The sequence below is a fragment of the Pseudomonas sp. Ps21-P2 genome (assembly GCF_039672565.1).
GTDB lineage: Bacteria > Pseudomonadota > Gammaproteobacteria > Pseudomonadales > Pseudomonadaceae > Aquipseudomonas.
On sequence record NZ_JBDFPL010000008.1, the window covers coordinates 228,161 to 284,980 of the forward strand.

Annotated in this window: 53 protein-coding genes (2 of these 53 only partly in view); 26 read left to right on the forward strand and 27 right to left on the reverse strand. The window is 60.9% G+C overall.

The window, feature by feature from the left end; all coding sequences use genetic code 11:
- The 9 genes from glyA to ABEH28_RS20885 form a co-directional block, all read left to right on the forward strand.
- On the forward strand, positions 1 to 168 hold the final stretch of the coding sequence (gene glyA / locus ABEH28_RS20845; RefSeq protein WP_282371162.1) for a serine hydroxymethyltransferase. The gene continues 1,086 nt to the left of window position 1, outside the view; only the last 168 of its 1,254 coding nucleotides appear in the window; the start codon falls outside the window, past its left edge; it ends in the stop codon at positions 166 to 168.
- A gap of 15 nt (positions 169 to 183) precedes the next feature.
- A complete protein-coding gene (locus tag ABEH28_RS20850; protein WP_192173169.1) occupies positions 184 to 1,434 on the forward strand; it encodes a sarcosine oxidase subunit beta family protein in 1,251 nt (416 codons plus the stop codon).
- A gap of 15 nt (positions 1,435 to 1,449) precedes the next feature.
- Complete coding sequence (locus tag ABEH28_RS20855; RefSeq protein WP_074886785.1) at positions 1,450 to 1,764, forward strand: sarcosine oxidase subunit delta; 315 nt, start codon at positions 1,450 to 1,452, stop codon at positions 1,762 to 1,764.
- Complete coding sequence (locus ABEH28_RS20860; protein WP_346630964.1) at positions 1,761 to 4,781, forward strand: sarcosine oxidase subunit alpha; 3,021 nt, start codon at positions 1,761 to 1,763, stop codon at positions 4,779 to 4,781. The genes ABEH28_RS20855 and ABEH28_RS20860 overlap by 4 nt, the downstream gene beginning before the upstream one ends.
- A gap of 153 nt (positions 4,782 to 4,934) precedes the next feature.
- A complete protein-coding gene (gene soxG, locus ABEH28_RS20865; protein ID WP_346630965.1) occupies positions 4,935 to 5,567 on the forward strand; it encodes a sarcosine oxidase subunit gamma family protein in 633 nt (210 codons plus the stop codon).
- A 147-nt stretch (positions 5,568 to 5,714) separates the two neighbouring features.
- Positions 5,715 to 6,572 (forward strand): formyltetrahydrofolate deformylase, encoded by an 858-nt coding sequence (gene purU, locus ABEH28_RS20870; RefSeq protein ID WP_122536486.1) that lies wholly within the window; start codon positions 5,715 to 5,717, stop codon positions 6,570 to 6,572.
- Between the two features lie 119 nt (positions 6,573 to 6,691).
- On the forward strand, positions 6,692 to 7,891 hold the full coding sequence (gene fdhA, locus ABEH28_RS20875) for a formaldehyde dehydrogenase, glutathione-independent (protein WP_192173166.1): 1,200 nt from the start codon (positions 6,692 to 6,694) through the stop codon (positions 7,889 to 7,891).
- A 91-nt stretch (positions 7,892 to 7,982) separates the two neighbouring features.
- On the forward strand, positions 7,983 to 8,669 hold the full coding sequence (locus tag ABEH28_RS20880; RefSeq protein ID WP_346630966.1) for a DUF1190 domain-containing protein: 687 nt from the start codon (positions 7,983 to 7,985) through the stop codon (positions 8,667 to 8,669).
- 87 nt (positions 8,670 to 8,756) lie between these two features.
- On the forward strand, positions 8,757 to 9,320 hold the full coding sequence (locus ABEH28_RS20885) for a DUF2780 domain-containing protein (RefSeq protein WP_192173164.1): 564 nt from the start codon (positions 8,757 to 8,759) through the stop codon (positions 9,318 to 9,320).
- A 50-nt stretch (positions 9,321 to 9,370) separates the two neighbouring features.
- On the opposite strand, the gene ABEH28_RS20890 is transcribed toward ABEH28_RS20885, so the two are convergent.
- Positions 9,371 to 10,258: an acyltransferase gene (locus ABEH28_RS20890; protein ID WP_346630967.1), complete on the reverse strand. Its 888-nt coding sequence runs from the start codon at positions 10,256 to 10,258 to the stop codon at positions 9,371 to 9,373.
- Positions 10,259 to 10,481: 223 nt separating this feature from the next.
- Here ABEH28_RS20890 and ABEH28_RS20895 point away from each other — a divergent pair, with 223 nt between their 5' ends.
- The 4 genes from ABEH28_RS20895 (at position 10,482) to creD (ending at position 14,671) form a co-directional block, all read left to right on the forward strand.
- Complete coding sequence (locus ABEH28_RS20895; RefSeq protein WP_133775519.1) at positions 10,482 to 10,982, forward strand: ATP-dependent zinc protease; 501 nt, start codon at positions 10,482 to 10,484, stop codon at positions 10,980 to 10,982.
- A gap of 59 nt (positions 10,983 to 11,041) precedes the next feature.
- The gene (gene creB, locus ABEH28_RS20900) at positions 11,042 to 11,722 is read left to right on the forward strand and encodes a two-component system response regulator CreB (RefSeq protein WP_346630968.1); all 681 of its coding nucleotides are present in this window, start codon (positions 11,042 to 11,044) and stop codon (positions 11,720 to 11,722) included.
- Positions 11,722 to 13,152, forward strand: coding sequence for a two-component system sensor histidine kinase CreC (gene creC / locus ABEH28_RS20905; RefSeq protein ID WP_346630969.1), 1,431 nt, complete (start codon positions 11,722 to 11,724; stop codon positions 13,150 to 13,152). The genes creB and creC overlap by 1 nt, the downstream gene beginning before the upstream one ends.
- A gap of 142 nt (positions 13,153 to 13,294) precedes the next feature.
- Positions 13,295 to 14,671, forward strand: a complete 1,377-nt coding sequence (creD, locus tag ABEH28_RS20910; RefSeq protein ID WP_346630970.1) for a cell envelope integrity protein CreD — start codon at positions 13,295 to 13,297, stop codon at positions 14,669 to 14,671.
- Positions 14,672 to 14,853: 182 nt separating this feature from the next.
- Here the strand turns inward: creD and ABEH28_RS20915 are convergent, their stop codons facing one another.
- From ABEH28_RS20915 to ABEH28_RS20970, 12 genes are all read right to left on the reverse strand, one after another.
- Positions 14,854 to 15,483, reverse strand: coding sequence for a glutathione S-transferase family protein (locus tag ABEH28_RS20915; protein ID WP_192173159.1), 630 nt, complete (start codon positions 15,481 to 15,483; stop codon positions 14,854 to 14,856).
- Between the two features lie 106 nt (positions 15,484 to 15,589).
- On the reverse strand, positions 15,590 to 16,903 hold the full coding sequence (locus ABEH28_RS20920) for an MFS transporter (RefSeq protein ID WP_282368314.1): 1,314 nt from the start codon (positions 16,901 to 16,903) through the stop codon (positions 15,590 to 15,592).
- 327 nt (positions 16,904 to 17,230) lie between these two features.
- Complete coding sequence (locus ABEH28_RS20925; RefSeq protein ID WP_346627192.1) at positions 17,231 to 17,491, reverse strand: hypothetical protein; 261 nt, start codon at positions 17,489 to 17,491, stop codon at positions 17,231 to 17,233.
- A complete protein-coding gene (locus ABEH28_RS20930; RefSeq protein ID WP_192173156.1) occupies positions 17,492 to 17,980 on the reverse strand; it encodes a hypothetical protein in 489 nt (162 codons plus the stop codon).
- A gap of 14 nt (positions 17,981 to 17,994) precedes the next feature.
- Positions 17,995 to 18,483 (reverse strand): type VI secretion system tube protein Hcp, encoded by a 489-nt coding sequence (tssD, locus tag ABEH28_RS20935; RefSeq protein WP_192173155.1) that lies wholly within the window; start codon positions 18,481 to 18,483, stop codon positions 17,995 to 17,997.
- Between the two features lie 281 nt (positions 18,484 to 18,764).
- Positions 18,765 to 18,956 (reverse strand): hypothetical protein, encoded by a 192-nt coding sequence (locus ABEH28_RS20940; protein WP_074886829.1) that lies wholly within the window; start codon positions 18,954 to 18,956, stop codon positions 18,765 to 18,767.
- On the reverse strand, positions 18,953 to 20,092 hold the full coding sequence (locus ABEH28_RS20945; protein ID WP_192173154.1) for a PepSY-associated TM helix domain-containing protein: 1,140 nt from the start codon (positions 20,090 to 20,092) through the stop codon (positions 18,953 to 18,955). Before ABEH28_RS20945 ends, ABEH28_RS20940 begins: the two co-directional genes overlap by 4 nt.
- 81 nt (positions 20,093 to 20,173) lie before the next feature.
- Positions 20,174 to 22,609 (reverse strand): TonB-dependent siderophore receptor, encoded by a 2,436-nt coding sequence (locus ABEH28_RS20950; protein ID WP_346630971.1) that lies wholly within the window; start codon positions 22,607 to 22,609, stop codon positions 20,174 to 20,176.
- Between the two features lie 311 nt (positions 22,610 to 22,920).
- On the reverse strand, positions 22,921 to 23,913 hold the full coding sequence (locus ABEH28_RS20955) for a FecR family protein (protein WP_346627189.1): 993 nt from the start codon (positions 23,911 to 23,913) through the stop codon (positions 22,921 to 22,923).
- On the reverse strand, positions 23,910 to 24,428 hold the full coding sequence (locus tag ABEH28_RS20960; RefSeq protein ID WP_346630972.1) for an RNA polymerase sigma factor: 519 nt from the start codon (positions 24,426 to 24,428) through the stop codon (positions 23,910 to 23,912). Before ABEH28_RS20960 ends, ABEH28_RS20955 begins: the two co-directional genes overlap by 4 nt.
- A 159-nt stretch (positions 24,429 to 24,587) precedes the next feature.
- A complete protein-coding gene (locus tag ABEH28_RS20965; protein WP_346627187.1) occupies positions 24,588 to 25,307 on the reverse strand; it encodes a 3'-5' exonuclease in 720 nt (239 codons plus the stop codon).
- A 10-nt stretch (positions 25,308 to 25,317) separates the two neighbouring features.
- A complete protein-coding gene (locus ABEH28_RS20970; RefSeq protein ID WP_346630973.1) occupies positions 25,318 to 27,252 on the reverse strand; it encodes a putative nucleotidyltransferase substrate binding domain-containing protein in 1,935 nt (644 codons plus the stop codon).
- A 233-nt stretch (positions 27,253 to 27,485) separates the two neighbouring features.
- Here ABEH28_RS20970 and ABEH28_RS20975 point away from each other — a divergent pair, with 233 nt between their 5' ends.
- Positions 27,486 to 27,932 carry a response regulator gene (locus tag ABEH28_RS20975; protein ID WP_163022123.1) on the forward strand — a complete coding sequence of 149 codons (447 nt, stop codon included), beginning with the start codon at positions 27,486 to 27,488 and terminating at the stop codon, positions 27,930 to 27,932.
- 97 nt (positions 27,933 to 28,029) lie between these two features.
- On the opposite strand, the gene ABEH28_RS20980 is transcribed toward ABEH28_RS20975, so the two are convergent.
- A complete protein-coding gene (locus ABEH28_RS20980; protein WP_346630974.1) occupies positions 28,030 to 30,207 on the reverse strand; it encodes a malate synthase G in 2,178 nt (725 codons plus the stop codon).
- Positions 30,200 to 30,376 (reverse strand): hypothetical protein, encoded by a 177-nt coding sequence (locus ABEH28_RS20985; protein ID WP_346630975.1) that lies wholly within the window; start codon positions 30,374 to 30,376, stop codon positions 30,200 to 30,202. The genes ABEH28_RS20980 and ABEH28_RS20985 overlap by 8 nt, the downstream gene beginning before the upstream one ends.
- 302 nt (positions 30,377 to 30,678) lie before the next feature.
- Between ABEH28_RS20985 and ABEH28_RS20990 the strand changes: the two genes are divergently transcribed.
- The gene (locus ABEH28_RS20990) at positions 30,679 to 31,197 is read left to right on the forward strand and encodes an ACT domain-containing protein (RefSeq protein ID WP_346630976.1); all 519 of its coding nucleotides are present in this window, start codon (positions 30,679 to 30,681) and stop codon (positions 31,195 to 31,197) included.
- Positions 31,198 to 31,256: 59 nt separating this feature from the next.
- Here the strand turns inward: ABEH28_RS20990 and rarD are convergent, their stop codons facing one another.
- From rarD to ABEH28_RS21015, 5 genes are all read right to left on the reverse strand, one after another.
- Positions 31,257 to 32,150, reverse strand: a complete 894-nt coding sequence (gene rarD, locus ABEH28_RS20995; protein ID WP_346627183.1) for an EamA family transporter RarD — start codon at positions 32,148 to 32,150, stop codon at positions 31,257 to 31,259.
- A 55-nt stretch (positions 32,151 to 32,205) separates the two neighbouring features.
- Positions 32,206 to 33,180, reverse strand: a complete 975-nt coding sequence (locus ABEH28_RS21000) for a serine/threonine protein kinase (protein ID WP_346630977.1) — start codon at positions 33,178 to 33,180, stop codon at positions 32,206 to 32,208.
- 346 nt (positions 33,181 to 33,526) lie between these two features.
- Positions 33,527 to 35,440 (reverse strand): PhoX family phosphatase, encoded by a 1,914-nt coding sequence (locus ABEH28_RS21005; protein ID WP_346630978.1) that lies wholly within the window; start codon positions 35,438 to 35,440, stop codon positions 33,527 to 33,529.
- Positions 35,441 to 35,543: 103 nt separating this feature from the next.
- On the reverse strand, positions 35,544 to 36,308 hold the full coding sequence (locus ABEH28_RS21010; RefSeq protein ID WP_346630979.1) for a TOBE domain-containing protein: 765 nt from the start codon (positions 36,306 to 36,308) through the stop codon (positions 35,544 to 35,546).
- Between the two features lie 91 nt (positions 36,309 to 36,399).
- Entirely contained in the window at positions 36,400 to 37,134 is a 735-nt protein-coding gene (locus ABEH28_RS21015) for a ComF family protein (protein WP_282368284.1), read from the reverse strand.
- 109 nt (positions 37,135 to 37,243) lie between these two features.
- Here ABEH28_RS21015 and bioB point away from each other — a divergent pair, with 109 nt between their 5' ends.
- From bioB to ABEH28_RS21070, 11 genes are all read left to right on the forward strand, one after another.
- Positions 37,244 to 38,299 (forward strand): biotin synthase BioB, encoded by a 1,056-nt coding sequence (bioB, locus tag ABEH28_RS21020; RefSeq protein ID WP_192173140.1) that lies wholly within the window; start codon positions 37,244 to 37,246, stop codon positions 38,297 to 38,299.
- A gap of 182 nt (positions 38,300 to 38,481) precedes the next feature.
- On the forward strand, positions 38,482 to 39,672 hold the full coding sequence (gene bioF, locus ABEH28_RS21025; RefSeq protein WP_346630980.1) for an 8-amino-7-oxononanoate synthase: 1,191 nt from the start codon (positions 38,482 to 38,484) through the stop codon (positions 39,670 to 39,672).
- Positions 39,665 to 40,396 carry an alpha/beta fold hydrolase gene (locus ABEH28_RS21030; RefSeq protein ID WP_282368280.1) on the forward strand — a complete coding sequence of 244 codons (732 nt, stop codon included), beginning with the start codon at positions 39,665 to 39,667 and terminating at the stop codon, positions 40,394 to 40,396. Before bioF ends, ABEH28_RS21030 begins: the two co-directional genes overlap by 8 nt.
- Positions 40,389 to 41,255, forward strand: coding sequence for a malonyl-ACP O-methyltransferase BioC (gene bioC, locus ABEH28_RS21035; RefSeq protein ID WP_346630981.1), 867 nt, complete (start codon positions 40,389 to 40,391; stop codon positions 41,253 to 41,255). Before ABEH28_RS21030 ends, bioC begins: the two co-directional genes overlap by 8 nt.
- Positions 41,256 to 41,335: 80 nt before the next feature.
- Complete coding sequence (bioD, locus tag ABEH28_RS21040) at positions 41,336 to 42,016, forward strand: dethiobiotin synthase (protein ID WP_346630982.1); 681 nt, start codon at positions 41,336 to 41,338, stop codon at positions 42,014 to 42,016.
- A gap of 124 nt (positions 42,017 to 42,140) precedes the next feature.
- The gene (locus ABEH28_RS21045) at positions 42,141 to 42,437 is read left to right on the forward strand and encodes a pyrroloquinoline quinone biosynthesis protein PqqE (protein ID WP_192173135.1); all 297 of its coding nucleotides are present in this window, start codon (positions 42,141 to 42,143) and stop codon (positions 42,435 to 42,437) included.
- Between the two features lie 348 nt (positions 42,438 to 42,785).
- Complete coding sequence (locus ABEH28_RS21050; RefSeq protein ID WP_346630983.1) at positions 42,786 to 44,591, forward strand: phenylacyl-CoA dehydrogenase; 1,806 nt, start codon at positions 42,786 to 42,788, stop codon at positions 44,589 to 44,591.
- Positions 44,592 to 44,768: 177 nt separating this feature from the next.
- The gene (locus ABEH28_RS21055; RefSeq protein ID WP_282368271.1) at positions 44,769 to 46,064 is read left to right on the forward strand and encodes a GGDEF domain-containing protein; all 1,296 of its coding nucleotides are present in this window, start codon (positions 44,769 to 44,771) and stop codon (positions 46,062 to 46,064) included.
- Positions 46,065 to 46,286: 222 nt separating this feature from the next.
- On the forward strand, positions 46,287 to 48,065 hold the full coding sequence (locus ABEH28_RS21060) for an acyl-CoA dehydrogenase C-terminal domain-containing protein (protein ID WP_282368269.1): 1,779 nt from the start codon (positions 46,287 to 46,289) through the stop codon (positions 48,063 to 48,065).
- A 373-nt stretch (positions 48,066 to 48,438) separates the two neighbouring features.
- On the forward strand, positions 48,439 to 48,600 hold the full coding sequence (locus ABEH28_RS21065; RefSeq protein ID WP_037019089.1) for a YqaE/Pmp3 family membrane protein: 162 nt from the start codon (positions 48,439 to 48,441) through the stop codon (positions 48,598 to 48,600).
- A gap of 85 nt (positions 48,601 to 48,685) precedes the next feature.
- Positions 48,686 to 49,552, forward strand: coding sequence for a DMT family transporter (locus tag ABEH28_RS21070; protein ID WP_346630984.1), 867 nt, complete (start codon positions 48,686 to 48,688; stop codon positions 49,550 to 49,552).
- 198 nt (positions 49,553 to 49,750) lie between these two features.
- Here ABEH28_RS21070 and ABEH28_RS21075 read toward each other — a convergent pair whose 3' ends face one another.
- From ABEH28_RS21075 to pqqF, 7 genes are all read right to left on the reverse strand, one after another.
- Entirely contained in the window at positions 49,751 to 51,577 is a 1,827-nt protein-coding gene (locus tag ABEH28_RS21075; protein WP_346630985.1) for a S9 family peptidase, read from the reverse strand.
- A complete protein-coding gene (pqqE, locus tag ABEH28_RS21080) occupies positions 51,543 to 52,730 on the reverse strand; it encodes a pyrroloquinoline quinone biosynthesis protein PqqE (protein ID WP_346630986.1) in 1,188 nt (395 codons plus the stop codon). The genes ABEH28_RS21075 and pqqE overlap by 35 nt, the downstream gene beginning before the upstream one ends.
- Positions 52,702 to 52,977, reverse strand: coding sequence for a pyrroloquinoline quinone biosynthesis peptide chaperone PqqD (gene pqqD / locus ABEH28_RS21085; protein ID WP_346627171.1), 276 nt, complete (start codon positions 52,975 to 52,977; stop codon positions 52,702 to 52,704). Before pqqD ends, pqqE begins: the two co-directional genes overlap by 29 nt.
- Complete coding sequence (gene pqqC, locus ABEH28_RS21090) at positions 52,974 to 53,729, reverse strand: pyrroloquinoline-quinone synthase PqqC (RefSeq protein ID WP_346630987.1); 756 nt, start codon at positions 53,727 to 53,729, stop codon at positions 52,974 to 52,976. Before pqqC ends, pqqD begins: the two co-directional genes overlap by 4 nt.
- A gap of 139 nt (positions 53,730 to 53,868) precedes the next feature.
- The gene (pqqB, locus tag ABEH28_RS21095; RefSeq protein ID WP_346630988.1) at positions 53,869 to 54,780 is read right to left on the reverse strand and encodes a pyrroloquinoline quinone biosynthesis protein PqqB; all 912 of its coding nucleotides are present in this window, start codon (positions 54,778 to 54,780) and stop codon (positions 53,869 to 53,871) included.
- 93 nt (positions 54,781 to 54,873) lie between these two features.
- Complete coding sequence (gene pqqA, locus ABEH28_RS21100) at positions 54,874 to 54,945, reverse strand: pyrroloquinoline quinone precursor peptide PqqA (RefSeq protein WP_008365141.1); 72 nt, start codon at positions 54,943 to 54,945, stop codon at positions 54,874 to 54,876.
- Between the two features lie 188 nt (positions 54,946 to 55,133).
- Positions 55,134 to 56,820 carry the 3' portion of a pyrroloquinoline quinone biosynthesis protein PqqF gene (pqqF, locus tag ABEH28_RS21105; RefSeq protein WP_346630989.1) on the reverse strand. Its footprint extends 677 nt past the window's final position, so 1,687 of the gene's 2,364 nt are visible here — the last part of the coding sequence; its start codon lies beyond the right edge, outside the window; it ends in the stop codon at positions 55,134 to 55,136.

A 56,820-nucleotide genomic window follows, 5' to 3' on the forward strand; every position in this document is an offset into this window, starting at 1 on the left:
CGCATCGGCACCCCTGCGGTGACCACGCGCGGTTTCAAAGTTACCCAGTGCATCACGCTGGCCGGCTGGATCTGCGACATCCTCGACAACCTCGGCGACGCCGATGTCGAGGCCAATGTTGCCGAGCAGGTCGCCGCGCTGTGCGCCGATTTCCCGGTTTACCGCTGAGTCAGGAGTCGCACCATGCAGCATTACTCGGGCTTCGGCCTCTTCAAACACTCCCTCAGCCACCACGAAAACTGGCAGCGCATGTGGCGCACGCCGACCCCGAAAAAGGTCTACGACGTGGTCATCGTCGGCGGCGGCGGACACGGTCTGGCGACAGCCTATTACCTGGCGAAAGAGCACGGCATCACCAACGTGGCCGTGGTCGAAAAAGGCTGGCTGGGCGGCGGTAATACCGCACGCAACACTACCATCGTGCGTTCCAACTACCTGTGGGACGAATCCGCGCACTTGTACGAACACGCGATGAAACTGTGGGAAGGCCTGTCCCAGGACATCAACTACAACGTCATGTTTTCCCAGCGCGGCGTATACAACCTGTGCCACACCCTGCAGGACATGCGTGATTCCGAGCGCCGCGTCAGCGCCAACCGCCTCAACGGTGTCGACGGCGAGCTGCTCAACGGCAAGCAAGTGGCTGAAGAAATTCCGTACCTCGACTGCTCGAAAAACACCCGTTACCCGATCATCGGCGCAACGGTGCAACGTCGCGGCGGTGTCGCGCGTCATGACGCCGTGGCCTGGGGCTACGCCCGTGCCGCTGATGCGTTGGGCGTGGACTTGATTCAGCAGACCGAAGTGACCGGCTTCCGCAAGGAAAACGGCGTGTGCATCGGCGTCGAAACCAACAAGGGCTTCATTGGCGCCAAACGCGTCGGTGTGGTGACGGCAGGCAACTCCGGCCACATGGCCAAGCTCGCTGGCTTCCGTCTGCCGGTGGAATCCCATCCGTTGCAGGCGCTGGTGTCGGAGCCGATCAAGCCCATCATCGACAGCGTGATCATGTCCAACGCCGTACACGGTTACATCAGCCAGTCCGACAAGGGCGACCTGGTGATTGGTGCCGGCATCGACAGCTGGGTCGGTTACGGCCAGCGCGGCTCTTACCCGGTGATCGAACACACCATTCAGGCCATCGTCGAGATGTTCCCGGTGCTCTCGCGGGTGCGCATGAACCGCCAGTGGGGCGGCATCGTCGACACCACGCCGGACGCCTGCCCGATCATTTCCAAAACGCCTGTCCCGAACATGTTCTTCAACTGCGGTTGGGGCACCGGTGGCTTCAAGGCCACCCCGGGCTCGGGCAACGTGTTTGCCGCCAGCCTGGCCAAGGGCGAGATGCACCCGCTGGCCAAACCCTTCTCAATCGACCGGTTCCACAACGGCGCGTTGATCGACGAACACGGCGCTGCAGCCGTAGCCCACTAACAGAGGACTTTTCCCATGCTGCATATCTTCTGTCCTCACTGTGGCGAACTGCGCTCCGAAGAGGAATTCCACGTCTCCGGTCAGGCTCACATCCCGCGTCCGCTGGACCCGGCCGCCTGCACAGACGAGGAGTGGGGCGACTACATGTTCTTCCGCGACAACCCGCGCGGTCTGCACCACGAACTGTGGATTCACGCAGCGGGCTGCCGTCAGTACTTCAACACCACGCGTGACACCGTGACCTACGAAATTCTCGAAACCTATCCGATCGGCACGCAGCCGCAGTTCGTCAATCCGGCGCCCGCAATCAGAAAGGGGGATCAGGTATGAGCCAGTCCAATCGCCTGCCCAACGGCGGCCGCATCGATCGCAGCAAGGTCCTGAATTTCAACTTCAACGGCCAGACGTACCAAGGCTTCGAAGGCGACACCCTGGCCGCCGCCTTGCTTGCCAACGGCGTCGACATCATTGGTCGCAGCTTCAAGTATTCCCGTCCTCGCGGCATCTTTGCGGCCGGTTCCGAAGAGCCGAATGCCGTGCTGCAGATCGGCGCCACCGAAGCCACGCAGATCCCCAACGTGCGCGCCACGCAACAGGCGCTTTACTCGGGCCTCGTCGCGACCAGCACCAACGGTTGGCCGAGCGTGAACACCGACATGATGGGCATCCTCGGCAAGGTCGGCGGCAAGCTGATGCCGCCGGGCTTCTACTACAAAACCTTCATGTACCCGCAGTCGTTCTGGATGACCTACGAGAAGTACATCCGCAAAGCAGCGGGCCTCGGGCGTTCGCCGACCGAGCTGGATCCGGACACCTACGACAACATGAACCAGCACTGCGATGTGCTGGTGGTCGGCGCCGGCCCTGCAGGTCTGGCCGCCGCACTGGCCGCTGCGCGCAGCGGTGCTCGGGTCATCCTGGCGGACGAGCAGGAAGAATTCGGCGGCAGCCTGCTAGACAGCCGCGAAAGTCTGGACGGTAAACCGGCAGCGGAATGGGTAGCGACGGTGGTGGCCGAACTCAAAGGCCTGCCCAACGTGACCATGCTGCCGCGCGCCACGGTGAACGGCTATCACGACCACAATTTCCTGACCATTCACGAGCGGCTGACCGATCACTTGGGCGATCGCGCGCCGATTGGCCAGGTGCGTCAGCGCATGCACCGGGTTCGCGCCAAGCGCGTGGTGCTGGCGACCGGCACCCACGAGCGTCCGCTGGTTTACGGCAACAACGATGTGCCGGGCAACATGCTGGCCGGCGCGGTCTCTACGTACGTGCGTCGTTATGGCGTGGCGCCGGGCAAGAAACTGATCCTGTCGACCAACAATGATTACGCCTATCGCGTGGCGCTGGACTGGCTTGACGCCGGCCTGCACGTGGTCGCCGTTGCCGACGCGCGTCACAACCCGCGCGGTGCGTTAGTGGAAGAAGCCCGCGCCAAAGGCATTCGTATTCTGACCGGCAGCGCCGTGGTGGAAGCCCGTGGCAGCAAGCGCGTCAGTGCCGCCCGCGTGGCCGCCATCGACGTCAAAGGCCACAAGGTCGCCAGCCCGGGCGAGTGGCTCGACTGCGACTTGGTCGCCAGCTCCGGTGGCTACAGTCCGATCGTTCACTTGGCTTCGCACCTCGGCGGCAAGCCGGTCTGGCGCGAGGACATCCTCGGTTTTGTGCCGGGCGAAGCGCCGCAGAAACGCGTCTGTGTCGGTGGTGTGAATGGCGTTTACGCCCTCGGCGACTCGCTGGCCGACGGTTTTGAAGGCGGTGTTCGTGCCGCCAGTGAAGCCGGTTTCAAACCGGTCGAAGGCGTACTGCCCAAAGCCCTGAGCCGTGTGGAAGAACCGACCTTAGCGCTGTTCCAGGTACCGCACGAAAAAGGCACTGCGCGGGCGCCGAAGCAATTCGTCGACCTGCAGAACGACGTCACCGCGGCGGCCATCGAACTGGCGACCCGCGAGGGTTTCGAGTCCGTCGAGCACGTCAAACGCTACACCGCGCTGGGTTTCGGTACCGACCAGGGCAAGCTCGGCAACGTCAACGGCCTGGCCATTGCGGCTCGCTCGCTGAACGTGTCGATCCCGGAAATGGGCACCACCATGTTCCGCCCGAACTACACGCCGGTGACCTTCGGCGCCATTGCCGGGCGTCACTGCGGTCACGTCTTCGAGCCTGTGCGCTTCACCGCGCTGCACGCCTGGCACGTGAAGAACGGCGCTGAATTCGAAGATGTAGGGCAGTGGAAACGTCCGTGGTACTTCCCGAAAGCCGGTGAAGACATCCACGCCGCCGTGCGCCGCGAATGCAAGGCCGTGCGCGACAGCGTCGGCCTGCTGGACGCATCGACGCTGGGCAAGATCGACATCCAAGGCCCGGATGCCCGGGAGTTTCTGAACCGCATCTACACCAACGCCTGGACCAAGCTCGATGTGGGCAAGGCGCGTTACGGCCTGATGTGTAAGGAAGACGGCATGGTCTTCGACGACGGCGTCACCGCCTGCATCGCCGACAACCACTTCATCATGACCACCACAACCGGCGGCGCCGCACGCGTGCTGCAGTGGCTGGAAATTTATCAACAGACCGAATGGCCGGACCTGAAGGTGTACTTCACCTCCGTCACCGACCACTACGCGACCCTGACGCTGTCGGGCCCGAACAGCCGCAAGCTGCTCAGCGAAGTGACCGACATCGACCTGGGCCGTGAAGCGTTTCCGTTCATGACCTGGAAAGAAGGGCTGGTGGGCGGAGTACCGGCGCGGGTGTTCCGGATTTCGTTTACCGGAGAGCTCTCCTACGAGGTGAACATCCAGGCCGACTACGCCATGGGCGTTCTGGAAAAAATCGCCGAAGCGGGCAAGCAGTACAACCTGACCCCGTACGGCACTGAAACCATGCACGTCCTGCGGGCCGAGAAGGGCTTCATCATCGTCGGCCAGGACACCGACGGTTCGATGACCCCGGACGATTTGAACATGGGCTGGTGTGTCGGCCGTACCAAGCCGTTCTCGTGGATCGGCCAGCGTGGCATGAACCGTGAGGACTGCGTGCGGGAAGATCGCAAGCAACTCGTCGGCCTCAAGCCAATTGATCCGAACAAGTGGCTGCCGGAAGGCGCGCAACTGGTGTTCGATCCGAAGCAGTCGATCCCGATGAAGATGGTCGGCCACGTGACGTCGAGTTATGCGGCGAACTCGCTGGGCTATTCGTTCGCGATGGGTGTGGTGAAGGGCGGGCTGAAGCGCATGGGTGAGCGAGTGTTTGCGCCGCTGGCGGATGGGTCGGTGATCGAGGCGGAGATTGTGTCCTCGGTGTTCTTCGATCCGAAGGGTGATCAGCAGAACGTGGAGTGAGTCTTGGCTTGCTTACACCCCTGTGGGAGTGAGCTTGCTCGCGATGGCGTGAGATCAGGCATACATCTGGTGACTGATACACCGCGATCGCGAGCAAGCTCACTCCTACGGGATCGTGTTCACTGAAACAACAGAATTCAACACAGGTGCTCTATGACCACAGCCAACGTTTACCAACAGCGGCCAGCGACCGAGGCCAAAGCCGAGTCGCCACTGTTTCATGCTGACCTTCAGAGCCTGATTGGCAAGGGCCGCAGCAATCCGGGCGTCGTGCTGCGGGAGAAAAAACTGCTTGGCCACCTGACCATCCGTGGCGATGGCCACGACCCGGCGTTCGCGGCCGGCGTGCACAAGGCGCTGGGCATGGAACTGCCGGGCGCGCTGGCGCTGGTCTCCAGCGGCGATAGCTCGATCCAGTGGCTGGGCCCGGATGAGTGGCTGTTGATCGTCCCGACCGGTGAAGAATTCGCCGCCGAGCAGAAGCTGCGCGAAGCGCTCGCTGGTCTGCACATCGCTATCGTCAACGTCAGCGGCGGGCAATCGCTGCTGGAGCTGACCGGTCCGAAGGTCCGCGAAGTGCTGATGAAATCCACCAGTTACGACGTGCACCCGAACAATTTTCCGGTGGGGAAGGCCATCGGCACGGTGTTCGCCAAATCGCAGCTGGTGATCCGCCGTACCGGTGAAGAGACCTGGGAGCTGGTGATCCGCCGCAGCTTTGCCGATTACTGGTGGCTGTGGTTGCAGGATGCGAGCGCGGAGTATGGTTTGGGCGTCGCTGCCTGATTCCGGATTGACGACACGACCTGTGCTGATCGTTCCCACGCTCAGCGTAGGAACGCCGCCTGTGATGCTCGGCGTCACTCGACAATGGACGCGGAGCGTCCTGAACCGCATTCCCACGCAGGGCGTGGGAACGATCAAGGAATACCTATGAGCCGCGCCCCCGATACCTGGATTCTGACCGCCGACTGCCCCAGCGTGCTGGGCACGGTGGACGCGGTGACGCGTTACCTCTTTGAGCAGGGCTGCTACGTCACCGAGCACCATTCGTTCGATGACCGGCTGTCCAGCCGCTTCTTTATTCGCGTCGAGTTCCGCCAGCCGGAGGGATTTGACGAGTCGTCTTTCCGTGCCGGCCTGGCCGAGCGCGGCGAATCCTTCGGCATGATCTTCGAGCTCACGGCCCCGAATTACCGCCCGAAAGTGGTGATCATGGTCTCCAAAGCCGACCACTGCCTGAACGATCTGCTCTACCGCCAGCGCATCAATCAGCTGTCCATGGACGTGGTTGCTGTCGTCTCCAATCACCCGGACCTCGAACCACTGGCGCGCTGGCACGACATTCCCTACTACCATTTCCCCCTCGACCCCAACGACAAACCGGCCCAGGAAGCGCGGGTGATGAAGGTGATCGAAGACACCGGCGCCGAACTGGTGGTGCTTGCCCGCTACATGCAGGTCCTGTCGCCGGAGCTGTGCCGCAAGCTGGATGGCAAGGCGATCAATATTCATCACTCGCTGCTGCCAGGCTTCAAGGGCGCCAAGCCCTATCACCAGGCGTACAACAAGGGTGTGAAACTGGTCGGCGCGACGGCCCATTACATCAACAACGACCTCGACGAAGGGCCGATCATCGCCCAGGGCGTCGAAGTGGTCGACCACAGTCACTATCCCGAAGACCTGATCGCCAAGGGCCGCGACATCGAAGGCCTGACCCTGGCACGCGCGGTGGGTTACCACATTGAGCGCCGGGTGTTTCTCAACGCCAACAGGACGGTGGTGCTGTAGGTGGTAGCTTCAAGCTTCAAGCCGCAAGAAAAGGCGGTGTTCACACTTCTTGCGGCTTGTAGCTTGCCGCTCGAAACCCGATCCACTCTCTATCCAACAATAAATAAAGAGGTGATGGCATGTCTGGTAATCGTGGTGTGGTGTATCTCGGCGCAGGCAAGGTCGAAGTACAGAAAATCGACTATCCCAAGATGCAGGACCCGCGCGGCAAGAAGATCGAGCACGGGGTGATCTTGCGCGTGGTTTCCACCAACATTTGTGGTTCCGATCAACACATGGTGCGTGGCCGAACGACGGCCCAGGTTGGCCTCGTACTGGGTCACGAAATCACCGGTGAAGTGATCGAGAAGGGCAGCGACGTCGAGAATCTCAAGATCGGCGATCTGGTGTCCGTGCCGTTCAACGTCGCCTGCGGCCGTTGCCGCTCCTGCAAAGAACAACACACCGGCGTCTGCCTGACCGTTAACCCGGCCCGTGCCGGCGGTGCCTACGGTTACGTCGACATGGGCGACTGGACCGGCGGGCAGGCCGAATACGTGCTCGTGCCCTACGCCGACTTTAACCTGCTCAAGCTTCCCGATCGCGACAAGGCGATGTCGAAGATCCGCGACCTGACCTGCCTTTCCGACATCCTGCCGACCGGCTACCACGGCGCAGTGACTGCCGGCGTTGGCCCGGGCAGCTCGGTGTACATCGCCGGCGCCGGTCCCGTGGGGCTTGCCGCTGCTGCCTCGGCCCGCTTGCTGGGCGCTGCAGTTGTGATCGTCGGTGACGTCAACCCGGTGCGTCTGGCGCACGCCAAGGCGCAGGGTTTTGAGATCGCCGACCTGTCCAAAGACACCCCGCTGCACGAGCAAATCGCCGATCTGCTGGGTGAGCCCGAAGTGGACTGCGCCGTCGACGCTGTGGGCTTTGAAGCGCGCGGTCATGGCCATACGGGCGCCAAGGCCGAGGCACCGGCCACCGTACTCAACTCGCTGATGGGCGTGGTTCGCGTTGCTGGCAAGATCGGCATTCCCGGCCTTTACGTAACGGAAGACCCGGGCGCCGTGGACGCTGCCGCCAAGGTGGGCGCGCTGAGCATTCGTTTCGGCCTGGGCTGGGCGAAATCCCACAGCTTCCACACCGGCCAGACACCGGTCATGAAGTACAACCGTCAACTGATGCAGGCCATCATGTGGGACCGCATCAACATCGCCGATGTAGTGGGCGTGGAAGTCATCAGCCTCGACGATGCCCCGCGCGGTTATGGCGAGTTCGATGCCGGTGTGCCGAAGAAATTCGTCATCGATCCGCACAAACTGTTCAGCGCCGCGTGATCCTCTGACGCTCACAAAAGGCGACCTTCGGGTCGCTTTTTTTATGTCCGACGTAGGGCTCTAACCCGACATTTGTAGGGCGTTTCTGAAAATGGTTGAGGAGCGCTTGAATTGCGTTCCTGCTTGTTTCAGCTGCCTTTTCTCCGTGCTATTTGTCCGGCCGGTTTTTTCAGGTGGCGGGTCATGCATGGTTGTCAGGTGGGATAGAACATCGATTCATTTCCTCGTCGCAATGCCGCTGCTCTGGCTGCCGGCGACGTTGGCAAGCGCTCACCTGGAGCCCTTTTCGTCGGGCTGGGCTTCCTCGGAAATGTTCTTTGAAAATCCGAATGCCTGCATCTGGGCCGGGGTCGACCCGCCGGTCTGCGAGGCAGGATACCGCGCTGCTTACCGACAGCATGTGCGAGTGGCGCCGACCTACCGTGAGCTGGCGGACTGCGAGGCGGACTTCACCCCGGGTGAGTGTTTCGCGGCCGACGTTTCCCGGCTCTGGTCGCCCTGGCTGTCCGGTTTCGCGATCATCACCCAGGTTCAGCTGACATCCACCGGGGGTAGCCCCGACTCCCAGGTGCGCCTCTTCAGTGAACCGCTCTATCGCGGCGCCGATCATCAGGGCGGCACGCGCTTGATCAGCCTGCGCGAGAAGCTTAACAACGGCGAGCATTTCGATAAGGCATTCATTCGCCACCGGCTCCTGCAGGCGGGTTCGACGGCTGCAGATCAACGGTTGGCGCGGACCTTCGAGCCGCAGCGGTTGTTTTATGTCAGCAAACCCTGAGGCCCTGCGTGGAACTTCCCTTCGAGGGGCGGTCCAACGCGTGTTTACCCGGCCATGGCCGGTCTCCCGGAAAACGAGGTTGTTGCGATGAAAGTTTCACTGAAAAACGTACGCGGTGCTGCGCTGGCGAGCCTGATGGCGCTGGCAGCCACGCCGGTCTTCGCTTTCAATCTGAATGACGCGGCCAATGCTGTTGCCAATGCCACCGGCGGCCAGCAAAAGGCAACCGCCGCGCCTGAAGCAGCCGGGCTGTTGAACACGCTGGGCACCCAGTTGAACGTCACACCGGAGCAAGCGGTTGGCGGCACTGGAGCTTTGTTGGGGCTGGCCAAAAACAAGCTCGCCGGCAACGACTATTCGCAACTGAGCAAATCAGTGCCAGGCCTCGACCAGCTGGCCGGCACATCAGCCCTTGGTAGCCTAAGTGGTCTGGGCGGACTGTTGGGTAATTCCGGGAGCAGCAACTCTGCCCTGGATAGCGCACTGGGCAACGTGCAGAGCATGGGCGACGTGAACAAGGCGTTCAGCGCGCTGGGCATGAACAGCAGCATGGTCAGCCAGTTCGTGCCGGTGATTCTGCAATACCTCGGTCAGCAAGGCGCCGGTGGTTCGGCGTTGCAGGCGTTGAGTGGCGTCTGGGGCGCCAAGTAATTGAGTTGCCGCGCCCCTGCAAAAGGGGCGCTTGTTGCCAAGAAGTGGTGCTAGGAAATCAGGCCGCGTAACTCGGCAATTCGCGCATCCTTCTCTTCCCAAAGCCTGTTGACCCAGTCCTGCACGTACACGCGGAACACCGGGTCATTCTCGTAATCGCCCTGCCACAGCGCAGGGTCGAGTTCGCGGGTCTTGATGTCGACGATCACCCGCGGCACGCGTCCTGATAGCAAGTCCCAGAACCCCGGGATGCGCTCGCTGGGATACACGACCGTCACATCGAGCACCGCGTCCAGTTGCTCACCCATCGCCGCCAGCACAAATGCGACGCCGCCCGCCTTGGGCTTGAGCAAGTAACGATAGGGCGAAGCCTGCTCGGCTTTCTTGGCCGGGGTAAAGCGCGTCCCCTCCAGGTAATTCACCACCGTCACCGGCTGACGTTTGAACAGTTCGCACGCCTCGCGGGTGATTTCCAGATCCTTACCCTTGAGCTCGGGATGCCTGGCCAGAAACGCTTTCGTGTAGCGCTTCATGAACGGGTAATCGAGCGCCCACCACGCCAGCCCCAGGAACGGCACCCAGATCAGCTCTTTCTTGAGGAAGAATTTGAAGAACGGCGTACGTCGATTCAGCGCCTGCACCAGCGCCGGGATGTCGACCCAGGACTGGTGGTTGCCGATGACCAGGTAGGACGTGTCGCCACGCAGGCCTTCGTCGCCGCGGATTTCCCACTGGGTCGGCAGGCAAATTTTGAAAATCAGCTTGTTGATCTCACACCAGGTCTCGGCGATCCACATCACCGCCGCCGAGCAGTTGTCACGCATCTCACTCTGGAACACCAACTTGAGCAGAGCAAAGACCATCAGCGGGCCGATCAGCACCAGCGTATTGAGCAGAAGCAGCAACGTGACGGCAATTCCGGTGAGCAGGTGACGCATAAGGCACTCGCGGTCGACAGGGTGGCGCGCAATGATAAGCAGGCCGGGCGCCTGGCGCAAAATCCCCGGCGATACCGACGAATGTTTCACGCCGTTTTCGGTACGCTTCCCATTGCCTGCACCGCGACTGCCCGGTGCTGCAGTTCCGGGCGCGAACCATCGGCAAAGTTATGGTCTAAACCGGGCACGCCCGACCGCTCATCCATCACGAGGAAAATGTGACGTGAAATCCCTTCTGGCGCTTATGTCTTTGCTGGCGTTGCCTGTCATGGCTGCCGAACCGACGTTGTACGGCCGTTACGAATACATTCAGGTCTCGGAGATCGGCGAGACGTTCAAAGCCAAAATGGACACCGGCGCGTTGACCGCATCGCTGTCGGCCAAGGACATCGAACTGTTCAAGCGCGATGGCGATGACTGGGTGCGCTTCCGTCTGGCGACCAAAGACGCCGACAGCAAAGTGTACGAGCACAAGGTTTCGCGCATCAGCCGAATCAAGGGCCGTTCCGAAGGCGACGATGAAGAAGAACCGGCTGACCCGACCAAGCGCCCGGTCGTGGACCTCGAACTGTGCCTGGGCAACGTCAAGCGCACCGTTGAGGTCAACCTCGTCGACCGCAGCCACTTCAACTATCCCTTACTGATTGGCGCCAAGGCCCTGCGCGAATTCGGCGCGGCGGTTAACCCGGCCCGTCGGTATACGGCCGACAAGCCTGAGTGCTGATTGACGGGCGGGACTGATATCCGGCACCGTTCCGGCTTTACGCCACGTGCTCGGATGCCATGCCCCACATTCTCATTGTCGAAGATGAAGCCGCCATCGCCGATACCCTCATCTATGCCCTGCAGGGCGAGGGTTTCACCACTGCGTGGCTAACGCTGGGACAGGCGGCCGTCGACCTGCAACGCGAGACGCCCGCCGACCTCATCATCCTCGACATCGGCCTGCCCGATATCAGCGGCTTCGAAGCCTGCAAACAACTGCGTCGGTTTACCGAGGTGCCTGTGATGTTTCTGAGCGCCCGTGATGGTGAAATTGATCGCGTGGTGGGGCTGGAAATCGGCGCGGATGACTACGTCGTCAAGCCGTTCAGCCCGCGTGAAGTCACTGCACGGGTCAAGGCCATCCTCAAACGAATCGCGCCTCGAGTCGACGCAAATCCCCCTAGCGGTCACTTTTCGGTGGATGCCCAGCGCGTGCTGATCAGCTATCGCGGCCAGCCCATGAGCCTGACACGTCACGAATTTCGCCTGTTGCGCTGTCTGCTGAAGCAACCAGGACGGGTGTTTAGCCGAGAGCAGTTACTCGATGCGGTCGGCGTTGCCAGCGATGCCGGCTACGAGCGCAGCATCGACAGCCATATCAAAAGCGTCCGCGCCAAGTTGCGGGCGATCGTCGCCGAGGCCGAGCCGATTCAGACCCATCGCGGGCTCGGCTACAGCTACAGCCCGGATCACAGCTGATGCGGCTGGGCCTGCGGATTTTTCTGGTCTATGCGCTGTTCATTGGCCTGACGGGGTATTTCGTCCTCAACACGGTGATGAAAGAGGTGCGCCCCGGCGTTCGGCAATCCACGGAAGAGACGTTGGTGGACACCGCGAATCTTCTTGCCGAGGTGCTGCAGGCCGACGTTAAAGCGGGCACCTTGAGCCAGAGCCGCTTCCCGCAAGTGCTCACGGCCTATGGGTTGCGACAGCCGGACGCGAAGATCTGGGGCATGCCAAAGAATCAGGTCAATAACCGCGTGTATGTGACCGACGCCCACGGCATTGTTTTGCTCGACTCCAGCGGAGAAGCTGTGGGGCAGGATTATTCACGCTGGAATGATGTGTTTCTCACCTTGCGTGGCCAATATGGCGCGCGCTCGACCCGCAGCGATCCTCAGGACCCTAACTCATCGGTCATGCACGTTGGCGCGCCGATTCGCGACGGTGACCGCATCATCGGTGTCGTGACCGTGGCCAAACCCAATAGCTCGCTGCAGCCTTACGTGGACCGGACAGAGCGGCGTCTGCTGTATTACGGCGCGGGGCTGATCGTTCTGGGGTTGATGTTCGCTGCGTTGCTGTCGTGGTGGGTGAGCCGCGCGCTGCGTCGATTGACCGAATACGCCCAGGCCGTGAGCGAAGGGCGCCGCGTCGAGCTGCCCCGGTATCGAGGCGGCGAGCTGGCGCAGTTGTCTGCAGCCGTCGAGCACATGCGCACACAGCTGGAAGGCAAGGACTACGTCGAGCGCTATGTGCACACCCTGACCCATGAACTGAAAAGCCCCCTTGCTGCGATCCGCGGCGCTGCCGAGCTGTTGCAGGGCGACATGCCCGCCGATCAGCGGCAGCGCTTCGTCAGCAACATCGATAACGAAAGCGCACGCGTCCAGCAGTTGATCGAACGGCTGCTGAATCTGGCCATGGTCGAACAACGCCAGGGACTGGAAGAGCGCGTCCTGGTGCCACTTGCCGGGCTGGTCGAGGACACGCTGGCGGCGCAGGCCCCGCGCATCGAGCGCAAGGGTTTGATCGTCGAACGGCTGATTACGGCTGAGGTGTTTGTGACCGGTGAGCGCTTTCTGTTGCGCCAGGCGTTCTCCAATTTGCTCGACAACGCGCTGGACTTCACGCCAGACGGAGGCACGTTGCGCTTCAGCGCCGAGCGGGAGGGCGAGCGCGTGAACGTGCTGTTTTTCAACAGCGCCGACCCCATTCCCGAATACGCACTGCCTCGCCTGAGCGAGCGCTTCTATTCCTTGCCCAGGCCCGACAGTGGCCGCAAAAGCACTGGCCTTGGGCTCAACTTCGTTGAAGAAGTGATGCAGTTGCATGGAGGGGAAATGCAGATACGGAATGTTGCAGGCGGGGTGATGGTGGTGTTGCAGCTGCGAGTATCGCTGCGATAAAACAAGCCGGTCCGTCAACATTGTAGACCTGGAGATGGAAGGGTTTCATCGTCCGAAACACTCCACACAATCTCCACACTTCCCCCACGATTGCTCCACACAGACTTTTCAGAATCTCCCCATCAAAAACCGGGAGAGTTCGATGAACAAGGGCATGTCGATTTACAAGGTGGGAATGATCGGTCTGTTGATACTGGCGCTGATGATCCCGTTGATGATGATCAATGGCCTTATCCAGGATCGACAGAGCAGGCGCGACGAAGTGGTCGAAGACATCGCGCGCAGCTCCAGTTACAGCCAGCACATCAGCGGGCCGCTATTGATCGTGCCGTATCGCAAGTTGACCCGGATCTGGAAGCTCAACGCGGAGTCGCGCGAGCGCTATCAGGAAACGGTTGAGGAAAAGGGCCGCTTGTACTTCCTTCCCGAACGCTTTGAACTGGATGGCAAGGTCCAGACCGAAGTGCGTTCGCGCGGCATTTACGAGGCTCGCCTTTATCACGCCGATAACACGCTGAGCGGGCAGTTCGTGCTGCCCGAGCACTTTGGCCTGGGCAATGATTTCGAGAACTACCGGTTCGATGCCCCTTTTCTTGCTGTCGGCATTACAGATATTCGTGGCATCGAAAGTGCGCTGAAGCTTGATCTCAATGGCGAACAACTGGACTTCGTTCCAGGTACCGACGTGGCGCTGTTGGGGGAGGGCGTGAGCGTCGTGCTGCCGCTGGAAACCGGCGTCGAGCAGAAGCGCCTGAATTTCGCGTTCGATCTTCGTATGCAGGGCACTGGACAGTTGCAGATCACGCCCGTGGGCAAATCGAGTGTTGTACGGGTGGCGGCTGACTGGCCGCATCCGAGCTTCATTGGCAACTACCTGCCCGCCAGTCGCGACGTTTCCGGGCAGGGCTTCACCGCCAATTGGCAGACTTCTTTCTTCGCAACCAATCTGCAGGAAATTCTCAACCGCTGTTCATCCAGCGAAGTGTGTACCGAGTTCGCCGGTCGCAGTTTCGGCGTGAGCTTCATATCGCCGGTCGACCAGTACCTCAAGAGTGATCGCTCGATCAAATATGCGCTGCTCTTCATCACGCTCACCTTCGCGGGCTTCCTGCTGTTCGAAGTGCTCAAAGGGCTGGCGGTCCACCCGGTGCAATACGCTCTGGTCGGTGCGTCGCTGGCGTTGTTCTATCTGCTGCTGTTGTCGCTGTCCGAACATGTGGGCTTCACGCTCGCGTACCTGGTGTCGGCCAGTGCCTGTGTGGGGCTGATCGGGTTCTACGTCTGCCATGTGCTGGGCAGCGTTCGTCACGGACTGTCATTCGGCGTGGCGCTGGGAATCCTGTATGCATTGCTTTACGGCCTGCTCGGTGCCGAAGACTACGCCTTGCTGATGGGCGCGTTGTTACTGTTCGGAGTGCTCGGCGTGTTCATGGTGCTGACGCGCAAACTGGACTGGTATGCGCTGGCGCAACGTTCCGCAAAACCTGCCGCGCTGGTGGTCGAGGCGAGTCATGAGTAGTCGGGTGGGACTGCGCGAAGACCAGCAGATCGGGCACGGGCTTGCAGTGGAGATAGCGAACTGGCTGCGGACCGACGAAGGCCGATTCCTTCGCGGTCCGACGGCGCAGCCCTCACCGAGGCGGACCGATTCGCGTCGCGCGAATGAATCCGACCTCGTTGATACCTGTGATTTGAAAGCAATCAGGCGGGCGGCTGGGTTTCCAGCATCGATGGCCGCTGACTGACTTCGTAATACCAGTTCGCCAATCGCGGGTAGCTGCTGCGCCAGCCCAGATTTGGCTGGCGGAAATCCAGATAGCCCAGCGCACAGGCCACGCTGATCGACGCCACGTCGAAATGCGTACTCAGTTCAGTGACGGCTTCGGCTTCGAAGTAGGCCAGCGTGCGAGCGATTTTCTCTTGCTGGGCGTCGAGCCATTCCGCCCAGTGTTTCTCCTCGGGCCGCAGGAAGGTCTCGTACCGGATGAGCAGCGCAGCGTCCATGAGGGCATCGGCCAGTGACGCGAGCGTCAATCGCCGCCAGCGCGCCGAGCCTTCTTTGGGAATGAGAGGGTTGCCGACGTGCTGTTGATCCAGGTATTCGAGAATGACCCGGCTGTCATGGATCACGTTGTCGTCAGCCAGGCACAGCGCCGGAATCTTCCCGCACGGATTGTCGCGGCAGACTTCGGCGTCGGGGCTGACGGGGGTGAGCGCAACCGCTTTGAGACTGACCCGGCTTGCCTGTCCGGTTTCATGAAGCAGGATCAGCACCTTGCGCGCGAAGGGTGAAGCGGCGTTGTAATGCAGCGTCATGCTGGGCGCAGACATGGATATTCCTCTGATCGACCTGGCCCTCCAGACTAGTGAGGGCAAGGACGCTGTGCAATATCCGGATGATATGCCGGGCCGATTTGCGACGGCCCGGACCTGAATGTCAGACCGTCGGGACCCCGTCTGCCGAGTCTGCCGATGCCGTTCCGGATTGCGCCGAAGGTGTGCCGGTCAACAGCGGCTTGGCGACAAACCAGATGATCGTGGCGGCGACGAGATCGAAAGCGGCCAGGGCCACAAACAGCGGGCTGTAGCCAACCTTGGTGACCATGATCCCGAGCACCAGCGTGAACAGCGCCGCGCCCAGAAACCCGAACATGCCACCCAGGCCGGTTGCCGTACCCACTTCGTTCTTGCCGAAAGAGTCCGACGTGATGGCGTACAACGCGCCTGACAGCGTCTGGTGCGCAAAACCGCCAGCGCACAGCAGCGCGATGGCGACGTAAGGGCTGTCCACCAGACCGATGCAGCCAGGGCCGATCATGCACAGCGAACCGAACACCATCACCATCTTGCGCGACGTCAGCAGCGAGACGTTGAAGTGCTTGTAAAAGAACGGGCTCAGGTAACCGCCCAACACGCAGCCAATGTCGGCGGCTAGAAACGGCAGCCAGGCAAACATCGCGATTTCCTTGATGTTCATGTGGCGTTCGGTCATCAGGTACAGCGGAATCCACGCGTTGAACGTCTGCCAGGCCGGCTCCGACAGCATGCGTGCCGAAGCGATTGCGTAGAAATTGCGGGTGCCGACGATCTTCTTCCAGCTGGCGTGCTTGGTCGGCGCGTCCTTCAGGTGGGATTCCTGACCGGCAAGAATGTAATCGCGTTCCTCATCGCCCAGCAGACGCTGATTGCGCGGGTGCTTGTAGAAGAACAGCCAGCCTGCGCTCCACAGCAGACCCAGCCCGCCGACGATGACGAACGCGATCTGCCAGCCGCTGTGCAGGATCGCCCAGACCACGAGGGGAGGGGCCAGCAACGCGCCGATCGACGAACCGATGTTGAACCAGCCGATGGCGACCGAGCGCTCTTTGGCCGGAAACCATTCAGTGGTCGCTTTGATCGCCGCAGGAAAACCCGCCGCTTCAGTGATGCCCAGCAAGCTGCGCAGGAACGCCAGACTCTGCCAGCCGGTGGCCATGGCCGCCGATGCGCACGCCACCGACCAGGCGATGGCGAACACTGCAAAGCCGATCTTGGTCCCGATGGCGTCAATCACGTAGCCGGCAACCGGCTGCATGAAGGCATAGCCCATCTGCCACGCGATGACGACGTGCGAGTACTGTTCGGTGGAAATGTTCAGCTCGCTCATCATGGTGGGAGCGGCGACGGAGAGGGTGTTGCGCGCGAGATAGTTGACGATCAGCCCGCCGGTTATCAGCGCGACCATCCACCAACGGATGCCTTTGATTTTCATCGAGTCCACTCTGGGTATTGTTTTTATTTAGCGGCGATCGTTATACGTCGTCGTATGACTGGATTTAGTCAAACGCACGTTTTGTTGTCAATTGAAATACCCGTAAATCGCCATTGTATTTCTTTATGTAACTGGATTGTCACCGGCGGGGCTGGGTTTTGGGGTGATCGATTGCCTATGGAGGCGTGAGATTCGGAGGCAGAACGCGGGCCAGCCGGATGTGTAAATGGCGGGAGGTCATGTGATGACTAGGATGGCGGAACGTGCTTGCCCCGCGCGAGGAGGAGCGTGGGACGAGCCAGTTGGTGGGTGAGGCAATGCGATTCGCTACTTTGGCTCGTCGTCACGCCACCAGTTGTCGCCCAGTAATCCCAACCCTACATAGAGCAGGCCTTCGAGCAATATTTCATAATCAAGAAACTGCTCATCTTCAATTGCTTCCGCTCTCACGACCCAAGGGACAACGTAAGAGAACCAAAAGACGATGATGGCGAGGCCAAGCACCCACTGATAGCGCCATCGTCTTGTGACTCGACAGGCGCTCCAGATGGCAGCCGCGACGATGACTAACGAGATATAAAACGCCATCTAGCCATCACCGTTGTTTTTAAGCAGCAATGCTGACGAGGATCTCTGAGGGCCAATACCTCCCGCAACTTGTGCGTCGATACTGACTATTACATCACCGACGTGGTAGGTCGGAATTCCTTGTTTGGCCTTCCCTCCTGAGAACATACCCGCCATCCCTCCTACTATCGGACCGAACACCTCTGTAACAGCTTTGCCGCTCAGCGAGGATATGGCGCCACCCACTCTCACTCGTTGATCATTTAATAGATCGGCAGTATTCCGGCTCAGGCGATTAGACACCGCAAGCACCATCCGGCAAGGCCGCCCCTGTGCAAGCATTCGCTCGTAGGTTTCTTCAATCAACCGGATGACCTCAAAATGACCCTTGGTTATTTCCGGTAGGTTGATCGTTCTCAACGATGCGGCATCGTCCGGCTGCACGGTGAAGTGAATAAGCGTAAACACGACACCGTAATGGCCGACATGTTGGGTACGTTCGAAGTCCATGACATGTCCCTCGCTCAGCAATATTGCTTATTGCCGATCCTGTCCCATCCGCCGGTTACGCTGCCGGCCGCGCGCCCGTCGTTTCTGTTTTGCAGGGTGTAGGTCGAGCGGATACGGCCGTAATTGAGCTGGATGAGTTCGGTGGGAATGCCGTCGTTGGCGAGTTGGTTGTATTCGGCAATGATCACTTCTTCAAGGATGATTTCGTAGAACTTCATTTTGTCGCCCCCTGCACGGTGTACGGAAAGCTTCACTTCCTTGAAGTGCTCTCCGGCGCAGTTGGCTGCCATCAGTTTGCAGCTCGACTTGTCGAGCATCTTGGTCAGCGTCAGGTTGCTGAGCGTGGTACGCCCGGAAGTCGCGCCGCCTGCCGTGCTGGCTGTAACGGACGCGCTCTGGTAGGTGCCGAACGAATATCCGGTGATTTCAATCCAGTCTTTGCACTGCTCATCCAGTGCTTCGCCAGCAATGCCTTCAATCTTCAAAAATGCGTCGAGCGCCATGGTGGGTCTTCCCGATGGATAGTGTGGATGCCCTGCCAGGGCGGAATATCGATTATCGGGAGGGTGACTCGCAGGGGAGGCCAGCGTGGGAGTCGGAGCGTGTAGGACGCTTAGTGTTGTTGCGAGGGAAGTTTCTTACGGACTTGTTCGACTTATAACCAAGGGAGGCCAGGCAGGATGCAATGTTTTACTGCGGATGCGCGCGCCCCTGCCATCGTCAAAGCAAACCGGTTCATTGGGTACGGTTCGATGTCAATCATGCAGAAGCGGGGTTCGGCGGATCAAACCCGCTTGCGCGCCATCAATCCTTTGCAGCTGTACCAGGTCGGAATGGCCATGCCCACCCAGGCGAGTACATCCCACGCGCCGTCGCCGAGCAGCGCGGCGAACAGGCCGACTGCGGTCAGCAGGGCGATCCAGCCGGGCGTGCCGAAGGTCTTCCAGAACGCCGAATGCTTCTTGTGCCGGGTCATGCGACTTCTGCCTCGACTGCGACGTTCTTGGCCGCAGCGACTGTGGCGCGACGTCGAACCCACCACAGGTACAAGCCACTGCCGAGGACGATGATCGTCAGCACATCCAGCGCGGCCCAGAGGATTTTCATCGGCATGCCGCCGTAGTCGCCGAAGTGCAGCGGTTGCGACAGCAGCAGGGCGTCCATGTACCACGGGCGTCCCAGTGTTGCGGTGACGTGCAGGTCCTGAGCGTCGATCAGGACAGGGGTCAGCAGGTGGGACGTCAGGTGCGTGTCGCCTTTCATGAAGACCGCGTAGTGATGCTCGCTGGAAAAGCGCGAGCCGGGAAAGGCAATGAAGCTCGGCTCGGCGCCGGGGACAGTGGCTTTGGAAATGTCGATCAATCGGGTCGCCGGTGCGCGTTCGGCCAGGGGCGGGGCGTCCTTGTACGGCGCGATCATGGTCATCAACGCGTCGGTGCGCCATTGCGCGATCACCAGATCGGCGCAGGCGTTGAGCACGCCAGTCAGGCCGACGACCACGGCCCAGGTCAGCGTGACGACGCCGATCAGGTTGTGCAGGTCCAGCCAACGCACCCGCTTGGATTTATTCGGGCGCACTGTGGCGAAATCCAGCCGGCGCATGAAGGGCGCATACAACACGACGCCGGACACGATCGCCATGACAAACAGCAGTCCCATGAATGCCAGCAACAGCTTGCCCGGCAGCCCCGCGTACATGTCCACGTGCAGGCGCAGCATGATCATCATGAAACCGCCATTGGCGCTCGGCGTTTCCATCGCCTCGCCGGTGCGCGCGTCGAGCATGAAACTGTGGGATTCGTTCGGGTCGCCGCCCGCAGTCTTGCCCATGATGGCGTACACGCCGTTGGGGTCATCGTCGTCCCAGCCGAAATACTGCATCACGTCGCCGGGGCGATGGGCCTCGGCTGAGCGGACCAGTTGTTCAAGGTCCAGATGCGGCGTGCCGGCGGGCATTTCCTTGAATTCCGGCGCGTCGCCCGTCAGGTGAGCGATCTCGTGACTGAAGATCAGCGGCAAGCCAGTGATCGCCAGCATCAGCAGGAATGCCGTACAGATCAGGCTGGTCCACGTATGGATGAAAGACCAGCGGCGGATGGTTTGGCTTTTCATGTGGAAATCCGGAGTCAGCGAAAGCAACAAAGGCCGCTGTGTGGGAGCGGCCCTTGTTTCAGGTAATGAGAGTTTAAACGATTACCATTTGTAGTCTACGCTCGCGAGCACCGTACGACGGTCACCGTAGTAGCAATAGAAGCCGTCGCAGGTGGAAATGTATTCCTTGTCGAAGACGTTGTTGGCGTTGACCGACACGCTCACACCCTTGAGCGAGTTGGTCATGCGGCCAAGGTCGTAATGCACGGCGGCGTCGTAGACGGTGTAAGCGTTGCTGTGGCCGTAGTTGGAATCGGCGACGAAACCGTAACTGCCGATTGCAATATTGTCGGTCTCGCCAATGTAGCGCGCGCCGAAGCCCAGGCCGAAACCGTCGAGCACGCCGTTGTGCCAGGTGTAATCACCCCAGATCGCCGCCTGGTTTTCCGGCGTCAGTGGCAGCGGACGATTCTTGTCCAGCGGGTCGGTGACCTTGGTCATCTTGCTGTTGGCGTATGTGTAGGACGCCGTCACTTTCAGGTTGTCGGTGACATCGCCTACCGCTTCAAGCTCGAAGCCGCGCACTTTTGCCTCGCCCAGAGGACGCTGCACGCCGAGTGTGTCACTGAGCACGATGTCGCGGCGGGTCAGGTCGTAAGCGGCTGCGGTGAAGATGATGTTGCTGCCCGGCGGCTGGTATTTGAGGCCCACTTCATACTGCTTGCCCGTCCCCGGCTGGAACGCCACGCCATTGGCGCCGCCTTGTTCGGCCTGGAAAGACTCGGCGTAGGAAATGTACGGCGTGAAGCCGGAATCGAAGACGTAGCTGAGCGCGGCGTTGCCGGTGAACGCGCTGTCGGTGCGGTCGTCGGACTGGTCACTGTTGTAGAACTTCGATTCGGTCTTGAGCAGGTCCTGGCGGCCGCCCAGGGTCAGACGCCAGTTATCCAGGGCCAGTTGGTCCTGAATGTAGACGCCGACGTCCTGGGTTTTCTGGTTGTAGTCCTGAAACGCGGTGTAATCGACGTTGCTGAAGTCCTGCCCGTAAATCGGCTTGGCGATGTTGCTGGTCGGCGCGTTGCCGTACTGCCACTTGTAGTTGTGGTTCACGCGCTGGTAGTCGAGCCCCAGCAACACGGTGTGTTTGAGTGCGCCCGTGTCGAAGTCGGCTTGCAGATTGTTGTCCAGCGCGAACTGGGAAATGTCCTCGTTCACGACGTTGGCGCCGCGAGCAACGGTGCCATCGTCGGACACCGAGCCGAAGTAACCGCCTGCCGTGATCCCCTGAAAGGACAGGTCACTCTTGGTGTAGCGGACGTTCTGCTTGAACTGCCACACGTCATTCAGACGGTGCTCGAACGCATAGCCCAGCGCGTAATAGGTTTTGTCGTAGAACTCCCAGTCCGGATCACCGAGGTTTTCGTGGTACTTCACGCGCCCCACGGCCGACGGGTATTTGGTGCCCTGAATCGGCAGGAACTGGCTGGTGATGCCGGTATCGTCGCGGTTGAACTGGCTGAGGAAAGTCAGCTTGGTGTCCGGGTCGATGTTCCAGGTCAGGCTCGGCGCGATGTTGTAACGCTTGTCGTCGATGTGGTCCACCGAGGTGCCGCTGTCACGCACGACGCCGCTGACGCGGTACTCGAAATTGTCGGCGTCGTCGATCTTGCCGGTGCTGTCGAAGCTGATCTGCTTGCGGTTGTAAGTACCGACCTGAACCTGCACTTCGTGGCTGGCTTCCGCTTCGGGGCGACGACTGACCATGTCGAGCATGCCGCCCGGCGGGGTCTGACCGTAAACCGAAGAGGCCGGGCCACGCAGGAGGGCGATGCGCTCCAGGTCCCACGTCTCCATCTTCGGCATGACGTAGGCGCCTTTTGGCAGCGGCAGGCCGTCGAGGAACTGGGTGGGTTCGAAGCCGCGGACTTTCAGCCACTCGGCCCGGCTGTCGCTGCCGTAACTGCTGGCGACCACGCCTGGCATGTAGCGAACGGCGTCGTCGATGTTCTGTACCGCGCGATCCTGCATCTGCTGCCGGGTCGCGACCGAGATCGAGCGCGGTGCTTCGACCAGTGCAGTATCGGTTTTGGTGCCCGCTGCGGTGCGACTCGCGGCGTATCCCTGCGCCGGCCCCCACGCGCTTTCGAAACTTTCCTGACTGCCTTGAATGCTGGTCGCCGGTAACGCCATCGCCCCTTCAGGCGCAGCCACCAGCGTGTAGGTCCCCGCCGTGGTCAGATTCAACTGCAAGCCGGTGCCACGCAGCGCCTGGCCCATCGCGCCTGATGCGTCGAATTGACCCTGAACCGGCGCCGACGTGCGGCCCGCGGCCAGTGCCGGATCCAGCGACAGGGCCAGGCCTGCCTGACTGGCGATCTGCGTCAGCGTCGTGGACAACGGCGCGGCCGGCAGATCGTAGGCGCGAACGCTGGAAGCCTGAGAAGCGGCCATCAGCGGCGCACTGAGCATCGGTGCGGCAATGGCGACGGCGATAGCCAGCAGGCTCGGTCGCAGGAGGGTTTGAAGCGTGCGGGACATGAACGGCACCTCGATGGAAATGGTTCTCAATGCCTATGTGCCGAACGAGATCTGGAAAGTGATAGGGCCGGGCGAAAATAATTGCGCAGGCGCTAAGTAGGCCGTGATCAATGACCCTGGGTGAAAGTTACCCTTTGCCAGACAGCGGCGCTTTCGCGCATCAAATATGGTCCATGTGGGAGCGAGCTTGCTCGCGAAGACGGTGTTTCAGCTACGGAAGATTTAGCGGATGTACTGACTTCTTCGCGAGCAAGCTCACTCCCACAAGTTCTGTGGCCTGGCGATCGCATGCATCCAAGAGGGCAGCCGATTTACAGCGCCGTCGCCGGCTTCTTGTCGCTGCCGACCACCGTCACCCACCACTGCGTCCGCGCCTCGATCTGCACCGGCAGCGTGGGCGTCAGTGCCTTGAGCGCCAGATCCGTGTTGGTCAGCGGGAAGCTGCCGGTAATGCGCAGGTCGGCGACGTCCTTCGCCACGCCGAGATGGCCCTGACGATAACGGGCAAGCTCCGCGACCACGTCTCCCAGGCGGGCGTTGTCGACCACCAGCATGCCGCGCATCCAGGCGCCGGTGCCGGGCGCAAGGGCAAGCATGGGACCGAGGCTGTTGCGATGAATCAACATCTGCTGCCCTTCGCGCAGCACTAATTCGTGGCTGGAAGCCTGCGGATGAGCGGCGACGGCTGACTGCAGCACGCTCAACAGCGTGCCGTCAGTCTGCCGCTTGACCAGAAACTGCGTGCCCAAGGCACGCATCTGTCCTTCGGGGGTTTCGACGATGAACGGACGCGTGTCGTTGTGGCTCCCGGTTTCCACAAAGATTTCGCCTTCCTGAAGCACGATCCGTCGCTGTGTGGCGTCGAATCGCACGTCCAGCGCGGTGTGAGTGTTGAGCCGGATCAGGGTGTTATCCGACAGGCGAATGGTGCGCTGCTCGCCGGTGGCGGTGCGCAGATCCGCCAGCCAGTAATCCACCGGCAGCAGTCGATTTCCCAGAAAAACCGTCAAGCCCAGCGCCAGCGCGACCCCTGCCACCCCGCGGCCCAGCTTGCGCAACCGCAAGCCCATGCCATCACGGGAACGCAAAAGCGCTGAACGTGCCGGGCCAGTGGTCCCGGCGAAACGCTGATCGACCATGCCCAACTGCATCCAGGCGCGGGCATGTTCGTCGCTGGCGGCGTACCACTTGGCGAACTCTTCGCGCTCGACCTCACTGCCCCGGCCGCAGTCCAGGCACAGTTGCCAGGCGATGGCGGCGTCCAGCACATGGGACGAAACAGGTCGGGTGGACAGGCGGCTCATGTTGGCTCGCCATACAACGCGATGTAGCACTGGCGCAAACCCTGGGCCAGATACTGACGCACGCGGGGCACCGAGACGCCGAGCTTTGTGGCGATCTCCGCGTGGGGCATGCCGTCCAGGCGGTTGTACAAAAAGGCAGCGCGCGCCTTGCTGGACAGCTTGCCCAACAGGCGATCGATGGCTTTGAGGTCTTCGAGAATCAGCTGCTGTTCTTCAAGCGAAGGTTGTTCGCCTTCGGGAATCAGCATCAGCTCGTCCAGATACGCTTGTTCCAGCGCGGCCCGACGAAAGTGGTCGAACAACAAGCCCTTCGCGATCGAGACCAGAAAGGCCCGGGGCTCGCGGGGTTCAAGCAATTGCTCGCGGCCGAGCAGGCGAATGAACGTGTCCTGGCTAAGGTCTTCGGCGCGATGGGGGCAGGCCACGTTGCGTCTCAGCCAGCCCAGCAGCCAGCCGCGATGGTCGCGATAGAGCGTTCCGACGAGCTGCTGCTGGGGACTTTGAAGTGACGACACAAGCGCACCAAGGAGAACAAAGGGGCTAACGAGAATTGTTCGCGATTGTGTCAGAGCCGCCCAATGCTGGCAATTGGTCCTTGTAGGAAGAAGCCGAACGGTTGATGTACGAATCGACCATTGGATTTGTGAGGCGAGACGGGATCTAGAGGTGAAACGCTAAAACGAATGCGATTGCTGCTGCCGTCGCCATTTCGCCACGCCTTGCTCCAGCTGTGCCGGGGTTTCGATCCCTTGTCGCTTGGCGTGACTGAACAGGATCATCGCGAGTTCGGCGGTTACCAAGGCATCGGCGCTGGCGTGATGGCGCTCTTCGGCGTGGAGCCCGAAGAATCGAGTCCAGTCGTCCAGGCCTGCCTGACGCAAATTCGCGTTCGGGCAAACGAAAGGCGCGATGTGAGCGACATCAATAAAAGGGTGCAGCAGGCGATAGCCGAGGCTTTCCTTTAATGCGCGGCCCAGCATGTGCTCGTCGAACGCCGCATGGAACGCCAGCAGCGGGCTGTCGCCCACGAACGCCATGAAATCCAGCAGTGCGTCCACCGGCTCGCTCCCTGCGGCGATCGCGCTGGGCCCCAGCCCGTGAATCAACACGCTCGGGCTGAGTTTGTGATCGCTGCGCATCAGCGTGCGCTCGAATTGCTGCCCCAGATCGATCGCACCGTCTTCGATGACCACTGCGCCGATCGACAGCACCTCGTCCCGCTGCAGATTCAGCCCACTTGTTTCAAGATCCACCACCACCCAGCGTTGCTGGCGCAGCGTGTTCTGATCCAACGCGCCCGGGCCGGGCAGGGCGCGCAGGCGCTGTTGCTGTTCAGGCGTGAGCTCAGGAGCAACGGTGCGTTTGGGTCGCTTGAGCCATTGGAACAAATTCATGATCAGTCGCTTACAGTTGGTAGCGCACGGTGAGGCTGGTCTGCAGCCGCTGCGCCTGACGGAACGACTCACGCAGAATGCGTCGGTCCAAATGATTGAGCACATCCGGGTCGATGCGATTGGAGTAGGGCAGGTTTTGCCGGTTCTGCTGCTGATGCTGTTGCATGCGGGTTTGCTGAATGAAGTGGTAGGCCTCTTCATACGCCGCACCGTCCAGCGGGTCGATAACCTCTTTGGCCACCAGCTGACGCAGCCTTTCCAGGGTGTTGCAGGCTTCGACGCCGTTGGCCAGCGCCAGCAATCTCGCCCCGTCGACGAATGGCGTCAGGCCTTGGGTTTTCAGATCCAGCGTATCTTTTTCACTGCCTTTGCGGGCGACCACGAAATCCTTGAAACGGCCCACCGGCGGCCGTTGACGCAGGGCGTTGTCGGCCATCATGCGCTGAAACAACGCGTTGTCTGCCACCTGGGCAAGAATGCTCTGCCGCAATTGATCGCCGCCGCTTTCATCGCCCCAGACCACGCGTAGATCGAAATAGATGGAAGACGACAGCAGGTTCTCCGGCGTGGCTTCGCGGATGAACGAGCCGAAGCGCCGCGCCCACTCGATGCGCGACAGGCACAGCTGCGGATTGCTCGCCATGATCCCGCCCTTGCACAGCGCGAATCCGCATACGGCCAGGCTTTGATTGATCCGCTCGGCGAGGGGCAGCAACCGGCCGCGAATCTCGGCGGCCTCGGCGGCGTCCCTGGCTTCGAACAGAATGCCGTTGTCCTGATCGGTGTACAGCGTCTGCTCGCGGCGGCCCTCGCTGCCAAAGCAAAGCCAGCTGAAAGCGATGCCGGGATCGCCTTTGTCTTCCAGCGTAAGTTCGATGACGCGACAGACCATGTGGTCGTTGAGCAGCGTGATGATCTGAGTGATCTGCGTGGACGAGGCACCGTGGGCGAGCATGCGGTCCACCAGTTGAACGATGTCGCCGCGCAGGTTGGCCAGCGAATCGATGCGCGGCGCGCTGCGGATGGTGCGCGCCAGATGCACCAGGTCCACGCGCTGCAGCGAGAACAGGTCGCGCTCGGAGACCACGCCACACAGGCGCTGATCCTTGACCAGACAAACGTGGGCGATATGCCGCTGGGTCATGGCAATGGCGGCATCGAAGGCGCTGGCGTCCGGGGTCAGGTAAAAAGGCGCCTGAATCATGCTGCGCTCGATGGGCGCGCCGAAGTCGGCATCGACGTTTGCGACGACCTGGCGCAGATCGCGCAGCGTGAAAATCCCCAGCGGCGCCTTGGCCTCGTCCACGATGACAATACTGCCGACCTGCTGCTCGTCCATCTGGCGCACGGCCTCCCGCAGCGGCGTGTCGGGGGAGCAGGTCACCGGGTGACGCATCGCCAGTTCACCCAGTCGCGTATTCAGTGAGTATTGCGTGCCGAGTGTTTCCACCGCCTTCTGCTTTACTTGCTGATTCACCTGATCGAGCAGGCTGCTGACACCGCGCAGAGCGAAGTCGCGGAACTCATTGGAGAGCCCGAACAGCTTGATGAAGGCTTGCTTGTTCAGCTGCAGGCAGAAGGTGTCTTCGGCCGCCAGATGCTCGGTTCGCGTGGCGCGTTCGCCGAGCAGCGCTGCGAGGGGAAAGCACTCGCCGGTGGTGATTTCGAACGTGGTCTCGGTGCCGCCTTTTGCCGAATGGGGGCGCTCGCCTACTACGCGGCCTTGTTTGACGATGTAAAAATGTTCTACTGGCCCATCGCTAGGCTTGATGATGCTCTCGTCTGTAGCGTAGAAACGCAGGTGACACTGTTCCACAAGGTAGGCCAAGTGGGCGTTTTCCATCTGGTTGAATGGCGGGAATTTTTGCAGGAACTGCATCGTGCCGTGGATGTTCTGCAGAACGGCTGTTTTGCCTGCCTGGGTAAAAGCGTCCGCTTTGCTCATGACCGATACCGCTTGTTTTTATTGACCCCATGGTCGACCGCTTATCGGGCAGTGCCCATTGGACGTAAGTCTTAGGTGACTGCGAAGGCGTTGAATCGCATCGAACCAAGGTGTAATACCGCAGCGATGCAGTTAGCGCGAGGCTCAAGGGCCCGGCATGAAGCCGACAGGATGTGCAGCGTATCTATCGCTTGCGCTGTCAGAATTGGAGTCGACAGGAAGATGAGACGGGTATGTTCGATCACAGTATTTTGAGTGATGAAGAGCGCGAAGCCCTCAATGAGGTGATGCTCGCGCCTGCGTCCCAATCGCCACAACGGGTGTTGATCGTCGATGACGACAAGGATGCTCGGGAAGTTCTGGCCGAAATTCTCAGTCTCAATGACATCAGCTGCATCACCGCCGCCGGCGGCACCAGCGCCATGCACTTGCTGCAGACCCGGCCGTCCATTGCGCTGCTGATCACCGATCTGCGCATGGCGCCGTGCGACGGGCTGGATCTGATCCGTCGGGTTCGCGAATCGGACCGTGCGGAGTTGCCGATCATTATCGTGTCCGGCGACGCCAACGTACGCGACGCCATCGATGCCATGCACCTGAGCGTGGTGGATTTTCTGCTCAAGCCGATCAACACCAAGCAGCTGTTGCGACTGGTGAAGCGGGAACTGGAAATGGCCTGATAACGCCGCCTTCGGGCTGCGTTGAAGCAATGAAAGTTGTGCAATAAAAAAGGCGGTGTCCATTTACGTGGACACCGCCTTTTTGTTTGGGTGCTGGTTACGCCCCGTGTTTCGCCTTGAACTCCCGACGGCGACGATGCAGCACCGGCTCGGTGTAGCCATTGGGCTGCCGCGTGCCTTCGATCACCAGCTCAACCGCTGCCTGAAACGCGATGTTGCTGTCGAAGTCCGGCGCGAGCGGGCGATACAGCGCATCGCCTGCGTTCTGACGGTCCACTACCGGCGCCATGCGCTTCAGACTTTCCATCACCTGCTGCTCGCTGACCACGCCGTGGCGCAGCCAGTTGGCAATGTGCTGGCTGGAAATCCGCAGCGTGGCACGGTCCTCCATCAGCCCTATGTCGTTGATGTCCGGCACCTTCGAGCAGCCAACGCCCTGATCGATCCAGCGCACCACATACCCGAGGATGCCCTGTGAGTTGTTGTCCAGCTCGTTCTGAATCTCTTCCGCCGTCCAGTCGGTGTTCGGTGCCAGCGGGATGGTCAAAATGTCGTCGACCGAGGCCGCCGCGCGCTGGGCGAGTTCAGCCTGACGCGCGAACACATCGACCTTGTGGTAGTGCAACGCGTGCAGCGCAGCGGCAGTGGGCGATGGCACCCACGCGGTGTTGGCGCCGGCCAGTGGATGGGCGATTTTCTGTTCGAGCATCGCGGCCATCAAGTCAGGCATCGCCCACATGCCTTTGCCGATCTGCGCGCGCCCTTGCAGGCCGCATTTCAAACCGATATCGACGTTGGAATTTTCGTACGCGCCGATCCACTTTTCCGCTTTCATCTGCGCCTTGCGTACAACAGGCCCTGCTTCCATGGACGTGTGGATCTCGTCGCCGGTGCGGTCCAGGAAACCCGTGTTGATAAACACCACACGTTCGCTCGCCGCTTGAATGCAGGCCTTGAGGTTGATCGTGGTGCGACGCTCTTCGTCCATGATCCCGACTTTGAGCGTGTTGCGCGGCAGGTTCAGCACCGCTTCGATGCGCCCGAACAATTCGTTGGTGAACGCCACTTCCTCAGGGCCGTGCATCTTCGGTTTGACGATGTACATCGAGCCCGTGCGGCTGTTGGCGCGAGAGGTATTGCCCTTGAGGTTGTGGATGGCCGCGAGGCTGGTCAGCAGGCCGTCGAGAATGCCCTCCGGCACTTCGTTGCCCTGATTGTCGAGGATCGCATCAATGGTCATCAGGTGGCCGACGTTGCGCACGAACAACAGCGAGCGGCCATGCAGCGTGACGGGTTCGCCGGTGGGCGAGGTGTAGACGCGGTCGGCGTTCATCGTACGGGTAAAACGGGTGCCGCCTTTGGAGACTTCTTCGGACAGATCGCCCTTCATCAGCCCCAGCCAGTTGCGGTACACCACGACCTTGTCATCAGCGTCCACGGCCGCGATGGAGTCTTCGCAATCCATGATGGTGGTCAGCGCCGCTTCCATCAGCACGTCTTTGACACCGGCCGGGTCGGTCTGGCCGACCGGGCTCGCCGCGTCGATCTGGAGTTCAAAGTGCAGGCCGTTATGCTTGAACAGCAAAGCAGTCGGCGCCGATGCGTCGCCCTGAAAACCGATCAGTTGGGCATCATCGTGCAGGCCGGTGTTACTGCCGCCCTTGAGGCTGACGATCAACATGCCATCGACCAGCTTGTAGCCGGTGGAGTCGACGTGGGAGCCCGCCGCCAGAGGAGCCGCTTCGTCCAGAAACGCTCGGGCGAAGGCGATGACTTTGTCGCCGCGGACCCGGTTGTAGGTTTTGCCCTTTTCCGCGCCGCCGGCTTCGCTGATGGCGTCGGTGCCGTACAGCGCGTCATACAGCGAGCCCCAGCGGGCATTCGAGGCATTGAGCGCGAAACGCGCGTTCATTACCGGCACCACCAACTGCGGGCCGGCCATGCGGGCGATTTCTTCGTCGACGTTTTGCGTAGTGATCTGGAAGTCCGCCGCTTCTGGCAGCAGATAGCCGATTTCCAGCAGGAACGCCTTGTAGGCGGCTGCATCGTGGGCGTTGCCGGCATTGGACTGATGCCAGGCGTCGATACGCGCCTGGAATTCGTCTCGTTTGGCGAGCAAGGCTTTGTTCTTGGGTGCGAGCTCGTGAATGAGCGCATCGGCACCGGCCCAGAATGCAGCGGCGTCGAGGCCGGTTCCGGGAATGGCTTCGTTGTTCACAAAATCCAGCAGGACGTTGGCGACCCGCAGGCCACCGACTTGAACGTGTTCAGTCATTGCTTGCCTCACTCTGCTCAGCTATCTGCGCTTCAATCATGAGCGCTTTCTTGTTAAAGCCATCGACGTCGCTGCGTGCCCTTCCAGAACATGCCGTTGCGGGCGGCTGGGCGGGGCGGCGGGCACCTGAGATAAAGCGCTGGAACAGGTTTTGGCCTTGCAGGAACATCGGATCAGGCCTGGATTCGACATCTATGTAGTGAACGCGAGGCGATACTACATGATGAGTTGCGGCATGAAAATCAGACTGAATGTGCACCGAGCGACCGGACTTGGGCATTCGGTCACGCGGCGGTGTCGGATGTTCTCAAAGAACTTGAGGATTGTTCCAGATAATTATCAGGATCGTACACAAAAATTCCTGAAGCGGTGACGCCACTGCGCGCCGGGTAGACGTGCCTATACTCCCTCACAACCCATGGGGCGTGGTATTAAACAGGCCTCAGTCGCTGCGGATAAAAGGAGTCGTTTGTGGATCATCTTATCGTCACGGTGTCTGCGCCAGACAAGCCAGGCGTGGTCGAGCAGCTCGCGGCATGCATTGCCGATCACGGTGGCAATTGGCTGGAAAGCCGTATGTCACACATGGCCGGGCAGTTCGCCGGGATCCTGCGGGTCAGCGCGCCGGTCGACGCGCATCCGCCCCTGCGCAGCGCGCTGGAAGGGCTTTCGGCAAAAGGCATCCGCGTCCTGTTCGCCGAAGTCCTTCCGGAATCCTTGCCGGAGTGGAGGCCCATCACCATGGATCTGGTGGGCAATGATCGATCCGGGATCGTGCGCGACGTCACTCGCGTGCTGACCGAGCAAGGCGTCAACCTGGAGCATCTGGTGACCAGCGTCGAGCCAGCACCCATGAGCAGCGAAACGCTGTTTCGCGCCCATGCCGAGTTGGGATTGCCGATGGATCTTTCACTGGATGTGCTGCAGCAGCGGCTGGAAACCCTGGCGGATGACCTGATGGTGGAATTACATCTGCCCACGGACGAGTAATTGATGTCACCGCTGCAGGCTCCGGTTTTGGCGGGCCTGCAGCGATTCCTCTTGCCTGCTCAGGCCTGGGCGCGTTTGCGTAGCGAGCGCCAGGCGTCGACGCTGTAAATGATCAACCCGGCCCAGATGAAGGCGAAGGTCACCAAGGTGGCCGAGGGCATGTGTTCGTCGTACAGCACAACCGCCAAAGCCAGCACGAGGGTCGGTGCGATGTACTGCAAAAAGCCCAGCGTCGCGTAGGGCAAATGCCTTGCTGCAGCGTTGAAACACACCAGCGGCACGAGGGTCACCGGTCCGGCCGCCGCCAGCCAGAGCGCCTGCGATGTGGTCCAGAACCCCGGCTGTGCGCTGTGGGCCAGCGGGTTGAAAATCAGCCAGCCCGCGGCCAGCGGCACCAGAATCCAGGTTTCCACCACCAGCCCGGGCAACGCCGCCACCGGCGCTTTTTTGCGAATCAGGCCGTAGAACCCAAAGGTGAACGCCAGCGCGAGCGATACCCACGGCAGGCTGCCCACTTGCCAGACCTGCTGAAGCACACCGATCAACGCCAGCATCACCGCCACCCATTGTAAGGGGCGCAGTCTTTCACGCAGCAGCACCATGCCGAGCATCACGTTGATCAGCGGGTTGATGAAGTAACCCAGGCTGGCTTCGACCATGTGGTTGTTGTTCACGGCCCAGACGTAGATCAGCCAGTTGGCGGCAATCAACGATCCGCTGCAGGCGAGAATCGCGAGGCGTTTGGGATTATCCCGCAGCGCTTGCCACCAGCCGGGATGCTTCCAGACCAGCAGCAGAAGCGAGCCGAAGATGGCCGACCAGATCGCCCGATTGACGATGATTTCCAGCGAGGGAACGCTGGCAAGCACCTTGAAGTAGATCGGAAACAGTCCCCAGATGATGTAGGCGCTCAGGCCCAGAATGTACCCGCGACGCGGGTTGGCAGCTTGCATGAGTGGTCCTTCGGCAAGTTTCTTGTTGTGGTGTCCTGCAGGGTGTTCAGCGTTTTCAGAACAGCTTCAGCGGTTCCTCGTTCAGCGCGGACAATTGCTCGCGCAGGGCCAGCACCTGGTCGCCCCAATAGCGTTCGGTGCCGAACCAGGAAAAGCTGTGGGGGAACGCTGGATCGTCCCAGCGACGCGCCAGCCAGGCGCTGTAATGCAGCAGGCGCAGTGCGCGCAGGGGTTCGATGAGCGCCAGTTCACGGGGATCGAAGTCGTGAAACTCGTTGTAGCCGTCCATCAATTCCGACAACTGACTCAGACAATCCTGACGATCACCCGCGAGCATCATCCAGACATCCTGCACCGCCGGGCCCATGCGGCAGTCGTCGAGGTCGACGATGTGGAAGATGTCGTCGCGGGTCATCATGTTGCCGGGGTGGCAATCGCCGTGCATGCGGATGTTCTGATGGGGCGTGGCGGCGTAGACGTCTTCCACGCGCTTGAGCAGGTCTTTGGCAACGGATTCATAGGCCGGCAGCAGGCTGCGGGGAATCACGTTGTTGTCCAGCAGGTAGTTCAGCGAGTTGTGGCCGAAGTTCTGCACGCCGAGGGCTTCGCGGTGCTGGAACGGGCGCGTGGCGCCGACGGCGTGAATGCGCCCGAGCAACTGGCCTAGACGGTACAGCTGATCAAGGTTGCCGGGCTCTGGCGCGCGGCCGCCACGACGGGGGAAGAGGGTGAAACGAAAACCGGCGTGCTCGAACAAGGTCTCGCCGTTGTGCACGAGGGGCGCGACGACCGGGATTTCGACGTCGGCGAGTTCGGCGGTGAAGCTGTGTTCTTCGAGAATGGCGTCGTTGGTCCAGCGATCGGGCCGGTAGAACTTGGCAATCAGCGGCTGCTGTTCATCGATGCCGACCTGATAGACGCGGTTCTCGTAGCTGTTGAGCGCGAGAATACGGGCGTCGGTGACAAAGCCGATCCTCTCGACGGCGTCCAGCACCAGGTCAGGTGTAAGTGTTGCGAACGGGTGGGCCATGCTAACTCCTGCGCGCAGCAGGCTGCCGCGTCGGGCCAGTCATGGTAACTCAGGCGTGTTACACCTGACACAGTGGCAAGCTTACTTCCGCACGTGCGGTGCAGCTTGGAAAGCTGCATCAGCAGACGACCGCGATCTTTGTGGGAGATATGCCGGCGACCAAAGGCTGCGCTGTCGCGCAGCAAACACTGTCCATGTGGGAGTCGAGCTTGCTCGCCAAGAGGCCAGGACACCCGCTGCATCTTTAGCGCCTGAATCGCCGTCTTCGTGAGCAAGCTCACTCCCACAGAGGCTGTGTTTGCAGCGAGATAGCGCCTCGCCTGGACAACGGGAGATCTCCCAAAAATTAGGCGCCGATCACGCCGCCATCCTCTCGCGTGATCACCATCACCGAGGACCTCGGCTTGCCATTGGGCAAGTGCTCCGGGAAGGTCGAACCGCCGTTTTCGCCGGGGTGCTGAATGCCGACGAACAGCGCTTTCTGGTCGGGCGCGAAGCTGATGCCGGTCACTTCACACCCCACCGGCCCGACCATGAACCGGCGGATCTCGCCGCTTGCCGGGTCAGCGCACAGCATCTGGTTATTGCCCATGCCGGCGAAGTCGCCCGCATTGGTGGCGTCGCCATCCGTCAGAATCCACAGCCGCCCGGCAGCATCGAAACCCAGGCCATCCGGGCTGTTGAACATGTTCTGCGGATTGATATTGGTTGATCCGCCCTGCGGCGTTCCTGCATGCACACCCGGGTTGCCGGCGACGACGAACAAGTCCCATGCGAAATCCATGGCGGCGGCGTCCGACCCTGTTTCCTGCCAGCGCAGAATCTGCCCGTACTGGTTTTTCGCCCGGGGATTTGGCCCGCCCACTGGCTGCCCTTCATCGCCACGCTTGATGTTGTTGGTCAGCGTGCAATAGACCTGGCCGTCCTTGGGGCTGACAACGATCCATTCAGGGCGGTCCATGCGCGTCGCTTTCACCTGGCTTGCCGCCAGGCGCGCATGGATCAGCACTTCGGCCTGATTGGCAAAACCGCTGGCCGCGTCGATGCCGTTCTTGCCGTGGCTCAACTCAATCCATTTGCCTTGGCCTTTCGGGTGATCGGGGTTGCTGTCGCCAGCGTCGAACTGCGCCACATACAGCGTGCCGTGGTCGAGGATGTCGCGGTTGGCCTTACGGTTCTTGTGGTCGACCTTGTCCCGGCTGATGAATTTGTAGATGAATTCGCCGCGCTCATCGTCGCCCATGTACACCACGACGCGGCCATCTTTGGTTTCGGTCAGCGCGGCGTTTTCGTGTTTGAAACGGCCCAGGGCGGTGCGTTTGACCGGCGTGGATTTCGGATCGAACGGGTCGATCTCCACCACCCAGCCATGGCGATTGGGTTCGTTGGGGTTTTTCGCGACGTCAAAGCGCGGATCGTGCAGGTGCCAGTTCACTTCCTTGCTTGCGGCCGTCACACCATAGCGTTTGGTTGCGGCGTCGAAGGTCTGTGCCGGATCGCTGCTGCCGAAGCAGTCGGTGAAGTTCTCTTCGCAGGTCAGATAGGTGCCCCACGGCGTCTTGCCGTTGGCGCAGTTCTGGAAAGTCCCAAGCACGTTCTTGCCGGTCTTGTCGGCGGCGGTTTTCAACCACTCATGGCCGGCTGCCGGGCCGCTCAGGCGAATCGGCGTGTTGCCGTGGATGCGCCGGTTGTATTTGGAGCCCTGGACGAACGCCCATTGCTGACCTTCGCGTTTGACCTCGATCACCGAAACGCCTTCGCTGGCCTGGGCCTTGTGCGCGTCTTCGGCCGATTGCGGGTCTTTGCCGTGATCAAACAGGTATCGGTAACTGGTGTATTCGTTGTTGATCGCCATCAGCGCGCGGCTGGCGGTGTCCGGCTTGTCGCCGGGGAAGGTAAACAGACTCATGCCGTCATTGTTGTCGCCGAACTGCAGCTCCTGCATCTTCGCCGTGCCCTTGCCACTGGGGTCGAAAGCCGGGCCGTTGGTGTGCAGCGGCTGGCCCCAACTGATCAGGACCGAGGAGCGATAGCCCGGCGGTAGACTGATGCTGTCGGCGGTGGAGGAGGGGATGCTGTCGAAGCCGAGCAGCGTCCCGTTGGCAGCGCTGACACTGGCGGCCATGACGCTGCGGCTGAGCAGGTTGCCCCCGAGAAACATCGCCGCGCCGCACAGGGCGCCCGCGCTGATGAATCCGCGTCGGGTCAGGCCAACCATGTTTTCGAGGTCGGTGGATTGGTTATCTTTTAATCGCGTCATCACGGGCTCCCTGCGGTTTAGGGCAAAACCCTATGCAGTGCTCATGACGTTATTGTGTCGGTCAAATGACGAGTCGGGCGCCAGTGGTGCGTGCAAGCGGCGCTTAAAGCGGCGTACCGAGCAGAATGTTTGAGGGCGCAAATTGAACCTTGATCTCACCGCCGACCTTGAGCTGCAAGGCGTGCAGCCGGTCCGCATCGACCACCGCGCAGAGAATCTGGTGGCTGGGAAGGACAATTCTGACTTCACTCGGGCCATCCTCGGCGTCGAGAATTTCCTCGATTTGACCGGTGAGGCAATTGTGTCCGGTTGTTTCAGCCTGGTCAGGCGCTATTAATTCCAGCCAGCCGGCCTTGATCAGGGCGAACACATCCGTGCCGATGTCAAGGCCCAGTCGCAAGGTGCTGTCGTGGGTGATCTGCGCCTCGATCGACAAGCCGCCCGCGAGCTGCAACGTGATCATGTCGTTGCGGCCCTGAGAACGAACGCCGCTGACCTGACCATGCAGCTGATTCCGAGCGCTGGTCCGCAGCATCAAGCGGCTGAGCAGAGCGAGGTCGTCAGATTCCTCCGAGGTTTCCAGCAGCTGAGTCTGTAACGCCTGCAGGCGCTGATAGAGCCGCAGCACCCGCTCGCCTTCGGCCGACAATTTGGCGCCGCCGCCTCCACGGCCGCCAACGCTGCGCTCGACCAGCGGTTTTTGCGCCAGATTGTTCAGCTCATCGATGGCGTCCCACGTCGCCTTGTAACTCAGCCCGGCGCTTTTCGCCGCTCGAGTGATCGAACCCTGCTCGGCAATGTGCTGCAACAGCGCGATGCGATGCGGGCGACGAACCATGTGCTGGGTGAGGGAAGGCGGTAGTGACATAGGGGTCGGATGCGCTGGAAGTGATGACGCCGGAGTGTAAGCCAAAACGCCTTGCACCCGAATGCTGCGGATTCCCTGATCTCCTGGCTGGCTAGTCCCCGGGCTTCGGCGTTCTTGCCAGGCAATACACATCCACCGATCTGGCGCCGGCCTTGATCAACAGTGCTGCCAGCGCATTCGCCGTCGAGCCGGTGGTGAGGACGTCGTCAATCAGGGCAAGGTGCTTGCCGATAATCGGCGTGGCGTCCCTCAGCGAAAAGGCAGACGCCAGATTGCGCTTTCTGGCTTTTGCATCCAGACCCTGCTGCGAAGGTGTTTCTTTCACGCGGCGGATCACGCGCTCATCAACAGGCAGTCCCAGGCGAGCGCCGAGCCAGTTCGCCAACATCGCTGCCTGATTGAAGCCTCGCTGGCGCAGTCGTTTTTTGGCGAGCGGCACCGGGATAAGACAATCGGGTCGGCGCATGCCATCGTTGAAGCGATGCTGCAGGGTCTCGCCCAACAGCTCCGCCAGCAGTCGGCCGAGCGGCCATTTCCGCTGATGCTTGAAGCGTGTGACCAGCGCGTCGATCGGGAAGTCGTACAGCCACGGAGCGACGACGTCATTAAAGGCGGGAGGGTTGCGATTGCAGGCGCCGCAGGTCAGGCCGGACATCGGCATGGGCAGCGCGCAACGGTCGCACTGGTCAATCAGCCACGGGAGTTCGCGCTCACAGGGCATGCAGATCGGGGTGCTTGAATCAGTCGCTTCATCGCACAACAAACACGTTTGTGCGTTTTTTAACCAGATGTAAACCTCGTGCCCGTTATATGGTTGACAGCGCATGTCGCTTCCTTAAATATGCCGAACATCCGTGTTGCGCCTGTGGGCTTCCGGTTTTGCCGCTGGGCAAAGCCGCCCGGGTCATCGTCCAGAAAACATCAAGGAGCCGCCCATGAGCGCCAGCATCAATGCCAACCTGCGTCACGACTGGAATCTAGCCGAGGTCAAGGCGCTGTTCACACAGCCATTCAATGACCTGCTGTTTCAGGCGCAAACCGTGCACCGCGCTCACTTCGACGCCAACCGCGTGCAAGTCTCGACCCTGCTGTCGATCAAAACCGGCGCCTGCCCGGAAGACTGCAAGTACTGCCCGCAATCGGGCCACTACAACACCGGTCTGGAAAAAGAAAAGCTGATGCAGGTCCAGCAAGTGCTAGAAGAGGCCGCACGCGCCAAGGCGATTGGTTCGACCCGTTTCTGCATGGGCGCGGCGTGGAAACATCCGTCGGCCAAAGACATGCCCTACGTGCTGGAGATGGTCAAAGGCGTCAAAGCCATGGGCCTGGAAACCTGCATGACCCTCGGCAAGCTGGATCAGGACCAGACCCAAGCGCTGGCTGACGCTGGCCTCGATTACTACAACCACAACCTCGACACGTCGCCGGATTTCTACACCAGCATCATTACCACCCGTACCTACAGCGAGCGCCTGCAGACGCTGGCGTACGTACGTGACTCGGGAATGAAGATCTGCTCCGGCGGCATTCTGGGCATGGGTGAATCCCTGGACGACCGCGCCAATCTGCTGATCCAGCTGGCTAACCTGCCAGAGCATCCGGAATCCGTGCCCATCAACATGCTGGTGAAAGTGGCCGGCACCCCGCTGGAAAACGCCGAGGATATCGACCCGTTCGATTTCATCCGCATGCTGGCCGTCGCGCGCATCCTGATGCCGCAATCCCACGTGCGCCTGTCCGCAGGCCGCGAAGCCATGAATGACCAGATGCAGGCCCTGGCGTTCTTCGCCGGCGCCAACTCGATCTTCTACGGCGACAAACTGCTGACCACCGCCAACCCGCAGTCTGACAAGGACATGCAGCTGTTCTCGCGTCTGGGCATTCAGCCCGAAGCGCGCGAAGAGCACTCGGACGAGGTGCATCAGGCAGCCATCGAACAAGCGCTGATCGAGCAGAAAAGCAGCGAGCTGTTTTACGACGCGGCTGTTTGATGCGCCTTCGATCCTCCGGTCGGAGTGCAACACACTGTGGGAGTGAGCTTGCTCACGAATGCGTCAGGTAAGGCGGCATCCATGCTGAATGTGCCGTCCTATTCGCGAGCAAGCTCACTCCCACAGGTCTACGTCCGAGCGGGAGATAACGGCGTAGTCATAAATCCGCTCACGAGGCCTGCATGTCTTTTGATCTGAACGCACGTCTCGCTGCCCGTCGTGCCGAGCACCTTTATCGTCAGCGGCCCTTGCTGCAAAGCCCGCAGGGCCCTGAAGTTGTGGTGGACGGCAAGCCGCTGCTGGCGTTCTGCAACAACGATTACATGGGGCTGGCGAGTCATCCCGAGGTCATCGCTGCGTGGCAAGCGGGCGCCGAGCGTTGGGGCGTCGGCGGTGGTGCCTCGCATTTGGTGATCGGCCACAGCACGCCCCATCACGCGCTCGAAGAAGCCCTCGCCGAGTTCACCGGTCGGCCCCGCGCGCTGTTGTTTTCCAACGGTTACATGGCCAACCTCGGCACCGTTACTGCGTTGGTGGGCCAGGGTGACACCGTGCTGGAAGACCGCCTCAATCATGCTTCGTTGCTCGACGCCGGCCTGCTTAGCGGCGCCCGTTTCGCCCGCTACCTGCACAACGATTGCGACAGCCTCGCCAGCCGGTTGGACAAAGCGGTGGGCGACACGCTGGTAGTCACCGACGGTGTGTTCAGCATGGACGGCGACGTCGCTGACCTCCCCGCGCTGGCCAAGGCGGCGAAAGCCAAAAACGCATGGCTGATGGTCGACGATGCACACGGCTTTGGCCCGCTGGGTGCAAACGGTGCGGGTATCGTCGAGCACTTCGGCCTTGGCATCGATGACGTCCCGGTGCTGATCGGCACGCTGGGTAAGTCCTTCGGCACCGCGGGCGCGTTCGTTGCGGGCAGCGAAGAGTTGATCGAAACGCTGATCCAGTTCGCCCGTCCCTACATCTACACCACCAGCCAGCCGCCGGCGCTGGCGTGCGCGACGCTGAAAAGCCTCGAACTGCTGCGCACTGAACACTGGCGGCGTGAGCACCTCGCGGCACTGATTAAACAGTTTCGCGCCGGCGCTCAAGCCCTCGGCCTGGAGCTGATGGACAGTTTCACGCCCATCCAGCCGATCCTGATCGGCGACAGCGGTCGCGCGTTGCGGCTGTCGCAGTTGCTGCGCGAGCGCGGCGTGATGGTCACCGCCATTCGACCGCCGACAGTGCCTGCGGGCAGCGCGCGTTTACGCGTGACATTGTCCGCCGCCCACAGTGAGGCGCAGGTGCAGCTATTGTTGCAGGCACTGGAGCAGTGTTATCCGCTGCTGGGCGTAGACGAATCTTCGGAGCTGGACCATGCGTGATCAGTTGATCCTGTTGCCGGGCTGGGGCCTTGGCGTCTCGCCCCTTGAACCGCTGGCTGCAGCGCTGCGAGGGCTCGACGAACATTTGCGGGTGGTGATCGAGCCGTTGCCTGACATGGACACCGACAATCTCGACGACTGGCTCGATGAACTGGATTCGACATTGCCCGACAACGTCTGGCTGGGCGGTTGGTCGCTGGGCGGCATGCTGGCGACCGAACTGGCCGCGCGCAGGGGCGAGCGCTGCTGTGGTCTGGCGACGTTCGCCAGCAACGTCTGCTTTGTGGCCCGCAGCGAGTGGCCCAACGCGATGCCGCAAACTGATTTCGACGCCTTTATCGCCGGTTGCAAAGCCGATCTGGACGGAACGCTCAAGCGTTTCAGTCTTTTGTGCGTGCAAGGCGCCGAAGAGCCACGGGCGCTGTCGAGACAGTTGAAAGCCTGCGCGCCCCACGGCACCAGCGCCGGCTTGATCGAAGGCCTGAAGCTGCTCGAGCAAATGGACACGCGCAAAGCGCTGCAAGCGTTTCGCGGCCCTCAATTGCACCTGTTTGGCGGCCTTGATGCGTTGGTGCCGGCAGAAGCATCGGCGGATGTTCTGACCTTCCAGCCTGACATCGAAGTCGGCGTGATCGAGCAGGCCAGTCACGCTTTCATTCTGGAAAACCCGCACGGCGTCGCCGCTGCAGTTCATGCGTTTTTACACGAGTCCGGTGATGACTGATCTTTCCCACTGCGCGGTGCTAAAGGCCGTGAAACAGCAACAGGTTAATGGGCAACAGGCACTACCTGACAAGCGTCAGGTGGCAGCGTCCTTCTCGAAGGCCGCGACCAGCTACGACAGCGTGGCCGATTTGCAGCGCGCCGTCGGCATCGAGCTGATGACACGGCTGCCGGCTCAGATGCCGAAGACAGCGCCATCCCGGTGGCTGGACCTGGGCAGCGGAACAGGGTGTTTCAGCCGCGCGCTGGCGCAGCAGTTTCCCCAAAGCGAAGGGGTTGCGCTGGACCTCGCCGAAGGCATGCTGCGCTATGCACGGCCATTGGGTGGCGCGGTTCATTACGTGGCTGGCGACGCCGAGAACCTGCCGCTGCGCGACGCGAGCGTTGACCTGATGTTCTCCAGCCTGGCGGTGCAATGGTGCCCGGATTTCTCCGCGGTGCTGAGCGAAGCGCGTCGCGTGCTCAAACCGGGTGGCGTATTCGCCTTCGCCAGCCTCTGCGTCGGGACGTTGTATGAACTGCGCGACAGCTGGCAGGCGGTGGACGGCATGGTCCACGTCAATCGCTTCCGCGAGCGCGACGATTATCAACGACTCTGCACTGCCAGCGGTTTGAACGTGCGCAGCCTCGAAGTCTTGCCCCACGTCTTGCACTATCCCGACGTGCGCAGCCTGACCCATGAACTCAAGGCACTGGGCGCGCACAACATCAATCCGGGTCGTCCGGGAGGCCTGACTGGCCGTGCGCGAATCCAGGCGTTGATGGAGGCGTACGAAAGGTTTCGTCACGAAGACGGCCTGCCCGCCACGTATCAGGTGGTGTACGGCATTCTGGCGAATCCGGCATTGATTAAAGAATGATCTATTTAGTCGGCGTCTGTTAGACGGGCGCTATAGTAAGCAGGGAATAGTTTGAAATATCTGAACGGATGGTCGCCACGATGAGCGCTGCGTATTTCATCACGGGAACCGATACTGACGTCGGCAAGACCACCATCGCCACGGGGCTTCTCTACGCGGCGCGGCAGTCGGGGTTGAGCACGGCGGCGGGCAAGCCGGTCGCCTCCGGCTGCGACGTCAAACCCAAGGGGTTGCGCAACTCGGACGCCGTCGCCTTGCGTGCCGAATGTTCGATTCAGCTGACCTACAACGAGGTCAACCCGGTGGCCTTCGAGCCTGCCATCGCGCCCCATCTGGCCGCGCGAGAAGCAGGAGTCGCGCTGACCGTGCAGTCCTTGCTCGGCCCGATGCGGCATATCCTCGATAAGCAGGCTGATTTCACCCTGATCGAAGGGGCTGGCGGCTGGCGCGTTCCACTGGCCGATCAGGCCAATCTGTCTGACCTGGCCATCGCGCTCAAACTGCCGGTGATTCTGGTGGTGGGCGTGCGCCTGGGCTGTATCAGCCATGCGTTGCTGTCAGCGGAAGCCATCGCCAACGACGGTCTGCAACTGGCGGGCTGGGTGGCGAATATCATCGATCCCAAAACGTCTCGGCTTGAAGAGAACCTCGCCACGCTGGCTGAGCGTCTGCCGGCGCCGTGTCTGGGGCGCGTGCCGTTCATGAAGAAGGCAACCGCGGAAATGATCGCCGAGCATCTGCATCTGGAATTGCTGGATTAAGCGTTAGAGCGTCGCCAAGTGTGAGGTGCGTCACAAGGCGCAATGCCACTAGTCGCGTAGCCGAGTAATCCGGGCGTATTGCTGCTTTAATCGCTGTGTTCGCTCCGAACAGAGGATCGTGCTCATGCAAATCTCACTGAACAACACGCTGTACCCGGGCCTTAGCGCAATGCAGGTCGGGCAGAGCCGTGTCGATCAGGCTGCGACGCAGTTGGCCAGTCCCGCGACTGAAGTGTCCGGGCGCAGTCAGTCTTCGGATTTCCAGCTTGAGCGACTGCGCTCCGTGGATCGTCCGCAACGCTCCGATATGGCTACCAATGTGGTTGAACTGACCCAAGGCCGGATTCAAGTCCAGGCTGGCGTCAAAGTTGAAAAAGCCAGTGATGAAGCACTCGGCACGCTGATCGATACCTTCGCCTGATCCCCCCCGGTCGTGCGCCAAAGCGCACGGCTTTGGTCGCTCTTCCTTTCCTGAATAACGCCTCATTCACGCGCCCATCCCGTGCGCGCAGTGGCCTGTACTTCCCTCACGCTCTCTAGACTCAACGCACCGGTCTGCACCGCTTGGCGGCGTACGCGCGCGCCTGCATCTCGCACGCCGGGAGGTGATGAAAGGTGCAGGGCGTCCCTTGACAAGGTATAGGCGTAAACGTATGTTTCAAACACCTGTTTGATCGCCGCGTGATCCCAAACGCCGGCGCCGGGGCAATGCCCCACAGTGACCACACGGTCATCCAATTCCAGGATTCACCAGCAGAGGTTTATCGCTATGCCTGACTACAAGGCCCCCTTGCGTGATATTCGCTTCGTCCGTGACGAGCTGCTCGGCTACGAAGCGCACTATCAGAGTCTGCCAGCATGCCAGGACGCCACGCCTGACATGGTTGACGCCATTCTCGAGGAAGGCGCCAAGTTTTGTGAGCAGGTCCTGGCCCCGCTGAACCGTGTCGGTGACACCGAAGGCTGCACCTGGAGCGAGTCCGGCGTAAAAACGCCGACCGGTTTCAAGGAAGCCTACAAGCAGTTCGTCGAAGGCGGCTGGCCGAGCCTGGCCCACGACGTCGCCCATGGTGGCCAGGGTCTGCCCGAGTCGTTGGGGCTGGCGGTCAGTGAAATGGTCGGCGAAGCCAACTGGTCGTGGGGCATGTACCCGGGCCTTTCCCATGGTGCGATGAACACCATCTCCGAGCACGGCACCCCTGAGCAGCAAGACGCTTACCTGACCAAGCTGGTTTCGGGTGAGTGGACCGGCACCATGTGCCTGACCGAACCTCACTGCGGCACCGACCTGGGCATGCTGCGCACCAAGGCCGAGCCTCAGGCTGACGGCTCGTACAAAGTGTCCGGCACCAAGATATTCATTTCTGCTGGCGAACACGACATGGCCGATAACATCGTCCACATCGTGCTGGCCCGCCTGCCCGACGCACCAACTGGCACCAAGGGCATTTCCCTGTTCATCGTGCCGAAATTCGTGCCGGCTGCTGACGGCAGCGTCGGCGAGCGCAATGCTGTGACCTGCGGTTCGCTGGAACACAAGATGGGCATTCACGGCAATGCCACCTGCGTGATGAACTTCGACGGCGCCACGGGTTTCCTGATCGGCCCGCCGAACAAGGGCCTGAACTGCATGTTCACCTTCATGAACACCGCACGTCTGGGCACTGCGCTGCAAGGCCTCGCCCACGCCGAGATCGGTTTCCAGGGCGGCCTGAAATACGCCCGCGAGCGTCTGCAGATGCGTTCGCTGACTGGCCCGAAAGCGCCGGAAAAAGCCGCTGACCCGATCATCGTTCACCCTGACGTGCGTCGCATGCTGCTGACCATGAAGGCTTTCGCCGAGGGGACTCGTGCGATGGTGTACTTCACCGCCAAGCAGGTCGACATCGCCAAGTACAGCGACGACGCCGAAGCCAAGAAGCAAGCTGACGGCCTGCTGGCATTCATGACACCGATCGCCAAGGCGTTCATGACCGAAGTCGGTTTCGAAGCCGCCAACCACGGCGTGCAGATCTATGGCGGCCACGGCTTCATCGCCGAGTGGGGCATGGAGCAGAACGTTCGCGACGCCCGTATTGCCATGCTGTACGAAGGCACCACCGGTATTCAGGCGCTCGACCTGCTGGGTCGAAAAGTACTGATGACTCAAGGCGAGGCGCTCAAGGGCTTCACCAAGATCGTCCACAAGTTCTGCCAGTCCCAGGAAGGCAACGACGCGATCAGCGAGTTCGTGGCGCCGCTCGCTGCGCTGAACAAAGAATGGGGCGAACTGACCATGAAGGTCGGCATGGCCGCCATGAAAGACCGTGAAGAAGTCGGTGCCGCTTCGGTGGATTACCTGATGTTCTCCGGTTATGCCTGCCTGGCGTACTTCTGGGCTGACATGGCTCGTGTGGCAGCCGAGAAACTGGCGGCCGGCACCAGCGAAGAAGCCTTCTACACCGCCAAGCTGCAGACAGCGCGCTTCTACTTCCAGCGTATCCTGCCGCGCACCCGCACTCACGTGGCAACCATGCTGTCGGGCGCGAGCAACCTGATGGACATGAACGAAGAACACTTCGGCCTGGCTTACTAAGTCACCGCGAGCGTTTCCCTCCAGCCGCTTGTCCTCAGGGACAAGCGGCTTTTTTGTGCCTGCCGATCTTTGCCCCAAGGCCATGCACATTCTTCCTCATCCTATGCATGACGCGGCCGATACAGGCACAATGCCATTTAATCAGCGCTCGCATCTTTCGGTGAGGAGATAGTCCTTTTGCTGCGCCCCTCTGCCGCACGGCTCAGTCATTTTTTACCCTCTCTGGCCTTGCTGATTGCCGGACTGGCGGCCGCGTACGTGAAAGACCTCAACGTCTTCTTCACCTCACTCTTCAACGTGCTGCCCACCCTGGTGCTCTTGCTGGGCGGCGCGTATTGCGGGGTTTACAAGCGGCAGCGTGAACTGTTCCTGATGATCACGGTGTACATCGCCTATTTCCTGCTCGACACACAGACCGACTATTACCGCGATAACGGAAAAGTCCGAGAGGACGCCGCCGTGGTGTTTCATCTGTGCTGCCTGTTGCTCCCGGTCATGTTCGGCCTGTTTGCCGCGTGGGAAGAGCGGACCCATCTGTTTCAAGACCTTGTCGCTCGGCTGGCGGTACTGGTCGCCGTCGGCAGCGTCGCGCTGGGACTCGAACAGAGCTTCCCCGCCGTGCTGCTCGCCTGGCTCGCCGACATCCGCTGGCCGGCGCTGCACGGAGACTGGATGAGCCTCATCCAGTTGTCCTACGTGACGTTTTTCATCGCGTTCGCCGTGTTGATCACCCAGTACCTCTATAAGCCGCGCCCCCTGCATGCCGCTCAACTGGTGGGGTTGCTCGGAATGTTCTGGGCGTTGCCGAAAACCTTCATCCTGCCGTTCACCCTGAACATCATGTGCAGCCAGGTGATGTTGATGATTGCCGCAGCGGTCGCGCACGAGGCCTATCAAATGGCGTTCCGCGACGAACTGACCGGGCTGCCAGGCCGACGCGCACTCAATGAGCGGATGCAGCGACTGGGCCGCAATTACGTGCTGGCGATGAGCGACGTCGATCACTTCAAGAAATTCAACGACACACACGGTCATGATGTCGGCGATCAGGTGCTGCGTCTGGTGGCGAGCAAATTGTCGAAGATCACCAACGGCGGCGGGCGCGCCTATCGATATGGCGGTGAAGAGTTCGCCATCGTGTTTGCCGGCAAAACCCTGGAAGAGTGCATGCCGCACCTTGAAGTCATTCGTGAAACCATCGCCAGCTATCAGATTCACCTGCGCAATCAGGACAATCGTCCAAACGATGACTTACAGGGGCGCCAGCGTCGGGCGGGTTCCCAGGCATCAACAGTTTCGGTGACCGTCAGCATCGGCGTGGCCGAGCGTCTGCCCGAGCACCGCAATCCGGAAGAAGTCCTCAAATCCGCCGATCAGGCGCTGTATGCCGCCAAAGGCGCTGGCCGTAACTGCGTCATCAGCCATGCGCAAACCAGCAAGCGCGGCGCTGTTCGCATGGCCGCGGCCGGCTAAAACCTACTCCTTTTCATCACTCAACGAACGCATACGCAGCCATGTGCGGTAAGAACTCGACTGTCGCTCGATCGTGACCGGATCCTTGTTAATAGTCACGCGTTGACCCTATGTGTCGCAAATGGTGTTCAGGTACACTCGTTCCACTGACACATCGGCGCCGCAATCTCAGTGCTGTGCCGCTCCTCCCCCGAGTTCTTTGCCGCTGAAACGAGGTTTGCCATGGCTGACTACAAAGCGCCCTTGCGCGATATGCGCTTCGTCCTCAATGAAGTGTTCGAAGTCTCCCGACTTTGGGCCACGCTTCCCGAACTGTCTGAAACCGTGGACGCCGAGACCGTCGAGGCGATTCTCGAAGAGGCGGGCAAAGTCACTGGCAGATCCGTCGCACCGCTGAGCCGCGCGGCCGATGAGGAAGGCTGCCACTGGAAAGACACCGTTGTCACCACACCTGCAGGTTTCGTTCAAGCGTACAAAACGTATGCGGAAGGGGGATGGGTCGGCGTCGGCGGCAATCCGGAATTCGGCGGCATGGGCATGCCCAAGGCGGTCTCTGCTCAAGTCGAAGAGATGGTCAACTCCGCCAGCCTGGCGTTCGGGCTGTACCCGATGTTGACGTCCGGCGCCTGCGTCTCGATCAATAACCACGCCAGCGAAGCGCTGAAAACCAAATACCTGCCGAACATGTACGCCGGCATATGGGCCGGTTCGATGTGCCTGACCGAAGCCCACGCCGGCACGGATCTCGGGATTATCCGCACGAAAGCGGAGCCGCAGACCGATGGGTCCTACAAGGTCAGCGGTACTAAAATCTTCATCACCGGCGGCGAGCACGACCTCACCGAGAACATCATCCATTTGGTGCTGGCCAAACTGCCCGACGCACCGGCCGGGCCGAAGGGCATTTCGCTGTTCCTCGTGCCGAAAATCATGGTCAACGACGACGGCAGCCTGGGTGAGCGCAACACGGTGTTCTGCGGGTCCATTGAGCACAAAATGGGCATTCAGGCATCGGCCACCTGCGTGCTGAATTTTGATCAGGCCAAGGGCTACCTGATCGGGGAGCCGAATAAAGGCCTCGCGGCGATGTTCACCATGATGAATTACGAGCGCTTGGGTGTAGGCATTCAGGGCCTGGCGTCCGGCGAGCGTTCGTATCAGAACGCGATCGAGTACGCCCGCGACCGTCTGCAAAGCCGGGCACCGACAGGCGCGCAGTCCAAAGACACCATTGCCGACCCGATCATCGTTCACCCCGATGTGCGCCGCATGCTGTTGACAATGAAGGCGCTGAACGAAGGCGGTCGCGCGTTCTCGACGTACGTGGCCATGCAACTGGACACCGCCAAGTACAGCGAAAACGCCGACGTGCGTCAGCGCGCCGATGCGTTGGTTGCACTGCTGACGCCTGTTGCCAAGGCCTTTCTCACCGACATGGGCCTGGACACCACCGTGCACGGTCAGCAGGTGTTCGGCGGTCATGGCTACATTCGCGAATGGGGCCAGGAACAACTGGTGCGTGACGTGCGCATTACCCAGATCTACGAAGGCACCAACGGCATTCAGGCACTGGACCTGATGGGTCGTAAGGTTGTCGCCAGTGGCGGGGCGTACTACAAGCTGTTCTCTGACGAAGTCCGTGAATTCATTGCGTCGTCTGACAGCTCGCAGGCCGAGTTCACCAAGCCGTTGGCCGCTGCCTTGACCACGCTGGACGAATTGACCGACTGGGTGCTGGACCGGGCGCGTAGCAACCCGAATGAAATCGGTGCCGCTTCCGTCGAGTATCTGCATGTATTCGGATACACGGCGTACGCCTACATGTGGGCGATGATGGCAAACGCGGCGTGGGGCAAGGAAACTCAGGAAGATTTCTACGCCAGTAAGCTGGGCACTGCGCGTTTCTACTTCGCGCGTCTGCTGCCTCGGATTCAGTCCCTTTCAGCGTCGGTGAGGGCTGGCAGTGAGTCGCTGTACCTATTGGAGGCGTCACAGTTCTGACACCACGAAAATCATGTAAGCATTTGCTTACATGACGTGGTGGCATTCGGCTCTATCGCTCCAGTGGATCCAAGTTTAATCTACTCACATGGACGTAGCGCAGGACGCGCAACAGATAACAGGGACACGTAAGGGATTGCCTGCCAGGACGGCGGGAAGAAATGGAAGTCATGGGAAACAGTCTGGAAAACCTCGCTTAGGCGGGGTTTTCTTTTTTCTGCGTATTGGAAAATACCTACTCCTTCGACCGCTTCGGTTGGCGCGGCTGCGCGAGAAGGTAATGGCTTGATGATTGCGCTGCGGAACCCCTGTAACGGCCCAAGGTCGATTAGCTGTGCGGCCCCCATTGGGCCATTAACCAGGAGCTTCACCCATGGACATCATTCGCATCATCATCGCCATCCTGCTGCCACCCCTGGGCGTGTTCCTGCAAGTCGGCTTCGCCGGTGCCTTCTGGCTGAACATCCTGCTGACCCTGTTGGGCTACATCCCGGGGATCATCCACGCGATCTACATCATTGTTAGTCGCAAGTAACTCAATCCGCTAAACACCGCGCTTCCTGTCTCAGGTCAGCTGACATAGAGTCCGACGTCGGACTTTATGGTCAGGAAGGTCAGGGATGGACGTTGTTTTAGGGTTACTCGCCGCTTTGTTCTGGGGCGGCACAGATTTTCTGGTAGGGCTCAATGCCCGTGCCGTTGGGGTCAAGCGAGCGGTTTACTTCGGTCAGGCGCTTGGCTTCCTGATCATGTGCATTCTGTTGCTGTGCTTCCCGGCTTTCATCTCCAAATCATTCTCTGCTCCTTGGCACACGTGGCTTCTGGGTGTGCTCGCTTCGGTTTTCACGGTCAGTGGTGCGCTGGCGTTATCCAAAGCGTTCTCGCTCGGCAAAGCTTCGATTGTGGCTCCACTGGTGACGTCGTACGGCGTCTTCACCACGCTGTTCTCGTGGGCGAGCGGCGAGCACATCTCGATGACGCAGCTGTTGTTGATCGCGTTGTGCGTGCTGGGAGTCGTTCTGTCGAGCATCACGTCAGGTAACGATTCCACGGCGAAAAAGCACAACCAGCAAGCGATTGTCTACGCACTGGGCGCCGCCTTGCTGTACGGATCGAGCTTCTGGATGCAGGGCCGTTACGCGTTGCCAGCACTGGGCCCCGTCACGATGCTCTGGCTGGGGTATCTGGTCGGGCTCGCCGTTTTGTCGCCGATGATTTTGCGAATGAAAGACGCCCTGAAGTTGCCGCCTGCATGCGCCGGGGTAACCCTTGTGGCGGCAAGCCTGCTCAACCTGGGTGGGTTTTCTGCGTTCTCGTATGGCGCGATGGTGGGATCGATTTCCGTGGTCACCGTCATCAGTACCCTATCAGGGGGTATCGCCGCCGTGCTTGGCTTCCTGTTCTTCAAAGAGCGGCTCAGCGCCATTCAGGTCTGCGGGGTGGGGCTGGTATTGATCGGTGCCGTGGCGCTGCACGTTTATGGATGAGCCAATCACGGGCTCGCGCGGTTACACATGGCGATGTCGCGGGTTTGACAGTTTACGCACAACCTGTGGGAGCGAGCTTGCTCGCGAAGGGGCCGGTACAACCGCTAAAATTCCAGCGGTTGAAATGCCTTCTTCGTGAGCAAGCATGATCGCGTTGGCCAAGTGCGTCAGTGGCTGACGCGCAAAACGTCTGACACCTCACCCATCAATCACCTTCCGGTAAAACGCCCACTCGGTTTCCAGTGCATGGGCCAGGTTGGCGGCTTTGCGGAAGCCGTGGCGTTCGTCGGGGTAGAAGTGCCCTTCCGCCGGGATGCCGGTCTCCAGCAATGCATTGAGCATGTCGCGGGTCTGGGCGGGGACGACCACGGCGTCGAGTTCGCCCTGGAAGAAGATCACCGGGACCTTGATCTGGTCAGCATGCAGCAGCGGCGTGCGTTCCCGGTAGCGCGCCATGTCGACATCGGGGTCGCCGATCAGCCAGTCCAGATAATCCGCCTCGAACTTGTGCGTGGCTTCCGCCAGTGCCAGCGGATCGCTCACCCCATACAGGCTTGCCCCTGCGCGGAACACATCCTTGAACGCCAGTGCGCACAGCGTCGTATAGCCACCGGCACTGCCGCCGCGAATGAATGCGTTTTCCGGATCGATCAGGCCCTGATTGCCCAGGTATTCAACCACTGCGCAGGCGTCTTCGACATCGACAACGCCCCATTCCAGAAACAGTGCCTGGCGATAGGCGCGGCCATAACCGGTGCTGCCGCGATAGTTGAGGTCGGCGACGGCGAAGCCCCGCTGCGTCCAGAACTGAATGCGCGGGTCCAGTGCGGGGTAGCACGCGGAGGTCGGGCCGCCGTGGATAAACACCACCAGCGGCGGCTTGTCGTCGCCATTCATGGCCGGATAGAAATACCCGTGCGCTTCGCTGGAGCCGCTCGGATAACGCAGGGTTTGCGGCTGGCTGATGCGCTCAATGGGGAGCGGGCTCACGCCGCCGGCCAGCACCTGAACGCGCTTGTCAGCACGACTGATGGCAATGACAGCAGAGGGGCTGACGGGGGACGCGGCGATGCAATAGACATAGTCCGAGTCCACCGCGAGGCTTCTGAAACGGCTGTAATCGCCGCTGAAATCTTCAACTGAGCCCTGCGCCGAGCGCACGCCGAGCAGGCCTTTGCCGTCTTCGAACCAGGCGGCGAGGTACGCACTGTCGCCGAGCGGCGCCCAAGTTGACGCGCCCAGTTGCCACGGCGCCGATGCGTGGTCGGCAGGGGCGGCAGGAAGTGCTTCAAAACCATCCAGCGTCTCAACCCACGGCTGCCAGAAGCCGGCGCGGTCGGTCAGGCAATACAAGCGGCCAGTTTCATCAAAGCGGGGTTGCTGCAGGGATTCCAGCCCCAACCCGCCCGCGAGGCAGTGCGGCCTGCCCCATGAGAAGTCGGGCTGGCGTTCTACGCTCATCAGTCGCGAGGACGTCCAGGGCTGATGGGGCCGCCACCACTCGATCCACACCAGCCGACTGCCATCCGGACTGACGGTGGGCGATGCATAAAAGTCGGCACCTTCCGCCAATACATGCCGGCGGCCGTCCGCGACGTCGATCGCGACCAACCGGTGAGTGTCCTTATCCTCCTCAACTGCCAGAATCTGCCCACGCGCATAGCGGACATCTCCGAAGAGCTTGTCGCCTTGGGTCAGGGGTCGAGCCGTTTGGGAATCGAAGGGCTGGAGGTAAATCTGCTGGTCCGCTTCGTTGACGAACACCACGGCATCGTCAGTCAGGCAGAACGAACCGCCGCCGTATTCATACACCCGGCTGCGCACGCTGAAACCCTCGGGGGTCAGGCAAGCAGTCGCGCCCTGGTGCCAGCGCCAGATGCGCGTCGCGGCATCCTGCGGGCGGAATTCACTCCAGAAAAGCCCCGCAGGGCTGACGCTGAGTTCGGCGAAATCGGTGCCTGCCGCCACAGCCTGGGCGGCAGAAAGAAGGTCAGGACTTGGCGATGAGGCGTGAGTTTCGTTCATTGCGGAAGGCCAGTTGCTCGATGGTCTGGCTAGCATACTCGGCTTCATCACGGGCCTGGGTGATCAAGTGATGCTGCGGCGACTTGCTGCACACCGGGTCGGTATTACTCGCATCGCCGGTGAGCATGAATGCCTGACAGCGGCAGCCGCCGAAGTCCTTTTCCTTCTCGTCGCAGGAGCGGCAAGGCTCTGGCATCCACTCGTAACCGCGAAAGCGATTGAAGCCGAACGACTCATACCAGATGTGCTGCATCGTGTGATCGCGCACGTTGGGGAACTGGATCGGCATTTGCCGCGCGCCATGACACGGCAGCGCAGTGCCGTCCGGCGTCACGGTCAGGAACAGATTGCCCCAGCCGTTCATGCACGCTTTTGGGCGTTCTTCGTAGTAATCGGGGGTGACGAAGATCAGCTTCACCGGATGGTTTTCCGCGGCGAGCTTGACCCGGTATTCGTTGGTGATGCGTTCGGCGCGCACAAGTTGGTCTTTGGTCGGCAGCAAGCCCACACGATTCAGGTGCGCCCAGCCGTAGAACTGACAGGTCGCCAGCTCCACGAAGTCAGCTTCCAGCGCCACACAAAGCTCAATGATCTTGTCGATCTTGTCGATGTTATGCCGGTGGGTCACGAAGTTGAGGACCATCGGATAGCCATGCTTCTTCACGGCGCGGGCCATTTCCAGCTTCTGCGCAAAGGCTTTCTTCGAGCCGGCGAGCATGTTGTTCACTTGCTCGTCGCTGGCCTGGAAACTGATCTGGATGTGGTCCAGCCCGGCTTCCTTGAAGTCAATGATCTTCTGCTCGGTCAGGCCGATGCCGGAGGTGATCAGGTTGGTGTAGAAGCCCAGCCGCCGCGCTTCGGCGATCAGCTCGGCCAAGTCCTGACGCACCAGCGGCTCGCCGCCCGAGAAGCCGATCTGGGCTGCGCCCATTTGCCGGGCTTCGGCCATGACTTTGAACCACTGCTCGGTGCTCAACTCCTGCCCCTGCTTGGCGAAATCCAGCGGGTTGGAGCAATACGGGCATTGCAACGGGCAGCGATAGGTCAGCTCGGCGAGCAGCCACAGCGGCAGCCCGACCGGGGGCGTAGGCGGAATGTAGACATCGGACTGAGTGTTCACTGAGTCAGGCAAATTCGATCCAGAGTTCTGCACGGGCGACCTCCATGAATTGCTCGACGTCAGTGCCGAGCTCGGGAACGCCGGGGAATTTTTCGTCAAGCAGCGCAATGATGGCGTCGACGCTGCGCTGACCGTCAATCAGGCCACCGATCGCGCTCGCGCTTTCATTGAGCTTGATCATGCCCTCGGGGTAGAGCAGCACGTGACCGTTTTGCGCCGGCTCGAACTGGAAACGATAACCGCGGCGCCAGCTGGGCACCTGTTCGCGATTGAAGCTCATAGGGCGATTCCTTTGTGCCAGACGCGTTGGTCGGTCACGCTGTGATAGGGCGGGCGGTTCAGCTCGTAGGCCATGCTCATGGCATCGAGCATGCTCCACAAAATGTCGAGTTTGAACTGCAGAATTTCCAGCATGCGCTGCTGGCCTTCCCGCGTGGTGTAGTGCTGCAGCGTGATCGCCAGACCATGCTCGACGTCGCGGCGGGCCTGACCCAGGCGGGTGCGGAAGTATTCGTAGCCGGTCGGGTCGATCCACGGGTAGTGCTGCGGCCAGCTGTCCAGGCGCGACTGATGGATCTGCGGCGCAAACAGCTCGGTCAGCGAACTGCTCGCTGCTTCCTGCCAGTTGGCGCGGCGGGCAAAGTTGACGTAGGCGTCGACGGCAAATCGTACGCCGGGCAGGACGAGTTCCTGCGAGCGCAACTGGTCAGGGTCCAGTCCCACGGCCTGACCCAGACGCAGCCAGGCTTCAATGCCACCGTCTTCACCGGGCGCGCCGTCATGATCCAGCAAGCGCTGTATCCACTCGCGGCGGATCTCCGGGTCCGGGCAGTTGGCCAGGATCGCAGCGTCCTTCAGCGGGATATTCACCTGATAGTAGAACCGGTTGGCGACCCAGCCCTGAATCTGCTCGCGGGTCGCGCGCCCTTCGTACATCGCCACATGAAACGGGTGATAGATGTGGTAATACGCGCCCTTGGCGCGCAGGGCCTGTTCGAATTCAGCGGGGGACAGCGGCGTTGCATCGTTCATGTCGGCAGTTCTCGTCAAGAATTTCCGCAGATCCCGTGGGCGTGAGCTGCTCACGAAGGCGATCTACCTGTGCCTCATCGGCTGGCTGACCTGACACCTTCATGAGCAAACTCACCCTACAGTCGGTTATTCAGCATTCTTAAAGCTCGATGCTCATCCCGTCGAATGCCACTTCGACGTTCCGCCGCGCCAGTTCAGCGCGCTCGGGCGAGTCTTCGTCGAGGATAGGGTTGGTGTTGTTGATGTGGATAAGCACCTTGCGCTGTTGCGGCAGCTTTTCCAGCACTTCGAGCATGCCGCCGGGGCCGTTTTGCGCCAGATGACCCATCTCTGTCCCGGTGCGGGTGCCGACGCCACGGCGCCGCATCTCATCGTCATCCCACATCGTGCCATCGACCAACAGGCAGTCGGCGCCGCTCATTTTCTCCATGAGGGCGTCATCGACTTTGCCCAGGCCCGGCGCGTAGAACAGTTTGCCGCCCGTGCTCAGGTCCTCGACCATCAAGCCGATGTTGTCGCCCGGGTGTGGGTCGAATCGGTGTGGCGAGTAGGGCGGTGCCGCGCTGCGCAGTGGAAATGGCGTAAAGCGTAGATTCGGGCAGGCGGGAATGACAAAGCTGCCTTCCAGCTCGATGCGATTCCAGGTCAGACCGCCATTCCAGTGGGTGAGCATGTTGAACAGCGGGAAACCCGTGCTCAGGTCCTCGTGAACCATGTCCGTGCACCAGACTTGATGCGGGCAGCCCTCACGCAGGCTCAGCAAACCGGTGGTGTGGTCGATCTGGCTGTCCATCAGAATGATCGCGCTGATCCCTGTATCGCGCAGGCCGCGATTGGGCTGCATCGGGGCGAACCCCTGAAGCTGTGCGCGGATGTCGGGAGAGGCGTTGCACAGGATCCAGTTCACACCGTCGTCCGACAGCGCGATGGACGACTGGGTGCGCGCGTGCGCCCGCAAGCTGCCGTCGCGAAAGCCTGCGCAATTGACGCAGTTGCAGTTCCACTGAGGGAAACCACCGCCGGCGGCGGAACCGAGAATCTGGATGTGCATGTAAACCCCGTAGCGACGGGCCAGGCCGGCCCTGAATCAGAATCGCGTTAATAAAAAAGCCCCGGCGAACCGAGGCTTCTCACCGCGCAACAATCAACGGCTTGCGAAGTACATGGTGACTTCAAAGCCGATACGCAGATCAGTGTAAGCAGGTTTAGTCCACATAATTGACTCCTTCTGGGTTAGTGCAGCGGTGGGTGAGTACATTCGTTAGTGCTCCTGCGAGCGGAGACGTTCAAATGCTTAGGGGGCTATGTTACTAAAATTATCGAACGGCCAATGATGAAATATCCGATAAAGATCCTTGCACAACGGGCAATGATCAGCGGGTTGTGGTCTGCGGTCGGGGCGGGCTAGAGGGCGTCAGGGCGGTTCGATAGGCAGAGTCTGGGGCTGTCGGGCTGGGCCAGCCGATGAGCGGTTTCGAGCAGAGCGGCTTGCTGAAGATGTGCAAGGGAATGTTGCAGGCATGCGCTGTAGTCGCTTCCGTGTCCCGCCAGATGTGCTTGCCAGAGCAGCTCGGCCGCTTGCGAGTGCTCCATGTCAGTCGTTTCGAGTTGATCCTGCAGGATTTTTACCTGCCCGGGTAAGTCTGCGGCGTTAATCATTGTCGGCAGACTCTTGATGAACGTCTCAATGTGCGCAACGAGTTGCTCCGCGCTCGCGCCTGGCGATTGCACGCCGAACAGCAGACCGCCCTGGCCAGCGATCTGTCGGAAACCACTGAAAACGGCGTAACCCAACTGCAACTCGACCCTTAGGCGCTGGTAGAACGGAGCCTGCATCAGCTGTGCGAAAAGTCGCCACGTGGCTTCGTCGTCGAGAGAGTGGGAGGGCGTTGGGTAGAAGATCAGCAGCGCAGTTTCGGAAGATTCCGACGGTTCGATTGCCCACCGTGTGCCTGTAGCCGGGGTGGTTAGGTGTGCTGGAAGCTCGGGGAGACCGGGGATCAGCCGAGCGGCGTGACTCAACAACTGTTGCGCTGAGGGGGTGAAGCCCGTGGCAAACCCTGTCCAACCAGCCTCAGCCCAAACGCGGTGCAGATTGTCGGTCTGATGTGTGATTGGGCTGTTCAAATAATGATCAGGCAACGTCTTCAACAGCTGACGGATCGGGATAACGGCCGGTTCATTAGCTGGCGCACCGTAGCGCGCCAAGGCTTGAGCATCCGGCTTGCCGAGCAAAAGCAGAGCCTGCTCCAGCACGGCGGGCAGCGGTTGCGCCAGGCCTGAGACTTTCAACTGCCAGAATCTGCCGTAGGCACTGAATGCCAGCGCGACCCCCGCTTGACTGGTTTGGGCCGTTAGCGGTTTCAGGCTTTCACCCAACATTCGTGCAAGCGTTGGTTGCGCCGTGGCAAGCGTCCATCGCAGGTACAGTGCGGCTTCGCCGTTTTCCGGCAGCGCGTCGCTGAATGTCAGCGCGGGCAGCGGCAAGGTCGGCGCCGTGGCCGGCGTTGTCTGGTTCAAAAATGGATTGGGGGCGGGCAGCCGCCAATGGACGGTTGAGGCGTCGTACGCCGGAGATTTGGCTTGCGCCTGCAACAGCGCGTCTGGTGTGAGCTGGCTGAGCAGTGCCTCGACCGCATCTACCGACAGGCCCGCCGCATTAGCTTCCGCGCTGAAATACCGCGCCAGCGAAAGTGCGCCGCTGACGGCCAGACGCCGCTGTTCCAGTCGCGCGTATTCTCCGAGCAACGGGCGGTAATGGGATTTGAAAAAGGCGAGCCAGCTGAACACCGTTGCTGATACGTGCGATGACGCGTCGGGTGTCTTCGCGGCCAATGCGACATCAATGTCGATTACCGCCTGGCCGCCAAACTCATACATGACCTCGGCCTTCATCGACTCAATCAAGCCTCGGTCACGCAGCTCCGCCACCAGCCCGCCCCCTTGCGCGTCATTCATCCAGGTGCAGAGAAACGCCGCGGCCTGTTCCTGCCCTGCCGGTAAGCCTTGGCATGCGAACGTCAGATGCATCCGACGCTGATCAGCCTCGCCGATTGGCTTCGGTGCATCAGTGAGCAGCGCAGGCGGCTGC

Excerpts from the sequence above, each read along its gene's own strand:
- ABEH28_RS20940 (WP_074886829.1), bottom strand. The coding sequence starts at position 18,956 with ATGACCCGGCACAAGAAGCATTCGGCGTTCTGGAAGACCTTCGGCACG.
- ABEH28_RS20950 (WP_346630971.1), bottom strand. The coding sequence starts at position 22,609 with ATGTCCCGCACGCTTCAAACCCTCCTGCGACCGAGCCTGCTGGCTATC.
- ABEH28_RS20930 (WP_192173156.1), bottom strand. The coding sequence starts at position 17,980 with ATGGACTTCGAACGTACCCAACATGTCGGCCATTACGGTGTCGTGTTT.
- ABEH28_RS20925 (WP_346627192.1), bottom strand. The coding sequence starts at position 17,491 with ATGGCGTTTTATATCTCGTTAGTCATCGTCGCGGCTGCCATCTGGAGC.
- tssD (WP_192173155.1), bottom strand. The coding sequence starts at position 18,483 with ATGGCGCTCGACGCATTTTTGAAGATTGAAGGCATTGCTGGCGAAGCA.
- ABEH28_RS20890 (WP_346630967.1), bottom strand. The coding sequence starts at position 10,258 with ATGCGTCACCTGCTCACCGGAATTGCCGTCACGTTGCTGCTTCTGCTC.
- purU (WP_122536486.1), top strand. The coding sequence starts at position 5,715 with ATGAGCCGCGCCCCCGATACCTGGATTCTGACCGCCGACTGCCCCAGC.
- pqqC (WP_346630987.1), bottom strand. The coding sequence starts at position 53,729 with ATGAACGATGCAACGCCGCTGTCCCCCGCTGAATTCGAACAGGCCCTG.
- ABEH28_RS21060 (WP_282368269.1), top strand. The coding sequence starts at position 46,287 with ATGGCTGACTACAAAGCGCCCTTGCGCGATATGCGCTTCGTCCTCAAT.
- ABEH28_RS20860 (WP_346630964.1), top strand. The coding sequence starts at position 1,761 with ATGAGCCAGTCCAATCGCCTGCCCAACGGCGGCCGCATCGATCGCAGC.
- bioC (WP_346630981.1), top strand. The coding sequence starts at position 40,389 with ATGACTGATCTTTCCCACTGCGCGGTGCTAAAGGCCGTGAAACAGCAA.
- creC (WP_346630969.1), top strand. The coding sequence starts at position 11,722 with ATGCGGCTGGGCCTGCGGATTTTTCTGGTCTATGCGCTGTTCATTGGC.
- ABEH28_RS21050 (WP_346630983.1), top strand. The coding sequence starts at position 42,786 with ATGCCTGACTACAAGGCCCCCTTGCGTGATATTCGCTTCGTCCGTGAC.
- ABEH28_RS21030 (WP_282368280.1), top strand. The coding sequence starts at position 39,665 with ATGCGTGATCAGTTGATCCTGTTGCCGGGCTGGGGCCTTGGCGTCTCG.
- pqqB (WP_346630988.1), bottom strand. The coding sequence starts at position 54,780 with ATGCACATCCAGATTCTCGGTTCCGCCGCCGGCGGTGGTTTCCCTCAG.
- soxG (WP_346630965.1), top strand. The coding sequence starts at position 4,935 with ATGACCACAGCCAACGTTTACCAACAGCGGCCAGCGACCGAGGCCAAA.
- ABEH28_RS20920 (WP_282368314.1), bottom strand. The coding sequence starts at position 16,903 with ATGAAAATCAAAGGCATCCGTTGGTGGATGGTCGCGCTGATAACCGGC.
- ABEH28_RS20850 (WP_192173169.1), top strand. The coding sequence starts at position 184 with ATGCAGCATTACTCGGGCTTCGGCCTCTTCAAACACTCCCTCAGCCAC.
- ABEH28_RS20945 (WP_192173154.1), bottom strand. The coding sequence starts at position 20,092 with ATGAAAAGCCAAACCATCCGCCGCTGGTCTTTCATCCATACGTGGACC.
- ABEH28_RS20915 (WP_192173159.1), bottom strand. The coding sequence starts at position 15,483 with ATGTCTGCGCCCAGCATGACGCTGCATTACAACGCCGCTTCACCCTTC.
- creB (WP_346630968.1), top strand. The coding sequence starts at position 11,042 with ATGCCCCACATTCTCATTGTCGAAGATGAAGCCGCCATCGCCGATACC.
- ABEH28_RS20885 (WP_192173164.1), top strand. The coding sequence starts at position 8,757 with ATGAAAGTTTCACTGAAAAACGTACGCGGTGCTGCGCTGGCGAGCCTG.
- ABEH28_RS21015 (WP_282368284.1), bottom strand. The coding sequence starts at position 37,134 with ATGCGCTGTCAACCATATAACGGGCACGAGGTTTACATCTGGTTAAAA.
- ABEH28_RS21010 (WP_346630979.1), bottom strand. The coding sequence starts at position 36,308 with ATGTCACTACCGCCTTCCCTCACCCAGCACATGGTTCGTCGCCCGCAT.
- fdhA (WP_192173166.1), top strand. The coding sequence starts at position 6,692 with ATGTCTGGTAATCGTGGTGTGGTGTATCTCGGCGCAGGCAAGGTCGAA.
- ABEH28_RS21000 (WP_346630977.1), bottom strand. The coding sequence starts at position 33,180 with ATGGCCCACCCGTTCGCAACACTTACACCTGACCTGGTGCTGGACGCC.
- bioD (WP_346630982.1), top strand. The coding sequence starts at position 41,336 with ATGAGCGCTGCGTATTTCATCACGGGAACCGATACTGACGTCGGCAAG.
- ABEH28_RS21045 (WP_192173135.1), top strand. The coding sequence starts at position 42,141 with ATGCAAATCTCACTGAACAACACGCTGTACCCGGGCCTTAGCGCAATG.
- ABEH28_RS21065 (WP_037019089.1), top strand. The coding sequence starts at position 48,439 with ATGGACATCATTCGCATCATCATCGCCATCCTGCTGCCACCCCTGGGC.
- bioF (WP_346630980.1), top strand. The coding sequence starts at position 38,482 with ATGTCTTTTGATCTGAACGCACGTCTCGCTGCCCGTCGTGCCGAGCAC.
- ABEH28_RS20955 (WP_346627189.1), bottom strand. The coding sequence starts at position 23,913 with ATGAGCCGCCTGTCCACCCGACCTGTTTCGTCCCATGTGCTGGACGCC.
- rarD (WP_346627183.1), bottom strand. The coding sequence starts at position 32,150 with ATGCAAGCTGCCAACCCGCGTCGCGGGTACATTCTGGGCCTGAGCGCC.
- ABEH28_RS20980 (WP_346630974.1), bottom strand. The coding sequence starts at position 30,207 with ATGACTGAACACGTTCAAGTCGGTGGCCTGCGGGTCGCCAACGTCCTG.
- ABEH28_RS20970 (WP_346630973.1), bottom strand. The coding sequence starts at position 27,252 with ATGAGCAAAGCGGACGCTTTTACCCAGGCAGGCAAAACAGCCGTTCTG.
- ABEH28_RS20965 (WP_346627187.1), bottom strand. The coding sequence starts at position 25,307 with ATGAATTTGTTCCAATGGCTCAAGCGACCCAAACGCACCGTTGCTCCT.
- pqqD (WP_346627171.1), bottom strand. The coding sequence starts at position 52,977 with ATGAGCTTCAATCGCGAACAGGTGCCCAGCTGGCGCCGCGGTTATCGT.
- creD (WP_346630970.1), top strand. The coding sequence starts at position 13,295 with ATGAACAAGGGCATGTCGATTTACAAGGTGGGAATGATCGGTCTGTTG.
- bioB (WP_192173140.1), top strand. The coding sequence starts at position 37,244 with ATGAGCGCCAGCATCAATGCCAACCTGCGTCACGACTGGAATCTAGCC.
- ABEH28_RS21070 (WP_346630984.1), top strand. The coding sequence starts at position 48,686 with ATGGACGTTGTTTTAGGGTTACTCGCCGCTTTGTTCTGGGGCGGCACA.
- ABEH28_RS20985 (WP_346630975.1), bottom strand. The coding sequence starts at position 30,376 with ATGTTCCTGCAAGGCCAAAACCTGTTCCAGCGCTTTATCTCAGGTGCC.
- ABEH28_RS20880 (WP_346630966.1), top strand. The coding sequence starts at position 7,983 with ATGGTTGAGGAGCGCTTGAATTGCGTTCCTGCTTGTTTCAGCTGCCTT.
- ABEH28_RS21075 (WP_346630985.1), bottom strand. The coding sequence starts at position 51,577 with ATGAACGAAACTCACGCCTCATCGCCAAGTCCTGACCTTCTTTCTGCC.
- ABEH28_RS20975 (WP_163022123.1), top strand. The coding sequence starts at position 27,486 with ATGTTCGATCACAGTATTTTGAGTGATGAAGAGCGCGAAGCCCTCAAT.
- ABEH28_RS21005 (WP_346630978.1), bottom strand. The coding sequence starts at position 35,440 with ATGACGCGATTAAAAGATAACCAATCCACCGACCTCGAAAACATGGTT.
- ABEH28_RS20855 (WP_074886785.1), top strand. The coding sequence starts at position 1,450 with ATGCTGCATATCTTCTGTCCTCACTGTGGCGAACTGCGCTCCGAAGAG.